The organism is Streptomyces sp. NPDC007917 (assembly GCF_042959105.1).
Lineage (GTDB): Bacteria > Actinomycetota > Actinomycetes > Streptomycetales > Streptomycetaceae > Streptomyces.
In genome coordinates this window covers 1-57671 of sequence record NZ_JBIBKK010000026.1, presented here as the reverse complement: position 1 = coordinate 57671, position 57671 = coordinate 1, and the positions used below count along the sequence as shown (strand labels likewise).

Here is a 57671-nt window from a genome sequence, read left to right as displayed (position 1 = left end):
CCGGCCGCCGCGGCCCGGACCCTCCTCAAGATCGTCGACTCCGACAACCCGCCCCTGCGCGTGCTCTTCGGCCAGGGCTTCTACCCCATGCTCCAGCAGGCGTACGCCGACCGGCTCAAGACCTGGGCCGACTGGCAGGACCTCTCCGCCGAGGCTCACGGCAACCTGGCCGAAGCAGATCGGTGATTCCGGCCGGGCATCTGGAGGTGTCACCAGGTCGCGGTCGTCATGTCACGGCCAGGTGGCTGCGGTGGTGTCGTGGGGTCTCGGCCTCGTCGAGCAGGACGAGGGCGAAGTCCGCGTAGGAGATGCGCGCCGCGAGGTCACCGTGTTCGCGGATCCCGTAATGGCCGGTGCGCTCTCCCTCATGGTCGAAGTCGCCGACTGGGCTGACGTACACCCAGTCCAGCGCGGCGCCTTCGGCCCGAAGCACCTTGAGCCCGTCGGCGTGGGCCAGGCAGAAGGGCCGGAACTCGGCGGGGAAACCGGGTGTGTCGAGCAGGCGGGTCCCATCGGGGCCGGGCAGTAGCGTTGCGATGCCGACCGCGACGAGCCGGTCCACGCCGGCCTACCGAAGGCCCTTGATGACGGCGTGTGCGGCGCTGGTGAAGAATGCCCCCGGGTCGGTTGTCGCCGCCGCGTTGATCGCGGCGTCATGCCCAGCCGCGAGGGCGGCGACATGCGCCGCCTCGGTGACATCCCCGGCGGCGATCCGTACGCCGCCGTCCGCCGAGCCGCTGTAGCGGGACGGGTCGCGGACCACTGCGGTGACCTGGTGTCCACGCCGACGCGCGTCAGCGACAGCCTGCCGGCCGGCCCGGCCACCGGCCCCGAAAATACGCTGCCTGGAAGACGGCCCCCGTCGATTTTCCGAGCTGCGTGTGCCACTGCACCGCGTCACCCCGAAGGTGCTCACACAGTCACTACGTGGCCTGGAGCGGAGCGGGCTCGTCTCACGCACGGTGCACGCCGACCCGAGACTCGGGGTGGAGTACGCGCTGACGCCGCTGGGTCGCAGCATGTTGGAGCCGCTGTATTTCGCATGTGCGTGGGGCCCGAACGCGACGAGGGCCCCGCGGTCGGCTGACCGCGGGGCCCTCGTCGTACATGGGATGAGTGGAGATGGCGGGAATCGAACCCGCGTCCAACGGTGTGGAACCAGGACTTCTCCGAGCGCAGTCCGCTGTGATTTTCTCGGCCCCGGAGATCACGCGGACAAGTCTCCGACGGGCTCAGTCACTGTTTGATTTCCCACCAGGCCCCGTGACCGGACCTAGTGGTTTAGTCCCCTAGCTGATGCCAGGATCCGGGTCGGGAACAGCCCCGGGCTGACACTTCGCAAGTCGCTACTTAGGCAGCGAGGGCGAAGGAATCGCGCTTGGTGTTGGCGATTATTGGTTTCGGCATATGGTTTACGAGATCATTGCCGCTTCCTCGGCTCGCTTCCCCTGCTTCGACAGCCGCTGTCGAAACCGATCATCCCCATGTGGTGTTATCAAGGTGGTGCCGCGCACCCCTGAAGGGGCGTGCTTGCCTCATCGTACGGGAACAACGCTGGACAGTGCCAGCGTATTCCCGCCGGTCAGGCCCGCTGCCGCCGTCGGGCCGCGGAAATCGCCCGGTCGGCCTCGCGGCGGTCCTGCTTCTCGCGCAGGGTCTGCCGCTTGTCGTACTCCTTCTTGCCCTTGGCGAGGGCGACCTCGACCTTGGCGCGGCCGTCCTTGAAGTACAGCGCCAGGGGGACCAGGGTGTGGCCGGTCTCCTGGGTCTTGACGACCAGCTTGTCGATCTCCGCGCGGTGGAGCAGCATCTTCCGCTTGCGGCGCGCCGAGTGGTTGGTCCACGTCCCCTGGCTGTACTCCGGAATGTGCACGTTGTGCAGCCACGCCTCGCCGCCGTCGAGCTGTGCGAAGCCGTCCACCAGCGAGGCCCGACCCTGCCGCAGCGACTTCACCTCGGTGCCGGTCAGCACCAGACCGGCCTCGTAGGTGTCGAGGATGTGGTAGTCGTGCCGCGCCTTCTTGTTCTGCGCGATCAGCTTGCGCCCCGTCTCTTTAGCCATAGCGTGGCCATTCTCGCACTATGACCCGCCCCCGAGGCCACTCAATACCGTCCGCGCGCGCGTTTCGGCGCGCTTCTCGTCGTCGCCGCGGACGGAGAGGTCGGGGGTGATCCCCTTGCCGTCGACGCCGCGGCCGGTGGGGGTGCGGTAGTGGCCGACGGTGAGCTCGGCGACCGAGCCGTCGGGGAGCTCGCTGGGCATCTGGACGGAGCCCTTGCCGAAGGTCCGGGAGCCGACGACCACGGCCCGGCGGCGGTCCTGGAGGGCGCCGGTGAGCAGCTCGGCGGCGCTCATGGTGCCGCCGTCGACGAGGACGACGAGGGGGGAGTCGGTGTCGCCGCCCCGCCGGGCCTCCAGCACCCGCTGCTCCCCCCGTACGTCGTACGTGGCGACCAGCCCGCCGTCGAGGAAGGAGGAGGCGGTGGTGACGGCCTCGGAGACCAGGCCGCCGGAGTTGCCGCGCAGGTCGAGCAGGATGCCCTCGCCCTTGGGGATGGCCCGCACCGCGCGGCGGACCTGGTCGCCCGAGCCACGGGTGAAGGCCTCGACCTTGATCCGGACGGCGGCGGGGTGCTGATCGGTGAGGCGGTCGACGGTCACCGGCTCGGTGGCCAGGCGTGCCCGCCGCAGGGTCTGCCGCCAGCTGTGCCCGCCGCGCTGCAGCCCGACCTCGACGCGGCTGCCCACGGCCTCGCCCGCGCCGCCGCGCAGCCAGGACACCACCTCGGTGACCGGGCGGCCGGTCGCCGTGCGGCCGTCGACGGTGCGCAGCCGGTCACCGGCCCGGATGCCGGCCTTCGCGGCGGGGCTGCCGGGCTGGACGCGGTCGACCGCGATCCGGCCGCCGGGCCCCACGCGGGCGGAGATGCCCACGCCCACGTACTCGCCGTCCAGATTGCGGCGGAAGCCCTCGTACTCGCGGGCGCTGTAGACCGCGCCCCATCGGTCCCCGCTGCGGCTGACCACTTCCCGGGCGGCCTTGGAGCCGGACTTCCCGTCCTCCTCGGCCTGGGCCGCGGCCGCCTTGACCTCGTCGCTCTCGACGGTGCTCGACACCGAACGGGACGGTATCCGGGCGGCGGCCGGGTCCCGGCCGTCCTCGGCCTCGGCGCCCCAGGAGCCGACGGCGGCCCCCGTGGCCAGCACGCTCACGAAGACCACGATCAGGGTGGCCCCACGGCGAATGCGGCGGGGCCGGACGAACAAACACGGGCCCGACATGCCGGTGAGTGTAGGGCAACCCAGGGCGCCGTACCGGCGGTTGTGAGGTACGGCGCCCTGGACGAATGTCACACCTTGAGGTACTTGCGGAGCGCGAAGAACGCCGCGAAGGCGGGCATCAGCAGCCCGATCGCCAGCACCAGCGGCAGCTTGGCCAGCACCGCGTCGCCGCCAATGAAGTTGATCACTCTGATCTGGCCCGCCAGCCAGTTCTTGACCAGGAAGTAGTAGCCGCCCACCAGCAGCACACACGCGAAGGCCGCGCCCAGCAGGCCCGCGATGGCCGCCTCCAGGATGAACGGCATCTGGATGTAGAAGCTGGACGCGCCGACCAGCCGCATGATCCCGGTCTCCCGGCGGCGGGAGAACGCCGACACCCGCACCGTGTTGACGATCAGCATCAACGCGACGACCAGCATGAGCGACATCACCCCCAGCGCCGCGAGATTCATGCCGTTGAGGAGCTTGAAGAGGTCGTCGACGACTTCCTTCTGGTCCCGGACTTCCTGCACCCCGGGACGGCCGGCGAAGGCGGTGGAGATGACCTTGTACTTCTCCGGGTTCTTGAGCTTGATCCGGAAGGACTCCTGCATCTGGTCCGGGGTCAGCGAGTCGGCCAGCGGCGAGTCGCCGAACTCCTCCTGGTAGTGCTTGTACGCCTCCTCCGCGGTCTCGAACTGGACGCTCTCGACGATGCTCATCTGCTTGAGCTCGGAGCGGATCTCCGCCTTCTGTGCGTCGGTGACGGGGCCCTTGGAGCAGTTGGGCGAGGTCTCCTTGTCCTGCTTGTTGCACAGGAAGATGGAGACGTTGACCTTGTCGTACCAATAACCCTTCATCGTGCTCACCTGCTCGCGCATGAGCAGGGACCCGCCGAACAGGGCGAGCGAGAGGGCGACGGAGACGATCACCGCGAAGGTCATGGTGAGATTGCGGCGGAGACCGACGCCGATCTCCGACAGGACGAACTGGGCGCGCATGGCGTCCTTTCAGTGCTGGTAGCCGTAAACGCCGCGGGACTGGTCGCGCACGAGACGGCCCTTTTCAAGTTCGATCACGCGCTTGCGCATCTGGTCGACGATCTGCTGGTCGTGGGTGGCCATCACCACCGTGGTCCCGGTCCGGTTGATCCGGTCCAGCAGCTTCATGATGCCGACGGACGTCTGCGGGTCCAGGTTTCCGGTCGGCTCGTCGGCGATCAGCAGCAGCGGCCGGTTGACGAACGCGCGGGCGATGGCGACCCGCTGCTGCTCACCGCCGGAGAGCTCACCGGGCATACGGTCCTGTTTTCCGCCCAGTCCCACCAAGTCCAGCACTTCGGGGACGGTCTTGCGGATGGCGGTGCGCGGCTTGCCGATCACCTCCAGCGCGAAGGCCACGTTCTCCCCCACCGTCTTGTTGGGGAGCAGCCGGAAGTCCTGGAAAACCGTGCCCAGCTGGCGGCGCATCTGCGGCACCTTCCAGTTGGACAGCCGGGCCAGGTCCTTGCCCAGCACATGGACCGCGCCATGGCTGGCACGCTCCTCGCGCAGCAGCAGACGCAGAAAGGTGGATTTGCCCGACCCCGAGGAGCCCACCAAAAAGACGAACTCCCCCTTCTCGATCTCGAGCGAGACATCCCGAAGTGCGGGACGGTTCTGCTTGGGGTAGGTCTTGGATACGTTGTCGAATCGGATCACTGAAGCACCACGGTCGACCTGGGTAGGGGTACGGGTGGCCGCGAGGGCTCCCGTCGGTGTGCGTGACCATACGCGAACCGCGCGCGAGCTTGCAGGCGCCGTTCGGGGTTGGTGCGCCCATTCACAGCACTATTGGGGGCAAACGGTTGACAACCCTCCCGCTGGGCTGTCCGAAACAGCTACGGAACCGGTACGGATGCGGTACGGAATCGTGCGGGGCGCGCCGAACCGGGCGGAAGCTGGCACAGTGGAGGGGGAACCAACACATTTCCCCGAGCGTTGGCCCAGTGTCTACGGCGGCATCGCCGCGCGGGAGGAGAAGAGCGCATGACGTATGACAGGCTTGTCTGCGCCAACTGCGCGAGCCCCGTCAGCGAGGGCCGCTGCCCGGTCTGCCGGGCCAGCAAGGAGCGTCTGCAGCAGGCCGGCGGCTTCGGCGGGCTGACGCCGGCCGCCCTGATAGCGCTGCTGGTGGCGCTGATCGCGGTGGCCCTGCTCGCCCACCAGGTCGCCGCCGCGTAACGGGCCGTAGCGGCCGGGTCGCGGTGGGTACCGCTTCATTCAGTGACGTGCTTCATTTCTCACACGTACGAGGGGCCCGGAGTGACGCCGCACTCCGGGCCCTTTCGCGTCACCGTGGCGCACCCGGTCCGGCCGGGTGCGTGATCAGGCCGCGGTGTTGCGGTTGACCAGACGCGGCATGAGGCGGAAGCCGATGCCGCCCGCGATCATCGTCGCGGCGCCGACCAGCAGGAAGGTCGTCTCGGAGGCACCGGTCTCGGCCAGCTCCTCCTTCTTGGCCAGCCCCTCCTTGGGCTTGCTCTGCTCCACCGGCTTGGCACCGGCGCTGTCGGTGTCGGTGTTGTCCTGGCAGGCGGTGCCGTCGAGCTCCACCGTGCAGGTGTTGGAGTCGTCGCTGCCGCCGCCACCGCCGGTGCCGGGCGACTTGGTCGGCTCGGCGGTCGGCTTGCCGGTGGGCTTACCGGTCGGCTCGCCCGTCGGCGGCTTCGTCGGGTCGTTCGTGGGCGGGTTCGTCGTCGGCGGGTTCGTCGTCGGCGGGTTGGTGGTGGGCGGGTTGGTCGTCGGCGGGTTCGTCGTCGGCGGGTTGGTCGTCGTCGGCTCGTCCGTCGGCGTCGGGATCGTCGTCGGGTCGTCGTCCGGGTTGTCCACGCCGACGCCGACGTTCACGCCCTTGTCGTCGGCCTTGACCGAAGCCTCCACGCCGCCGATGCCGACGTCGATACCCACGGCCGATGCGGCGCCGGCCGCGGTCAGCGACGCGCCGGCGGCGATCACGGCGCCGGCCGCGATCCGCGCGACGCGCAGCCGCGTCTTCTTCGTCATCTGCCTGCTACCCCCAGTAGCTGTACTCGTCAATGGAGCAGCTATGTATGGGGCAACGGCCTGCGGGGAGTTCTGATCCGCGGGACCGGCCACACAAGGCGGTCCGCGAGCCCCCGTTCACACGCGCCCCAGTCATACGCATGCCGCGCGTCAGCTTTCCCACTTTTCATATGACCGTCAAGGTCATTGCGCACGACATGTCCGCTATGGAGGTGGTTGGCGGATGCATGGGTACAGGACTGTGACCAACTGGCCGTCAAGCCCGCGGACACGTCGCGGACAAGTCGCCGTCAAGCGGCGGCCAAGGCCTTACTTACTTCTGCTGCTCCTGCTGCTTGCGCCAGCGGATGCCCGCCTCCAGGAACCCGTCCAACTCGCCGTCGAGCACCGCCTGGGGGTTGCCGACCTCGAACTCCGTCCGCAGGTCCTTGACCATCTGGTACGGGTGCAGGACGTAGGAACGCATCTGGTTGCCCCAGGAATTGCCGCCGTCGCCCTTGAGCGCGTCCATCTTGGCCTGCTCCTCCTGGCGGCGCCGCTCGAGCAGCTTGGCCTGGAGGACGTTCATCGCGGTCGCCTTGTTCTGGATCTGCGAGCGCTCGTTCTGGCAGGAGACCACGATGCCGGTCGGGATGTGGGTCAGGCGCACCGCGGAGTCCGTGGTGTTGACGCCCTGGCCACCGGGGCCCGAGGAGCGGTAGACGTCGACGCGCAGCTCGGACTCGTCGATCTCGATGTGGTCGGTCTGCTCGACGACGGGCAGCACCTCCACGCCCGCGAAGGACGTCTGACGGCGGCCCTGGTTGTCGAACGGCGAGATGCGCACCAAGCGGTGGGTGCCCTGCTCGACGGAGAGGGTGCCGTAGGCGTACGGGGCCTGGACGGCGAAGGTGGTCGACTTGATGCCGGCCTCTTCCGCGTACGAGGTCTCGTACACCTCGGTCTTGTAGCCATGGCGCTCGGCCCAGCGCAGATACATCCGCTGCAGCTGCTCGGCGAAGTCGGCGGCGTCCACGCCACCGGCCTCGGCGCGGATGTTGACGAGCGCCTCGCGGGCGTCGTACTCGCCGGACAGGAGGGTGCGCACCTCCATCTCCTCGACCGCCTTGCGCACCGAGTCCAGCTCGGCGACCGCCTCGGCGCGGGTGTCGGCGTCGTCCTCGGCGTCGGCGAGCTCGAAGAGCACTTCGAGGTCGTCGATGCGGCCGCGGAGCTCCTCCGCCTTGCGCAGCTGGCCCTGCAGATAGGACAGCCGGCTGGTGATCTTCTGTGCGTTCTCGGGGTCGTCCCACAGGGAGGGGGCCGCCGCCTGCTCCTCGAGCACGGCGATGTCGGCCCTCATCCTGTCGAGGTCCATGACGGCCTCAATCGACCCCATGGTCGAGGAGAGGGACTTCAGCTCTTCGGATACATCGACGACTGCCACGGCACCAGCGTAACCGGCCGGACGGGCGACCGGGCCCACGGGCGGGCGGGGGCCCTTTTCCGGCCCGGTTCTCCCCCGGCCACGGCCGGGAGGCGCCCCCGCCGGGGCACCCGGCTCAGCGGTCGCCCGGGTCCGCGGGGGCCGAGTGCTCGCCGCCCTTCGGCGCCCCGCCGTCGTCGTCGTCGCCGCCCGACGCGAGCCAGCCGCCGATCCCCACCGCGGCCAGCAGCGCCCCCGCGACCACCGCGAGCCTGACCCGGCGGCGGCGCACCGCCTCCGAGACCGGGCGGTTGCGGGCCGAGCCCGCGCGGCGCTGGCCGCTGACCCGGGGGGCGCGCGCGGTGCCGTGCGGGCCCCCGGCGAGCTCGTCCGCGCTGGGCACCCGCATGCTGGTGTGCGTCTCCCGGCTGGAGTCGGGCACCGCCCCGGGCACCAGCGGCACCGCGCCGCGGCGCCGCGGCGGCTCCTCGGCGGCCGGGGCGCGGTGCGGCGCCGGCGCCTCGTCGTACCGGCCCTCCGGCTCGGCCCCGGGCTCGTCGGGCTCGTCGATGTCCAGCGGCGGATAGCCGGCCAGCGACGGCAGCAGCTCGCGCAGCCGGGCCGCCAGCTCGGAGGCGCGCAGCCGGGAGGCCGGCGCCTTGGCCAGGCACTGCAGCAGCAGCTGCCACAGCTCGTCGGGGATGCCGGGCAGCGGTGCGACGGTCTCCGTCACATGGCGGCGCAGGATCGCGCCGAGGTGGCCGCCGCCGAAGGGGGTGAAGCCCGCCAGGAGCTCGTACAGGACCGTGGCGAGGGCGTACACGTCCACGCTGGCCCGCGGCGGCAGCCCCTCGACGATCTCGGGGGCGAGGTAGTCCGGGGTGCCGATGACGCTGCGCGGGTTCTGGACCCGGCCCTGGGCGGTGCCCTGCGGGCGCGCCCGGCGCGGCGCGTCCACGAGGCGGGCCACGCCGAAGTCGGTGAGCAGGGCCGGGTGGGAGCCGCCGGGGCCCAGCGGGCCCTGCATGTCCAGCAGCACGTTCTCCGGCTTGACGTCGCGGTGCACGATCCCGGCCGCGTGGGCCGCGGCCAGGGCGTCGGCGATGTCCGCGGCGATGGCGACCGCCGCCTCGGGGGCCAGCCGCCGCTCGCGGTCGAGCCGGGTGCGCAGATCCGTGCCGCGCACCAGGTCCATGACCAGGGCCAGGTCGTTTCCGTCGACGACGAGGTCGCGCACGCCCACCACCCGGGGGTGGTCCAGGCTCAGCAGCGCGGTGCGCTCCTGTACGAAGCGGCCGACGAGCTCCTGGTCGGAGGAGAGCTCCTCGTGCAGGAGCTTGATGGCGACCGGGCCCTCGGGACCCTCGCCCAGCCACACCGTGCCGGCACTGCCGCGGCCCAGGACCTGGTTGGCGGTGTACCGGCTGCCGATCTTCCGTGACAAGACTGCTCCGACTCCTCCGACAGGGGCACGTTGGCGACAAAGCTACGCGGCTACCGACGCGTTGGGGGCCATGGACAGCGCCAACTGTCGCTTCTGCGCGGAAAACACCCTTCGGATGTCGACAAATCCCCTTAGTGGCGGGGCCCTTGACCACAGGACCTCGAGCCGTGAGGCGGCTGGGGCAGGTGGGTCAGCTGGGCCCGCCGAGCTTGGAGATCCAGTCCTTCACCTCGGTGATCCAGCCGGTGACCGCGTCCCAGTAGCTCTTGCCCTCGGCGACCCAGTCCTTGAGCGGGGTCAGCTCCCAGATCAGCCAGGAACCCACGATCAGGATCACGATCACGAACAGACAGCCCTTGAGGCACCCCATGCCGGGGATCTTCATCGGGCTGGAGCTGCGCTGCCGGGGCTGGCGCGGCTCGGGCTGCTGCGGCTGCGGGGGCGGCGGCGCGTAGCGCTGGGGCTGCGGCTGCTGGGGGTGGTGCGGCGCCGGGGCGTAGTTCTGGGGCTGCTGCTGGGCGTACGGGGGCGGCTGCTGCTGGCGCCGCTGCTGCCGGCGCGGCGGCTGCTGGGGCTGCTGGGGCTGGTACTGCTGGGGCTGCTGATACTGCTGCGGCTGCTGGGGGGCGGGGCGGCGCTGCGGGCGGCGGCGCAGCGGGTCCTGGCTCGGGTCGAGGTACTGGACCTGCGTCTGCTCGTTGCGGTCGCGCGCCGCGCGCAGCTGGTTCTGCCAGGGGTGCGGGTCGTCCTGACCCGGGCCCTGGCCGCCGGGCGGCACGGGCGGCATCGCGCGGGTCGGGTCGGCGCCGGAGGCCGGGCCGGAGCCCGCGGGCAGCACCTGGGTGGGGTCGGCGTTCGGGCCGCCGCCGGGGCCGCCGGTCTGGGGCAGCACGCTGGTGGCCGCGGCGGGGTCGTACGAGGGGGCGCCCCCGGCGCCCGAGGGGAGCACCTGGGTCGGGTCGGCCGCGCCCGCGGGGTCGGTGTCCGGCACCGGGGCGGGCGCCGGGTCCGGGGCGAGCAGCGCGCCGACGCCGAGCGCGGCCTCGGCCTGCGCGGGTGTGGCGTGCACGCCGACGCCCGCGGCGACCACGCGCAGCGCGCGGGCCAGGTTCTCGGCGCTGGGCCGCTCCTCCGGGCTCTTGCGCAGACAGCGCTCTATGACCGTCCACAGGGGCTCGGGCACGGTGGTGGGGCGGCGCGGCTCCTCGCTCAGGTGCCGGTGCAGCACTTCGAGGGCGGTGTTGCCCGCGAACGGAGGACGGCCGGTGACCAGCTCGTACAGCATGATCCCGGCGCCGTAGATGTCCACCGCCGAGGTCTGCGGGCGGCCCTCGGCCGACTCCGGCGCCACATAGGCGGGCGTGCCGACGAACTCATGGGTGCGGGTGAGGCCGGGAGAGTCCGCGAGGCGCGCGATGCCGAAGTCGGTCAGCAGCGGGTGCATCTCCTCGCCCTCGCCCGTGCCGGCCAGCAGCACGTTGGCCGGTTTGAGGTCGCGGTGCACGATGCCGTCGGCGTGGCTGGCGGCGAGCGCGTCGGCGATCTGGGCCATCAGCAGGGAGGCGGCCACGGGCGTGAACGGGCCGTTGCGGCGGACGTAGTTGTGCAGGTCGGGGCCGTCGACCAGGTCCATGACCAGGGCGAGGAGATCGCCCTCGACGACCAGGTCGCGGGTGCGCACGATGTTGGGGTGGGTGAGCCGGAGCAGCACGGAGCGCTCGCGCAGGAAGCGCATCACGATCTCCGCGTCGTTCGCGAGCTCCTCCTTGAGGACCTTGATCGCGACGGTCTCGCCGGGCTGCCCGGCCACGGCGGCCTCGGCGCCCGCCGCCTCCCGCTGGCGGGCTCGCCAGACGGTGCCCGTGGCTCCGCGTCCGAGCGGCTCCTCGAGCAGGTACTTGCTGCCTACCGGCCGCACGTCATGCGCTCCCTGGTCGTGGGTCCATCTTGCTTGCGTTGTCTGCGTTGCCTGCGTCTGCGTTGTCCGCGTTCTGCCGACGGCCTGTTCCCGTCGCCGGCATCGCCTGCGTCGGCCCCACTGTAGTGGGGCCGTACGACATGCCGTACTGATCTCCGTACGAGCCGCCGGTGAGCGGCGGAGGGCGCGGCTTGCGGGGAAGACGCACGATCCGGACAGATGGTTGCCAAGGGGCGGACGGATGCAGGCCCTCCGGCGCCACAAAGGACACCCGCCGGACCCCCGACCCGGTCACAATCGACCAGTTTCGGCCAGTCAGCCGACCAATCAAGATCATGAAGCGACGGTCGGCGGGCGGAATGTCAGTGGCAGGTGCGAGGATGCACGCAGCACGGATGCGGTGGGGAGCCGGGGGGACCCGCGCGCCGTGTCCGTACGCCCGTGCCCGTACGTCCGTACGGAGCTTGGACGCACGGAGCTTGTACGTGCCGACGCGCCTGGGGGCGGTGGGGGGAAACGGCGCCCCTGCCCGGCCCCCCGGACAGAAGGGACCGTTGACGGCTATGCAGATTCGGCTGACCGTCCTCGGGCCGCGCAGCGCCCACCCGAGCCGTCCGGGCCAGCCCGCGCCCGGCCACGCTCACACCGGGCCCTGCGCCGTGGACGTGCTGGTGACCGCCCCGGTCGGCACCGCCCTCGCTTCGGTGACCAGCGGCCTGGCCGCCGCCCTCGCCGCCGCCGGCTGCGACACGGGCGGCAGCGGCGGCGCCGTGCTGTACGCGGGGGCCGAGCGGCTCGACGCGCAGCGCTGCGCGCTCGGCGAGCCGCCCCTGGTCGACGGCGCGGTCCTCGCGCTCAACGCGCCGGCCGACCCCGAGCGCTACCCCGGCTACCCGGGGCTGCCGGAGACCGCCGCGCCCGACGCGGCCGTCCGGCTCGACGTGGTGGCCGGGCCCGACGCGGGCGGCGTCCATCTGCTGCACGGCGGCCAGGTCCGCATCGGCCGCTCCGTCGACGCGGACGTCCCCCTCGACGACCCCGATGTGTCCCGTCTGCACTGCGCGGTGACGGTCGCCGACGACGGCCGGGTCACCATCGCCGACCTCGACTCGACGAACGGCACGGCGGTCGACGGCGCGCCCGTCGGCCCCCGCGCCGTCCCCCTGCCTCCGGGCGCCCTCCTGCGCATCGGCGAATCCGCCCTGCGCCTGTGCGCCCCCTCCCCCTCCTCCGCCCCACCCGAGCGCCTCCCGGCCCGCCCCGACGGCGAGGGCCACCTACGCGTCGCCCCGGAGGTGCGTCCGGTCACCGCCCCCGAGCCCCCGGCCCACGCCCCGGCCGCCACCACGACGGGCCAGGGCGACTGGCTCCCCTCCGGGCGGCGGCCCGCGCCCGCCGACCGGGGCGCCCCCGGGCACGGCGGCATGTCCGGCCGCCCCACGACGGCCAAGGACACATTCGAGCCATACGCGGCCCAGGGCGGCCAGGGCCGCGCCGGGCGCCCCGCGCCGGGCGGCGGCCCGGCCGCGCGCGGCGACGGCGGGTGGCCGGTCGACGAGCGCACCCTGCCGCCGGGGACGGACGAGAGCCCGACGCACTACGGCGCCGCCGGGGTGAGCCAGGGGCGGTGGGCCGCCGGCGGCGCGGCCTGGGCGGAGTCCGCTTCGGCCCACGGCCGGGCCGACGCTCCGGCGCGGCCGGGCGGGGAGCCGACCGGCGGCGGGGCCGCAGGCGGCGCGGGGCGCTCGCATCCGGCACCACAGCACCCACCAGCGGACGGCGGCCCCCAGGGCCCCTGGCAGACCGGGGCGCCCGACAGGCACACCGCGAGCGGAAACCGCACCGGAGCACCGGGCGGCCCGTCGGCCGCGGGCGGCGGCGCCCCGGACGACCGGGGCGCGGGAGCGCGGGGCGGGCGGCCGGGCGGCTATGACGTCGCCGGGGCGCAGGTGCGGCGCCGGGGCGGCATAGGAGCCTGGGCGCGGCGGCTCGCCTCCGGGCTCGGTGCGGCCGAGCCGGACGAGGCGGGCTGCGACGGGCCGGGGGGAGGCGTCGCGGGCCATGCGGCCGCCGAGGCCGCCGCGCTGCACCGGCGGTGGCCCGATCCCGCCGCCGTCCTGATGACGGCGCTCGGTCCGGGCCCGCGCCTGTGGGAGCGCGGCCCGGGGCACCCGGACGCGCTGAGCGTGCGGCTGGGGTCGGCCGACCGGCCCGCCGCGAGTGGCGGGCTGCTGCCCGCCGCGCCCGTGGCCGTCGATCTGCGGGCGGCCGGTTCGCTGGGCCTGGCGGGCCCGCGCGCCCGCCTGGCCGGGCTCGCCCGCTCTGTCGTGGCGCAGCTGGCGGCCCTGCACTCGCCCGCCGCGCTGGAGATCATCCTGGTCAGCACGGACAGCCGGCGCCCCGTCGCCGAGCGGCTCGCGCAGTGGTCGTGGCTCGGCTGGCTGCCCCATGTGCAGCCGCTGCGCGGGCAGGACTGCCGACTGCTGCTGGCCTACGACCCGGAGCAGGCCACGGCCCGTACGAACGAGCTGGTGCGGAGGCTGGAGGACGGGCGGCCGGGACCGGGCTGGGCGACCGCGTCCCCGGCGGCCGTCGCGGCCGCCGCGGCCCGGCACTCCGGCCCGTACACCGTGGTCGTCGTGGACGGCGACCCCGGCCCGGCGGCGCTGCGCGAAACGCTCGCGGCCCTGGCGCTGGGCGGCCCGGCGGCCGGAATCCATCTGCTGTCCCTGGTGGAGGCGCCCACAGCGTCCTCTACGGCTCCCTCTTCTCCGCTGTCGGCGAGCTACGGGGCCGCCCGTGCCGCGTCCCCGGTGTTCGCCGCGTGCGGGGTGGCGGCGCTGCTGAGCGGCGACGTGGCCACGGGGCTGCAGATCGTGCGCCGGGGCAGCCACGACGGGGCGGCCGACGCGGCGGCGACGGTCGACGCGGTGTCGGCGGCCTGGGCCGAGCGGTTCGCACGGGCCCTGGCGCCCCTGCGCCCGGCCGACTCCGCCCTGGAGGGCGGCGCCCCCGGCTCCGGCCGCCCGGCGGCCGCTCCGCTGCCGCGCGCGTCGCGGCTGCTGGACGAGCTGGGCCTGGCGCGTGCCACCCCCGCCTCGCTGCTGGCCCGCTGGGCGGCCGCCGCCGACGAGGTCCCGGCCGGCGGCCGGGCCCTGACCGTGCTGGGCGCGGGCCCGCGCGGCCCGCTCGCCGTCGACCTGGTGGCCGACGGCCCGCATCTGCTGATCGGCGGCGGGCCCGGCACCGGCAAAACGGAGCTCCTGCGCTCGCTCGCCGCCTCGCTCGCGGCCGCCGAGCGCCCGGACCGCCTCGGGCTCGTCCTCGTCGACGGCGGCGGCGCGGAGCGCGGCGAGGGGCTGCGGGTGTGCACGGACCTCCCGCAGGTCTCGACGTATCTGGCGGCCTCCGACCCGGTCCGGATGCGGCAGTTCGCCCAAGCGCTCAGCTCGGAGCTCAAGCACCGCGCCGAGCTTCTGGGCGACCAGGACTTCGTCACCTGGCACGCGAGCGGCGGCGCGGCGGGCGGCCCCGGCGCCGCTCCGGCCCCCGACGCGGGGAGCGCGGGTGTGAGCGCCGCCTCCGCGCGGAGCGCGAGCGGCGCTGGCAGGCATACGGGCGCCGGCGGGCATACGGGCGCCGGCGGGCATACGGCTGGGGGCGCGCGTTCGGGTGGCGCCGCGGACGCCGACGGCGGTACGGCCCGGCGCTCCGACGCCCAGGCCCGGAGCACGGGCGAAGCGGCCGGCGGCGCGAGCGGCCGTGCGTACGCGGCCACGGACGGCGCCAGGGCCCGCCGCCCCCACGCCCAGGCCCGCAGCACGGGCCACGCCCTCGCCTCCGGCCCAGGCGACCCCAGTACCGGCGACGCCTCAGCCCGCGACGCCGGCGGCCGCGCCGGCGCCGCGTACGTGACCCCTGACGGCAGCACGGCCCGTCACCCCGATGCCCAGGCCCGGAGCGTGGGCGGCGGGGCGGGCGGCCGTCTGGGGGGCGCCGACAGCGCCGCTGCCCGCCGTTCCGACGACCCGGCCCGTGGCGCGGGCGGGTATCCGGGCGGCGGTGCCGGCGGCGACAGCCCGGCGCGGAACGTGGGGGGCGCCCCGGCGCAGGGCGCGGGCGGCGACGGTCGTGGCGGGGCGCGGGTGGTCGCGCCCCGGCGGGCCGGTGATCTCGACTCCGCCTCCAGCGGCACCCTGCGGCTGCGCACCCTGCCCGGCTCGGAGGACGTGGAGGCGGCGGCAGCCGCCTCGCTGCCCCGGCTCGTCGTTCTCGTCGACGACTTCGACGCGCTGGTCGCCCCCTCCCTGGGCAGCCCGGGCCGGCCGGCGGCCGGGTCGGTCGTCCGGGCGCTGGAGGCGGTCGCCCGCGACGGCGCACGCCTTGGGGTGCATCTGGTCGCGGCGTCCGGCCGCCCTGACCGTACGGCGGACACGGCGGCGGCCGAGCGCGCCGGGCTGTGGGTCACGCTGGAGGACCGTCCGCTTTCGGCCACGGCCTCCGGTGCGTCCACCGGCCCCGCCGACCCGGGCGGTGGCTCCGGGGCGGCGGAAGCGGCCGTCGGCCGCGGGCAGCTGTACCGGCGGCGCGACGGCATGGCCAGCCCCTCCACGCCGTTCCAGGCGGGCCGGGTGACCGGGCGCATACCGCGTACGGCGACGCAGCGCCCCACCGTCGTGGCGGTCGACTGGGAGCGGGCGGGCGACCCGCCCGCCCGGCGCCCGGTGCGGGAGCTGGGGAACGGGCCCACGGACCTGGCCCTGCTCGCCAGCGCGCTGCAGCGCGCGGCGCAGTCGGCGGGCGCGCCGACCGCGCCCGCGCTGATCTGACCCGCTACCGTCCGAGTCTCACCTCAACCGCAACCGCTCAGGCGTGGCGCGGTGCCGCGCCGCGCCCGGAAACCCCCCGCCCGGAATGCCCGATCCCCTATCCGCCCCATCCGACCCGTCCGACTTTCGGAATTGATCGTCCGATCCTCCTGTCTGACCGCCGTGCCCCGTTCCTTCCTGACTGTTCATCACGGCCCGGTCACAATCGGAGAGTTACCGCAGAAAACGGTATTGCGACGGACCGTGACCGGGCGTAGGACTGTCGGCACGGGACACGGCCGCAGCGGGGGGACGGCCGATTTGGGAGGAAAACGGGGATGCTCACACCGCTTCGCAGGAAGCGCGGGAAGCGCACGAAGCGTTCGGCGCGAGCCGCGCTGGCCTTTTGCTCGGCGGGGGCGCTGATGCTCACCGCCGCGGGCTGCGGCACCGACGACGGGGAGGCCGACAGCGGCAGCCCGCCACCCGTGACCGTCAAGCTGCCCCATCTCAAGGGCAAGCAGCTGGAGGTCACGGCTGTGTGGACGGGCACCGAGCAGAAGAACTTCACCAAGGTGCTCGACGAGTTCGAGAAGCGCACCGGCGCCAAGGTGTCGTTCGTGCCCAGCGGCGACGACATGGCGGGCTTCGTCGGCTCGAAGATGGCGGGCGGCCAGCCGCCCGATGTCGCGCTGGTCGGCCAGGTCGGCGTGTTGCGCGAGTTCGCGCAGAAAGGCTGGGCCAAGCCGGTCAACGACGCCACCAAGGCCGAGCTGAAGAAGAACTTCTCGAAGGGCTGGCAGGAGCTCGGCTCGTACAAGGGCAAGCAGTACGGCGTCTACTTCAAGGTCAGCAACAAGTCGCTGATCTGGTACAACACCTCCGCGTTCGAGTACGCGGGCGCCAAGGAGGCGAAGACCTGGAAGGACTTCCTCGCCCAGGCGCAGCTGATCTCCGACTCCGGCACCGACCCGGTCTCGGTCGGCGGCTCGGACGGCTGGACGCTCACCGACTGGTTCGAGAACGTCTATCTCTCCCAGGCGGGGCCGGAGAAGTACGATCTGCTGGCCCAGCACAAGATCAAGTGGACCGATCCCTCGGTGACGCGGGCGCTCAAGACGCTGGCCGAGCTGTGGGGCGCCAAGGGGCTGCTCGCGGGGGGCAGGTCCGGCGCGCTGCGGACGGCGTTCCCGGACTCGGTCGTCAAGGCCTTCGCCAACGCCGCCGAGCCGGACGCCGCGATGGTCTTCGAAGGGGACTTCGCCGCGGCCAATGTCTCCGACGCGGGGGCGAAGCTGGGCTCGGAGGCGAAGGTCTTCCCGTTCCCGGCCGTGGGTGACACCGCTCCGGTGGTCACCGGCGGCGACGTGGCCGTGGCGCTGAAGAACAGCGAGGCCTCCCAGGCCCTGCTGACCTTCCTGGCCTCGCCCGACGCCGCCCACATCTGGGCCCAGGCGGGCGGCTTCATCTCGGCGAACAAGAAGCTCGACCTGAGCGTCTACCCCAATGAGCCGCTGCGCAAGATCGCCAAAGCGGTGATAGGCGCGGGCGACAACTTCCGCTTCGACATGTCCGACCAGGCCCCGGCCTCGTTCGGCGGCAAGCCGGCCCAGGGCGAGTGGAAAGCGCTCCAGGACTTCCTGAAGAACCCCAAGGATGTCGAGGGCATTCAGCGCCAGCTGGAGCGCGATGCCGCCAAGGCGTACGGGAACTGACGACGCGACCGGGAGATCCACATCATGTCGACCGCGACAGCGGGCGGCGCGGCAGCACCTGGCCGCGTAGCGCCTGCGCAGGAAAAGAACAAGAAGAGGAAAAGCATCACGGGCACCCGCCTGTGGGTGGCGGGGATCTTCCTGCTGCCCGCGCTGGTGCTGCTCGGCGCGCTCGTCGTCTACCCGATCGGCTACTCCGTCTACCGCAGTCTCTTCGACGCGTCGGGTGACGGTTTCGTCGGTCTGGACAACTACCGCGAGATGTTCAGCGACGACGCGACGCTGACGGCGATCAAGAACAACATCGTCTGGGTCATCGTCGCCCCGTCCGTGGCCACCGCCCTCGGCCTGATCTTCGCCGTGCTGACCGAGCGCGTGCGCTGGGGCACGGCCTTCAAACTGGTCGTCTTCATGCCGATGGCGATCTCGATGCTGGCGGCGGGCATCATCTTCCGGCTGGTGTACGAGGCCGACCCGGACCGGGGCGTGGCCAACGCCATCTGGGTGAGCGTGCACGACACGTTCACCGAGTCGCCGCCCTTCCCCGGCGCCCATCCACGGCCGGACGCCGGGATGACCGAGGCGTCGAACGGGGCGTTCACCACCGACGCGACGGCGAAGGCGGGCACCCCCCTCTCGCTGCCGCTGGTCGGCGCCAAGCGCGACGACGTGAGCGGCGCGCAGGAGGCCAAGGCGGCGAAGCCGGAGGCCGGGAAGGTCACCGGCACGGTCTGGTTCGACTTCACCAAGGGCGACCGCGGCAAGCACAACGCGATCGACAAGGGCGAGAAGGCGCTCGCCGACGTCAAGATCGAGGCGGTGAAGGACGGCAAGGTCGTCGCCACGGCCAAGTCCCGCGCCGACGGTACGTACACCCTCCCCGCGAAGGCGGACGGCGCCGAGCTGCGGCTGCCCGCCTGGAACTTCGGCCAGCCGTACAACGGGGTGGACTGGCTCGGCCCGTCGCTGGTCACCCCGGCCATCATCGGCTCGTACGTCTGGATCTGGGCCGGTTTCGCGATGGTGCTGATCGCGGCGGGGCTCGCGGGTGTGCCGCGCGAGTTGCTGGAGGCGGCGCGGATGGACGGCGCCAATGAGTGGCAGGTCTTCCGGCGGGTGACCGTGCCACTGCTGGCGCCGGTGCTTTCGGTGGTGGTCGTCACCCTCATGATCAACGTCCTGAAGATCTTCGACCTGGTGTACATCATCGCGCCGGGCGCCAGCCAGGACGAGGCCAATGTGCTCGCCCTCCAGCTGTATCAGTCCTCCTTCGGGACCGACGTCAACCAGGGCCTCGGCAGCGCGATCGCCGTGTTCCTGCTGGTGTTCGTAGCGCCCGTCATGTTCTTCAACATCCGCCGGATCCGAAGGGAGCGCCGTCGATGACCAGCGCGGACACGGTCGTAGAAGCCAAGCAGTCGCTCGCCGCGCGGATCGCGGCCCGGGCCGGCGGCGGGGTGATGCGGGTCGTCCTCATCCTGATCGGGCTGTTCTGGCTGATGCCCACGGTCGGGCTGCTGCTCTCCTCGCTGCGCGATCCCTCCGAGGTGGCCGTCTCGGGCTGGTGGAAGGTCTTCACCGACCCGGGGCAGCTCACCTTCAGCGCGTACGACGATCTGCTGTCCAACCAGCAGATCACCGACTCGCTGTGGACCACCCTCGCGATCACCATCCCGGCCACCGTGCTGGTGGTGGTGCTCGGCGCCCTGGCGGGCTACGCCTTCGCCTGGATGGACTTCCCCGGCCGCGACTGGTGGTTCCTGGTCGTGGTCGGCCTGCTCGTCGTCCCCGTACAGGTCGCGCTGATCCCGGTCGCCAAGCTCTTCGGCGAGATCGGCATCTTCCAGACGACGACGGGCGTGGTGCTCTTCCACACCGCCTTCGGTCTGCCCTTCGCGATATTCCTGCTGCGGAACTTCTTCGCGGAGATCCCGCGCGAACTGCTGGAGGCGGCGCGGCTGGACGGGGCGGGCGAGCTGCGGCTGTTCGTACGGGTCGTCATGCCGCTGGGCGGGCCGGCCATCGCCTCGCTCGGCATCTTCCAGTTCCTGTGGGTGTGGAACGACATGCTGATCGCGCTGATCTTCGCGGACAGCGGCAACCCGCCGATCACGGTGGCGCTGCAGCAGCAGGTGCGGCAGTTCGGCAACAACATCGACATCCTGGGCCCTGGCGCCTTCATCTCGATGGTGATCCCGCTGGCCGTCTTCTTCGCCTTCCAGCGGCAGTTCGTCGCCGGGGTGATGGCGGGCGCGGTGAAGTGACCAGAACCTGCTGAACCACACGCACTGAGCCGGTCGGCCCGCCGAGGGCCGGCCGGCTCAGTGCTGCGCGGTGGGGTGGGTGATGGCCCGCTCCAGCAGCTGGTGCAGGGTCTGCTGCTCCTCTTGACTGAGGCCCGCGAGCGGGGAGTCCGCGCCCAGGAGTCCGAGGAGCCGGTCCCGGAGCGCGGTGCCCTGCGGGGTGAGCACCAGTTGCTTGGCGCGGCGGTCGGTCGGGTGCGGGCGGCGTTCGATCAGGCCCTGCTTTTCGAGCTTGTCGACGACGAAGGTGGCGTTGGAGGGCTCGCAGCTCATGCGGTCGGCGAGCTCTCGCATGGTCAACGGCCCGCTCAGCTCGCGCAGCGCGGTCGCTTGGGGGGCGGTGAGCCCCAGCGTGGCCGCGCGCTGCCGCAGATGGTCCGCGATCCGGTCGGCCATCCCGTTCACCAGACCGCACAGCTGCCGTTCCGCGATGGCTTGCGCTTCCGGGTTCGTCATGCGGCCATCCTAGCAAGTACGTAAAGCCTGGACATTGCGAGCTTGGATATTGCGAGCTTGAATAGTTCTAACTTGATGCTTATGGTTGCGGCAACGACCCCCTCCGCCATCGGGGAAGGAACCAACAACCATGAGCGAGAACGAGCGGCTGCGCCGGCCGGCGGTCCTACGGTCACTGCGGCTCGGCGAGACCAAGGTGACGTACGTACCGGACGGGGCGGTGCAGCTCACCCCGCGCGGCTGGCTCCCGGAGACCACCGACGCGGTGTGGGCCGCCCACCCGGAGTACCTGGACGACTCCGGCCATCTCGCGGCGGGCCTCGGCGGCCTGCTGGTGGAGAACGGCGACCGGGCCCTGCTGATCGACACCGGCTTCGGACCGCAGTCGTTCCCGGCCGAGCCCGGCAGCGCGATCGGCGCCATCCACGGCGGCGCACTCCTGGACAACCTGGCCCAACTCGGCCGCGCCCCCCAGGACATCGAAGCGGTGGCCTTCACCCATCTGCACCCCGACCACCTCGGCTGGGCCTGGCACCCCGCCCCGGACGGCGATCGCCCCGCCTTCGCCCACGCCGACTATCTGGTGGCCGAGCCCGAATGGTCCCAGCGCCACCTCCTCGAGGCACACCACACCAGCAAGGAGACGCTCGTCGCGCTGGAGCCGTACGTCCGAACCATCTCGGACGGCGAGGAGATCTTTCCCGGTGTGCGCGTGCGGTTCATCCCCGGCCATACGCCCGGTCATGCCGCCTATGTCATCACCGCGGGCGGAAAACGGCTGATCGCCTTCGGCGACGCCCTGCACTCGCCGATCCAGGTCGAACACCCGGAATGGTCCTCGGTCGTCGACCACGACTCCACTCAGTCCACCGCCTTCCGCCGCCAACTCGTCGCCGAGCTCCAAGAGCCCGACACCATCGGCTTCGGCATCCACCTGGCCGACGTGGTGTTCGGCCAGGTCCGCCCCGGCGCGAACGGCCCCGCCTGGCACCCCGTCGACGCCTGATGCGCAGCGGCGGCGCCCGGCGCCGCTGCGCCGAACGGGTTGGTTTCCGCGCCTCCCCGGCACGCGTCGCCCCGCATTGTGCGTACGTTCCGATGATGCTGATAAACCACATCCGCACCGCCTCGACCGATGGGATGCGCTTTGCCCCGGTTCAGCGTCATCGTGCCCGCGTATCAGGTCCAGCCCTACCTCCATGACTGTCTGCGCTCGGTGCTCACGCAGGACTTCACCGACTTCGAGCTGATCGCGGTCGACGACCGCTCCCCCGACGCCTGCGGCTCGATCATCGACGACGCCGCGGCCCGCGATCCGCGGGTGCGGCCCGTGCACCTCAGCGCCAACATGGGGCTCGGACCGGCCCGTAACGCCGGAATGGGGCGGGCCACCGGGGACTATGTGCTGTTCCTCGACGGGGACGACACGCTCGCGCCCGGGGCGCTGCGGGCGATCGCCGGGCGGCTGGCGGCCACCGGGGACCCGGAGGTGCTGCTGTTCGACTACGCACGGGTGTACTGGACCGGCCGGGCGGTGCGGAACGTACGGGCGGAGCTGCTGCGCCAGAGCGGGCCGCCGTCGTTCCGGCTGGACGACCGGCCCGAGCTGCTGCGGCTGCTGATGGTGGCGTGGAACAAGGCGTACCGGAGGGACTTCCTGGAGCGGGAGGGGTTCACCTTCCCGCCGGGGTACTACGAGGACACCCCCTGGACCTACCCCGTGCTGCTGACCGCCCGTTCGCTCGCCGTGCTCGACCGGGTCTGCGTGCACTACCGGCAGCGGCGGCGCGGTGGCATCCTGCGTACGCCCAGCCGCCGCCACCTGGACGTCTTCGAACAGTACGACCGGGTCTTCCGGTTCCTGGACGGCCGCCCGGACCTGGCGCACTGGCGGCCCGCGCTGTTCCAGCGGATGCTGGACCACCTCGCGGCCGTCTTCACCGCGCCCGGGCGGCTGCCGCGCGGCGCGCGCGCCGAGTTCTTCCGCCGGGCCGGGGCACATCACCGGCGCTACCGGCCCGGCGGCGCGAGCAGCCCGCCGGGGCGCGCCTGGTGGCGGGGGCTGCTGCTGCGCATCGGGGCCCGCCGGGTGTTCCAGTTCCTGCGCGGCGCCGACCGGATGCGGCGGCGGGCCGGGGAGCTGGGGGCGGCCGGGTACTCCTGGCTGCGCGCGGTGGCGCTGCGGGCGCACTACCGGCTGCAGCGGCTGCGCCCGCTCGACCGCCGGCTCGCGGTGTTCGCGGCGTACTGGCACAAGGGCTACGCCTGTAATCCGGCGGCGATCGAGGCGAAGGTCCGCGAACTCGCCCCGCATATCCGCACCGCGTGGATCACCACCCGCGAGTACGCGCACACCCTGCCGCCCGGCGTGCGCCGGCTGCACCCCGGCTCGCCCGCGTACTGGACCGCGCTCGCCCGCGCCGCCTACCTGGTCAACAACGTCAACTTCACGCCCCGGCTGCGCAAGCGGCCCGGCCAGATCCATCTGCAGACCCACCACGGCACCCCGCTCAAGCACATGGGCCTGGATCTGCTCGACCGCCCGGCCGCCGCCCGCTCCATCGATTTCCATGAGCTGCTGGAGCGGGTGGACCGCTGGGACTTCAGCCTCTCCGCCAACCGCCACTCCACGCTGGTGTGGGAGCGGGTCTATCCGTCCGGCTACGCCACGCTCGAGTACGGCTTTCCGCGCAACGACGTCTTCCAGCGCGCCACTGCCGAGGACGTGGCGCGGGTGCGGCAGCGGCTCGGCGTCCCGGAGGGCACCACGGCGGTGCTGTACGCGCCCACGCACCGCGACTACCAGCGCGGCTATCTGCCGCGGCTTGACCTGGAGCGGGTGGCCCGGGCGCTCGGCCCCGGCTTCACCTTCCTGGTGCGGCCGCACTACTTCTACGGGGCACACGGCGGCCAGGGCGAGGCGGGGAGCGGTCAGGTCATCGACGTCTCGGGGCACGCGAGCGTCGAGGAGCTGTGCCTGGCCGCCGACGCGCTGCTCACCGACTACTCGTCGATCATGTTCGACTACGCCAACCTCGACCGCCCGATCGTCGTCCACGCCGACGACTGGGACGCCTACCGCGCCGCCCGCGGCACCTACTTCGACATCACCGCCGCCCCGCCAGGACCGGTCTCCCGCTCCGAGGAGGAGCTGATCGCCCTCTTCGCCGGCTCCGCCTGGTGCGACCCCCGCTACGACGCCCCGCGCGCCGCCTTCCGGGCGCGCTTTTGCCCGTACGACGACGGGCGGGCCGCCGAGCGCGTGGTGCGGCGGGTCTTCCTCGGCGCGGCCGCAGGCGACCTGCCGCCCGTCGTCCCGCTCGCCGACCGCCGCCCCGCTCCCGCCGCGTGCCGCCCGGCTCCGGCACCGGCTCCAACACCGGCTCCGGCACCGGCCGCCCCCTCGGCCCAGGTGCCCTCGTAGCCCGCGCGGCCGCCGCCACCGCCGCAGAACCAGGACCCCGACGCAAGAACCAGGACCCAGGATGCCCCGTACCGCACCTCCCGCCCCCCACCTGCCCTGGCACTCCGACGTCCCGCCCCTGGTGCGCCGCTACCGGCGCCGGGTCCCGCTCCGCGTCCGCCGCGCCGTCGTCGCGGTGACCGGCGCCGGGCTGCGCCGGGCGGCCACGCGCGGCCTGAGCCGCCTCTCGGCGGCGTCCGGCGCGCTGCGGCTGCGGTGGGGGCGGCGACGGCTGCGCCGGGCGGGGCTGCTGTGGGGGCCGGACCGGATCGTGGTCGCCGACCGGCGCGGGCCGCGGGTCGCCCAGGTCACCGCCGGGCCCACCCCGCTGTACGCGCGCGCCGAGAACCTGCGGCTGGTGTGCGAGGCGCTGGAGCAGGCGGGGATCGACCACTTCGTGGTCCGCGCGTACGGCAATGTCTCCTCGGCCGTCGGCGTGCCCGCCGAGGAGCGGCCCCGGGTGGTCGCGGCGCTCACCGAGCTGTGCGCGCGGGAGGCGGGCTATGTGTCGCTGCCCGCGCGCGGCAGGCTCCCCGGGACCGTGCCGCGGCCCGGGCAGAGCGCGCGGGCCTGGCGGCGGCTGTCCACCGCCCCCGTCGTCCGCTTCACACGCTTCTACGCGAGCCCCGGTGCGAGCACCGGCGTGGGCCTGGTGCTCGGCGTGGCGCACGGCTGCGACATCGAGTTGTGGCGGCGGGGCCGAGCCGATGACGTGGCCGGGGCCGAGGGCGCGGAGGAGGCCGGCGGCGGGGACCTGCTGATCGCGCCCCGCCCCAACCGCACCACCGCCTCCGTGCCCGCCGCCTGCACGGCCGTGCACGCCCCGGGCCATCTGTTCACCCGGCTGGCCCCGGCCGAGGGCTGGCAGCCCGGGCCGCTGGTGCGCACCCGCCCCGAGTTCACCACCCGCCTGCCCGACGAGGTCCGCTTCCCCATCGACGTCGTCTACACCTGGGTCGACGGCGCCGACCCCGCCTGGCGCAGACGCCGCGCCGAGTGGACGGGCGGCGGGGAGGACGAGCCGTACCACGAGCAGGCGGCCAACGAGGCCCGCTACGCCAACCGGGACGAGCTGCGCTACTCCCTGCGCTCCCTGCACATGTACGCCCCCTGGGTGCGCCACATCTACCTGGTGACCGACGACCAGGTGCCGCCGTGGCTGGTGGGCTCGCACCCCGGGATCACCGTCGTCGACCACCGCGACATCTTCGACGACCCGCGGGTCCTGCCCACCTTCAACTCCCAGGCCATCGAGACCCGGCTGCACCACATCGACGGTCTCGCCGAGCACTTCCTGTACTTCAACGACGACGTATTCCTCGGCTCGCCGGTGACCCCGCAGGACTTCTTCCTGGCCAACGGCATGACGAAGTTCTTCCTCTCCCGCGCGCTGATCCCGCTCGGCCCCGCCCACCCCGGTGACGTCCCGGTCTCGGCGGCCGGGAAGAACAACCGGGCGCTGCTTGAGGGGCGGTTCGGGACGACGGTGACCCAGAAGCTGAAGCACACCCCGCACGCGCTGCGCAGAAGCGTCCTCGCCGAGATCGAGCGCGAGTTCCCCGGCCCGTACCGCGCCACCATGGCCAGCCGGGTGCGCAGCGCCTCGGACATCTCCCTGACCTCCGCCCTCCACCACTACTACGCCTTTCTGACCGGCCGGGCGGTCCCCGCGCCGCTGCGCTACGACTACTTCGACCTGGCCCAGCCCGGTATCCCGGCCCGGCTGGCCCGGCTGCTGCGGTTGCGGCACCGCCAGGCGTTCTGCCTCAACGACACGGTCTCGTGCGAGCGGGATCTCGCGGACCAGCTGGCGCTGCTCCGCCCCTTCCTCGACGCCTACTTCCCGGTCCCCAGCCCGCTGGAGCGGGCCATCGCCCGTCAGGAGGCCCGTCAGCCATGCCCCTCGCCATCACCCTCCCGCTGAATCCGGACGTCATCGCCGCCGAGGGCCCCTACCCGCGGGCGCTGAACGTGCTCAGCCGCAAACAGACGGCGGTGCAGCGGCAGTTGCGCCGGGCGGGGCTCGCCGGGTACGAGCCGACCACACAGGCCACACTGCTGGCCCTGGCCCAGCGGGCGCCGACGGGCAGCGCGGTCTACGACATCGGCGCCCACATCGGGCTGTACTCGGCGCTGATCAGCGCGGTCTACGGGCGCGGCAGGCTGCGGACGTACGCGTTCGAGCCGACCCCGGACACCGCCGGTCTCTGCCGTCGCATCCGCGAGTGCAACCGGCTGTCCTACGAGGTGGTGGAGTCCGCGGTCTCCTCGGCGCCCGGGACCGCCGAGCTGTATCTGTCCGAGAAGACGGAGTCCTCGAACTCGCTGAACAGCGCCCACCGCAGACACAGCGGCTCGGTGCGGGTCCCGGTCACCACCGTCGACGCCTTCACGGCGGAGCGGGACGCCGCCCCCTACCTCGTCAAGATCGATGTGGAGACCTTCGAGGCGGCCGTGCTGGAGGGCGCGCTGCGCACCGTCGACCGCCACCGCCCCTGGATCGTGTGCGAACTGCTGCCCAGCGCCGACCACGACGCGCTGCGCCGGGCCCTGGCCCCGCTGGTCGCGCGCGGATACGGACTGCACCCCATCACCCCCGAGGCGCCCTGGCTCCGCTACGACGAGAGCGGCTACCGGCGCGCCGTCAGCGGCCAGTGCCGCGACTGGCTGCTCGCCCCGGCCCCGCTGACCCCGGACTTCCACCGGGCGGTGCGGCGGTGGCTGATCGCGATCCTGGCGTGCGACGAGACGACGAACCTCCTCACGCCCGGCGGCTCGCCCTTCCCCGGCGGCTGGAACGCCCCGTACCCGCCGCCCGGCCGCCGCCCCGCCCGCCCCCCGGGCCCCCGCCGGCCGTACGCCTCCCACAGGCTCCGGGCGGGCCTGGCCGCCCTGGCGGCCCTGGCCCGCCGCGCGCCGGGGCCGTAGGTGTTCATCGGTCGGCACTGCCGGGCGGAACGACCCATTCGGTGGGTTGGCCGGTGAGTGAGGCGATCATGTCGAAGTCTCCGTCGTAGTGGAGGACCGTCCGCCGGTTCAGCTCCGCCGTGGCGGCGATCAGCAGGTCGGGGAGGGACAGAGCGCGGTGGAAGCCTGCGTTGAGGGCATGGCGCTGGATCTCAAGAGCGCGCGTGAAGATGTCGTCGTCGGTGTCGAGGTAGTCGAAGGCGTGGAGCCAGGTGCTGATCCGTGTTGCTTCCGAGCTGTCCCGTGCGGAGTGGATCATCTCAAACTCGGTGGGCCGGCACACGGCGAGAAGGTAGCGCTCGTGCAGAGGCCTGAGCACCTCCTTGACGCTCGGCTTCGTCCAGCGGGCGAGGGCGGACTTGTCGATCAGGTAGCGGTCCTGCATCAGGCGGCTCGGCCCCCGCCGCGGTCGCCGTCGTGCTTGAGGGAACCGTCCGCATTGCGGGGCCCGGTGTTCTCGACGATCTCACTGAAGTCGAGCTCGCCGGCCTCCATGGCGTCGAAGCCCTCCTGCCGCAGGTGCCTCTTGACCGCGTCTTCCATGGCGAGGCGGACGGCTTTGGCCTTCGTTTTCGTCCCGAAGATGCGCATGGCCTCGGTGACCATGTCGTCATCGAGGTCGATGACGGTTCTGCTCATGTGGATGATCCCTTCGCAGATGCCCTTGTCAGCAAAACGATACCACTTGCCAACTATGCTAGATATCGTTTCGACCAAAGATCTGTTCCTGTGGTGACGCCGGATGTGCTGATGAACGTCCATTCGGCGTGCCAGGGTCGCTCAGCCATGGGCGAGAATCCGATCCGGCGAAGTGCTCTGGACCCTATGCGGAGGCCGTGCCTCGTTGTCGCTGGGCATGAAGCCGTGCGATGACCCGCAGCTGCCGCCGCTCGTACTCCGTAGCGGGGCGCACCGAGGCACAGTGCGACCGCCATTCGAGGCCGGTGGGACGGGTGCTCAGGGCGATGTTCCCCCAGCTACCGCCGGGAGGTGCCCCCCTGACGCCGCCCAGTACGCCGCTGACTTTGCGGTGAGTATGAGACAGCGACACGCCGTGGCGTCGGCGTGTCGCTGTCTCATACTCACTGCAAACGCACCGCCGATCCGAGTACTGCGATGGGAGCCACCCAAAAGGCAGCAAACGGATCATTCGCCTAATGTTTGCGTAAGTAAGCATGATCCACAGCGAAGGGCACATGCATCATGGAGCGCCTTGGCATACGAACCACCCGCGGCCTCACGGCCTTCGTCCTGATGGCCGGCTGCCTGGCCGCCAGCCCCTTCACCGCCCTGTACGGCGCGGGCTGGCCCTTCGCCACGGCCGCGCTGCTCGGCGTGGGGTGCGACCTGTTCCTGCACCGCACCGAGCCGGGGCTGATGGACCGGCTCAGCCGACTGCACGTCGGCGAGACGCACCGCTTCGAGGTGCGCAGCGTCGTCCTGCTGTTGCTGCTCGCCCGGCTGGACCTGGCGGGCCATACGGGTCTGACCGCCGCCATCACGCTGGTCGTGTGTCTGCTGGGCGGCCAGGCGCTGCACTCCGCGATGCGCACGATGATCCGCCGGCGGCTCCGCTTCCCGCTCGCGGCCCGCGATGTCGCGCCGCGCCTTCCGGGCATCGCCGACCGGCCGCTGCGGTCGCTCACCGAATGGCCGGGGCAGCGGATGCTCGTGTACGAGCTGACCGCGCTGCTCGGCCTCACCGGGACGCTGGCCACCGGCGACGCCCGGTGGGTGGTGGCGGGGCTGACGGCCGCCACCGGGGCCTGTCTGCTCACCCTGCTGGCGCTCGCCCCGTACCTCGTCCGGGCGATCCACCTGTCCCGTCTGTCCCGGGCCGCACAGCACCCCGCCGCGTCGCGCGGCTCCGCGCGGCGCGGGGACGACGGAGCCGCCGCAGTCGCCGCCGCGCGCCCGTGGCGATCTTGACCGGCGCCACCTCGAGGGCGAGCGCCATGGCCGGGCCCCAGGACAGCGGTCTGGCGTAGTAGGGGCGGCCGAAGCGGAACCAACGAGCCCCGGCCAGGCCGCCGAACCGGGGGACGACCGCGGCGCGGCACGGCTCGGGGCCGTCCTCGCCCGTCACCAGGGTCAGCGTCCACAGGCCCCGTGCGAGCCTTCTGACGGGCAGCCGGGCCGTGAAGTCGCCTGACGGCCCGTCGTGGCGCACCGGCACCTCGCGCACCTCGCCCCTTCCGCTCTCCGCGCGCAGGCGCAGCCCCCCGCCCGTCTCCCCCGCGCCGGCGCCGGTCAGCCGCCCGCTGACGGCCAGCACGCCGCTCCTGCCCGCGTGCCAGGACGCCTCGGTGACCTGGCACGGGGCGTCGAGGTGGTGGGCGACCTGGCCGACGTCGAGGGAGAAGTTGCCGTACGGGGTGAAGTACGGCGTGACGACGGTGGTCCGCCCGCCGGGCCCCGCCGTGACGCTCCGCGGCTTCGGATGGGTGGCCTCGCCGCCCTCGCGGGTGCCGCCGAACCGTACGGTCCGGCTGACGCCCTGCGCGCGCACGTCCAGGTAGACGTTCCACAGGCCGCGCTCCAGCGGTGCCCCGCCGTCGGCGGTGGCCGGGTCGATGTCGGCGGTGAAGCCCGCCATCTCGTACGCGCCGTCGCCGGGCAGACCGGCGGCGGCGCGCGGGGTGGTGGGCACCCGGACCTCGGGGCGGTCGGACTGGTACTTGCGCAGGACCACGTCGGTGCCCGGCTGGAGGGCGGCGACATGCTCGACGTAGGCGTGGCCGGTCAGCCGGAGCACGCCGCCGTCGCCGGCGCCGTCGCCGTCATGCCAGTGCGCCGCGTCGAGGCGGTGGTGGACCGGCAGCCGGTCGGTGACGTCGAAGCAGTCGTCGGGCACGTCCGCGGCCGGGTCGCGGAAGAAGGGGTGCGCCCAGTAGACGCGGCCCTTGTCGATGACATGGCCGCGTCGCGCGTCCTCCTTGGCGTTCCGCGCGACCGTCAGGACGTCCGCGAAGCGGTCGGCGCGCAGCAGATGGATCAGGAGCCGGTCGGGCGCGTCGATCTGCCGGCAGATCTCGTCGCTCGCCCAGGTACGCGCCCAGTGCCGGAACCGCGGGTAGAAGCGCTCGCGCGCGTCCTGCTCGCTCTCGCGGGGCAGCAGTCCGCGCAGCGGGCCGCACAGTTCCCACTCGACGTGGCGGCGCATGACGCGGTCGCGGCGCGGCCCGGGTTCCAGATAGCGGGCCACGGTCTCGAAGCACAGCCCGATGCCGTCCATCCGGTGAACGAGGTCACCGGCGACGAGGGTGAGGTTGCTGCGGTCCTCGCGGTAGCGGACGTAGTAGCAGTCGTAGTCGGCGACCACGGAGATACCGGAGGCGTTGAGGTAGGCGGCCACGGTGAAGGGCTTGTCCTCGCAGTTGCGGAAGAGCGGAAAGCGCAGCCGCAGCCTTTCGATGAGGGAGCGGCGGAACAGCTTCCACGGGCCCAGGGTCAGATAGGCGGCGGAGGAGAAGACGTCGGTGCGGGGCTGGTTGTGGCTGAAGACGGCCCTGGGCACGGCCCGCCCGCCGACCGAGGCGATCCTGCCCAGGACGACGTCGGTGCCGTTCTCGTCGGCCATGGCGACCATGCGGCGCAGCGCGTCCGGGCCCAGGTAGTCGTCGGAGTCGAGGAAGAAGACGAAGTCGCCGCGGGCGAGGTCCAGGCCGGTGTTGCGCGGGCCGCCCGCGCAGCCGGAGTTCTCCTGGTGGACGACGCGGAGCGCGGGGCGCCCCTGGGCGAGGCGCTCCAGCTCCGCGCCGGTGCCGTCGGTCGAGCCGTCGTTCACCGCGATGATCTCGATGCGGTCCGGGCCGAGCGTCTGGTCGAGCGCGGAGGTGATGGCGCGGGTCAGCTCCGGCATGGCGTTGTAGGCGGGGACGATCACGCTGACGCGGGGAGGGGGCGCAGAGGGCATGGGTGCTCCGGCTTCCGGGGTCACGGCATGGGCGCGGCGGGGTCGGCCGCCGGGTCAGTTGTGGTCGGGAGACAGCGGTGTGGGCCGGGCCGCGTGCGGCGGCACGCCGGTGATCAGGCCCCGTTTGACGGGGAGGTCATGGCGCTGGAACACCGACGGCTGGGCTGCGCTGTCAGCGGCGTCAGCGGCGTCAGCGATCTCGGGGACGTCGGGGGCGTCCTCGCCCAGCATGAGGGTCCGTACCACCCGCTCGGCCGCGTGGCCGTCGTCGAACTGGCAGAAGCGGGCCCGGAAGGCGGCGCGCAGCGCGGTCGCGTCCTCGTCGCGCCAGCGGCCCTCGCGGAAGACGGCGATCAGCTCGTCCTCCGTACGGGCGACGGGCCCCGGCGTGTCGCCCGGCCGCCCCGAGAGCAGGTCGAAGTAGACGCCGCGGGTGGCCTGGTAGATGTCCCAGTCGTCCGCGTAGACGACGATGGGGCGGTCGAGGTTGGCGTAGTCGAACATGATCGACGAGTAGTCCGTGATCAGCACGTCGGCGGCCAGGCACAGCTCCTCCACCGACGGATGGCGTGAGACGTCGACCACCAGCCCCGCCTTCTGGAGCTTTCTGAGCCCGGCCTGCGGCTGGTAGGAGTAGTGGGCCCGCACCAGCAGCACCGCCTCCTGGCCCAGGGCGCGGCTTACGCGTTCGAGGTCCAGGCGGGGCGAGAAGCCCTTCTGGTAGTCGCGGATCGTGGGGGCGTAGAGGACCGTGAGGGCTCCGTCCGGGATCTCCAGCTCCTTGCGGATGCGCCGGACGTCCTCGGCTGAGGCCGAGAAGAAGACGTCGTTGCGCGGATATCCGTACTCGAGCAGCCGGTACGAGGCGGGGTAGACGCGCTCCCAGACCTCGCTCGAATGCCGGTTGGAGGAGAGCGCGAAGTCCCAGCGGTCGACGCGTTTGAGGAGATTGCCGAAGCTCATCCCCGACGCGGCGGCGGGGTAGCGCTGCTGGTCGAGGCCCATGCACTTGAGCGGTGTGCCGTGGAAGGTCTGCAGATGCACCGTTCCCGGCCGCTTGACCACGTCGTTGGGGAAATTGACGTTGTTGATGAGGTACTTGGCGCGGGCCATCGCCCAGTAGAAGTCCCGCGTCCCGGAGATGACGTAGTCGACGCCTTCCGGGAGCGAGTCGACCGCCGCCTTGCGCACCACCCACAGGCCGTGCACCTGCGGGGCCAGCTCCTTGGCCTTGTAGTAGATCGCCGCCGGGTTGCACAGCACCCCACGGCCCCAGTACGCGGAGTACACGGCCAGGTGGGGGTCGACCGGCCGCCGCCGGTGGACCCGGTACAGGCTCCGCTTGGCCCGGGCGGCCAGGGGCCGCCGCGTCATCCGCTTGAGCTTGCGGGCCCCGGCCGCCGCCCGCTCCGTCAGTTCGTGCTCCCGGTAGCGGACGAAGGAGCCGCGCGCCAGCGCCTCGAAGCGCCACTCGGCGTCGGCCGGCGGGGTGAATCCGTCGGGTACGTGGCTCCGGTACCAGGCGGCGGCCCGGTCGAAGAAGCGGGGCCGGTCTTCTGCCGCCACCCGGGAGCGGCGGCCCAGGCAGAACAGGAAGTGCGAGACGGCCCGTTCGAAGAGCATCGGGCGCAGCGGCTCCAGATGCGGCTTCCCGTCGAGGAATTCGAAGAGCCGGGTGTACTGCTTGAAGATCGCGAAGTGCTTCTCGCCGGGGCTGGCGGTGCTGGCGCCGACGCGCCGCTGGCGGTATTCCAGGCCCACCAGGTCCACGCAGGCTATTCGTTCGGCCGTCAGCATCGTCTTGTACGAGAGCAGGGCGTCCTCGTAGATGCCCTCGCTGAACGCGAAGCCGTGGCGGGTGTAGAAGGCGCGGTTGTAGACGCGATTGGACGACATCGCGAAGATCCGCAGGTACTCCGGGCGCTCGAGGACGGAGAAGACATCGGTGCCGGCCGAGGCCAGCAGCCCGCCGAAGAGGCTGGGTTCCGCGCGGTCCCACCAGTAGGTGCGGACGTGGTTGAAGTAGAGGATGTCCGGGTCCTCGCACAGGGCCAGCCGGTCGGCGAGGCCCTGCAGGGTGCCGGGGGCGAGGGTGTCGTCGCCGTCCAGGAAGAGCAGGTAGTCGCCGGTGGCCCGGTCGACTCCGGCGTTGCGGGCGTGGCCGGGCCCGGAGTTGACCGGCTGGTGGACGGGGACGACCCGGCTGTCCCGTGCCGCGTACTCGTCGATGATCGTGCCGCAGTGGTCCGGAGAGCAGTCGTCGACCGCTACCACCTCGATGTCGTCGAACGACTGGGCCAGCACCGAGTCCAGGCAGCTGCTCAGAAAACCCTGCACTCGATAGGCGGCGATGACGATGCTGAATCGGGGCATGGGACACCTCCGGACAGGAGAGAACAGCGCTCACCGTCTGCCCACTATAGGGTGATGCGTCCGGATGGGCCCGATATGTCGATGAATAGGGTGAAAAGATCGCGAAGCGCTGACGGGAGGCCCGGCCGAACGCGCCGCGCCGCCCGGGGCGGGCCCCGGGCGGCGCGGCAAATGGGTCAACGCTCGGCGGTGCCGCTCAGCGCCTCACGGCGCCCGGCGGCGGCTCCGCTCAGCGCTGGGTGCGCAGCAGCGTGCGCATGGTGCGCATGGCCACGGACAGGTTGGCCAGGTCGAAGGTCTCCGACCCCTGGATCTCGTCCAGCGTGGTGCGCGCCCGCTGCAGGATCGACGCGTTCTTCTCCTCCCAGGCCTTGAACCGCTGCTCGGGCGAGGCACCGCCGTCGCCCACCGACAGCACATCGGAGGTGAGGGCGGCGTGCGCGGCGTACAGCTCCTCGCGGATGGAGGCGCGGGCCATGGACTGCCACCGGTCGGCGCGCGGCAGCTCGATGATCCGGTCCATCAGCTGGCTGATCCGCAGCCGGTCGGCGAGGTCGTAGTACACCTCGGCGACGGCCAGCGGGTCCCTGCCCACCCGGTCGGCGATGGCGACGATGTCCAGCGTCGGGAAGGCGGAGGAGAAGCCCGCCACCCGCGTGGCCAGGTCGTCGGGCACCCCCGCGGACGTCAGCTCGTCGTGGATCTTCTGATACCACTCCACATCCGCGCCGCGCAGCAGCTTGGGCAGCTGGGAGCGGACCGCCGCGACCCGCTCGGCGAAGAACTCGATGGTCTCGGCGAGCTCCAGCGGCTGCGGGCGGTTGCCGAGCAGCCAGCGGGTGCCGCGCTCGACCAGGCGCCGGGAGTGCAGCCGCATCCGGGTCTGGACCTCGGCCGGGACCTTGTTGTCCAGGGACTCGACCTCGTCCCACACCTCACCGAGCTCGAAGATCGCGCGGGCCGCGGTCTGGGCGCGCACCACCTCTTCGGTGGAGGCGCCGGTCTCCTCGCGCATACGGTGCAAGAAGGTCGTACCGGCGGTGTTGACCGTGTCGTTGACCAGCACCGTGGTGACGATCTCACGCCGCAGCGCATGGCCGTCGACGTGCTCGGGGAACTGCTGGCGCAGCGCCTGCGGGAAGTACGCGTGCAGCAGCCGCTGCAGATACGGGTCGTCCGGCAGGTCGGTGGCGATCAGCTCCTCGGCCACCGTGATCTTGATGTAGGCGAGCAGCACGGCCAGTTCGGGCTGGCTCAGCCCGCGCCCGGCGGCCAGCCGCTCCCGGATCTGGCGGTCGGTGGGCAGGAACTCCAGCGAGCGGTCCAGACGCCCCTCGCGCCCCAGCCGGCGCATCACCCGCTGGTGGGCGTGGAGCAGGCTGGGGGCCTGGGCGACGGAGTTGGCGAGCGCGACGTTCTGGGCGTAGTTGTTGCGCAGCACCAGCGCGCCGACCTCGTCGGTCATCTCGGCCAGCAGCTTGTTGCGCTGCTTGACCGTCATATCGCCCTCGCGGACCAGCTCGTTGAGCAGGATCTTGATGTTCACCTCGTGGTCGGAGGTGTCCACACCGGCGCTGTTGTCGATCGCGTCGGTGTTGATCCGCCCGCCGTTGAGCGCGAACTCGATCCGGCCCAGCTGGGTCAGGCCCAGGTTGCCGCCCTCGCCGACGACCTTGACCCGCAGGTCCTGGCCGTCCACCCGGATGGCGTCGTTCGCCTTGTCACCCACATCGGCGTGCGACTCGGTGGACGCCTTGACGTAGGTGCCGATGCCGCCGTTCCACAGCAGGTCGACCGGGGCCTTGAGGATGGTCTTCATCAGATCGGCCGGGGTCATCTTGGCGACCCGCGACTCGATGCCGAGGGCCTTCCGCACCTGCGGGGTGATCGGGATGGCCTTGGCGGTACGCGGGTGGATGCCGCCGCCCTGCGAGAGCAGGGAGGTGTCGTAGTCCGCCCACGAGGAGCGGGGCAGCTCGAACAGGCGGCGGCGCTCGGCGTAGGAGACCGCGCTGTCCGGGTTGGGGTCGAGGAAGATGTGCCGGTGGTCGAAGGCGGCGACCAGCCGGATGTGCTCGCTGAGCAGCATGCCGTTGCCGAACACATCGCCGGACATGTCGCCGACGCCGACCACGGTGAAGTCCTCGGTCTGGGTGTCATGGCCGAGCTCGCGGAAGTGCCGCTTGACGGACTCCCAGGCGCCGCGGGCCGTGATGCCCATGCCCTTGTGGTCGTAGCCGGCCGAACCGCCGGAGGCGAAGGCGTCGCCGAGCCAGAACCCGTACGCCTGGGCGACCTCGTTGGCGATGTCGGAGAAGGTCGCGGTGCCCTTGTCGGCGGCGACCACCAGGTAGGTGTCGTCGCCGTCGTGGCGCACGACGTCCTTGGGCGGCTGGACCTGGCCGCCGACCATGTTGTCGGTGATGTCGAGCAGACCGGAGATGAAGGTCTTGTACGAGGCGATGCCCTCGGCCAGCCAGGCGTCCCGGTCGACCGCCGGATCGGGCAGCCGCTTGCCGACGAAGCCGCCCTTGGCGCCCACCGGCACGATCACGGTGTTCTTCACCATCTGCGCCTTGACCAGGCCCAGGATCTCGGTGCGGAAGTCCTCACGCCGGTCGGACCAGCGCAGACCGCCGCGCGCGACCTTGCCGAAGCGCAGATGCACACCCTCCACCCGCGGCGAGTAGACCCAGATCTCGTACGCCGGGCGCGGCGCGGGCAGATCCGGGATGGCCTGCGGGTCCAGCTTCATGGACAGGTACGCGTGCGGCTGCCCGTCCTCGTCCTTCTGGAAGTGGTTGGTGCGCAGGGTGGCCTTGATGAGGGTGAGGAAGGAGCGCAGGATGCGGTCCTCGTCCAGCGAGGCCACCTGGTCGAGCGCCGCGTCCAGCTCCTCCAGCAGCGCGTCGGTCAGCTCGGTGCCGGCCCGCTGCCGCTCGGGCGACATCCGCGCCTCGAACAGGCTCACCAGCAGCCGGGTGGTGTGCACATTCGTCCGGAGGGTGTCCTCCATGTACGACTGGCTGAAGGTGGACCCGGCCTGGCGCAGGTACTTCGCGTACGCGCGCAGCACCATCGCCTGCCGCCAGGTCAGCCCGGCGCCGAGCACCAGCTCGTTGAAGTTGTCGTTCTCCGCCTGCCCGGTCCACACCGCGGCGAACGCGTTCTGGAAGCGCTCGCGGGCGTCGTCGGCGAGGCCGTCGCCGTCATGGCGCGGCAGCCGCAGCCCGAAGTCGTAGATCCAGGCGTTGGTCCGGTCAGAGCAGCGCAGCTCGTACGGCCGCTCGTCGACGACCTCGACCCCCAGCCGGGTGAGCACCGGGAGCACCGCGGACAGCGAGACCTGCTCGCCGACGCGGTAGATCTTGAAGCGGCGCTCGGCGGGCGCCGCCCCCACCGGCTCGTACAGGCTGACCGCGAAGTTCCGCTCGCTGTCCCTCAGCCGCTCCAGGTGCTGCAGGTCGGCGACCGCGCCGCGCGGCGAGTGGTCGGCCTTGTAGCCCTCGGGGAACGCGTGCTGGTAGCGGCGGAGCAGTTCGGCGGCGCGCTCCTCGCCGACCTCGGAGGTCAGCGCCTCGGCGAAGCCGTCGGCCCAGGAGCGGGTGGCCTCCACCAGCCGGGCCTCGATGCGCTCGACGTCGGCGTCGGTGAGGTCCGGGAGCTCGGCGCCGGGCTGGACGCGGACCACGAAGTGCAGCCGGGAGAGCACCGATTCGGTGTGCAGGGCGGTGAAGTCGACCGGCACCCGGCCGTTCAGCTCCTCCAGCAGGATGTCGGTCAGGCGCAGCCGCACCTCGGTGGTGAAGCGGTCGCGCGGCAGGTAGACCAGCGCGGAGTAGTAGCGCCCGTACTCGTCCTGACGCAGGAACAGCCGCAGCCGGCGGCGCTCCTGGAGATAGAGCACGCTGGTCACGATGGACCGCAGCTGGTCGACCGGGGTCTGGAACAGCTCGTCGCGCGGGTAGGTCTCCAGGATCTGCAGCAGGTCCCGGCCGTCGTGGCTGTTGGGCAGGAACCCGGCGCCCTCCAGGACCTCCTCGACCTTGCGGCGGATCACCGGGACCCGGCGCACGGACTCGGTGTACGCGGCGGAGGAGAACAGGCCGAGGAAGCGCCGCTCGCCGACCACATTGCCCTTGGCGTCGAACTTCTTGACGCCGATGTAGTCCAGGTACGAGGGGCGGTGGACGGTGGCGCGGCTGTTGGCCTTGGTGAGGACCAGCAGCTTGTGCTCGCGCGCCTTGGCGCGGGCGTCGGCCGGCAGCCGGTTGAACGACGGCGAGACGGGGCGCCGCTCGGCGCCGTCCGCCGGCTCCGGCAGACTGGCGTGCGCGCTCTCGGCGGTGTCCCGGTGGTGCGGGTCGGAGCGCAGAATGCCCAGGCCGGTGCCGGGCACGGCGCTCAGCACGTCCTCCTCGCCACCGGACTCGGTGGGCGCCTGCGTCAGCTCGTACTCGCGGTAGCCGATGAAGGTGAAGTGATCGTCGGCCAGCCAGCGCAGCAGCTCACGGGCCTCCTCGATCTCCTGCGGGCGCACCTCGCCGGCCGTGGGCTCCTCGGGCAGGCCCTCGGCGATGCGCAGCGCCGCCTCGCGCATCTTCTCCCAGTCCTCGACGGCCTCGCGGACGTCGGAGAGCACGCGCAGCAGATCGGCGGTGATCTGCTTGAGGTCGCCGCGGTCGGTCTCGCGGTCGATCTCGACATGGATCCAGGACTCGATGACCGCGTCGTGCGGCAGCTTCTCGGGCCGGCCGTCCGGGGAGACGTCCAGGACCTCGATCAGCTTCCCGGTGATGTCGCGGCGGACCAGGATCTGCGGGTGGATGACGACATGGATGCCGCGGCCCTGGCGCGTCAGCTCATTGGTGACGGAGTCGACCAGGAACGGCATGTCGTCGGTGACCACCTCGACCACGGAGTGGCTGCAGGTCCAGCCGTGCTCCTCGACGGTCGGGGTGTGCACCCGGACGTTCGCGGTGCCCTGGGGGCGCGACTCGGCCAGGCGGTAGTGGGAGAGCGCGGCGCCGAAGACATCGACCGGGTCGCGGCCCGCGAGGTCTTCCGGCGGCGTGTGCTGGTAGTAGTGCTGAAGGTAGGCGGTCAGGGTCTCGGGGCCTGGTCCCTGTACCGGTTGCTGTCCCCCGGCAGGACTGTTCTCAGCTACCCGGGCGGCCCGTGTGAGCAGCTCGGCCTTGGCTTCGTCCAGCTTGGTCTGCATGTCCTCTGGCTCCTGTCGCGCGCCGTTGCGTGACATCGATAGCGGTGGCATGACGTCGCGACGCGGGATATCCGGTCTGGGACGACGATATGCCCGTGCGGGGGATGGCCGGGGCGGACTCGGCCGAAAGTGACCAAGGCCCCAGGCGGCACCGGTCAGCGGCGGCCCGAGCCCGGTGGGAATCCGGGATCGGTGCGGGGGCCTCATCGCCCCCACGGCCTATCGCGCTGATCACGCAGTAAGGCTATCGCCCCACCCCAGGGAGGCGTCATGAGCCGTTCGTGTACAAAACCGGGCCCTGAAGTTTGAGGTAATGGACAGCGACGCAGGTCCCGCGCGGCCCCTTGGCAAAGCCCGGCCACGGGGGCACTGTGGCCGTATGCGGTGATTGGTGAGGCTTGTTCGGCCGTCGGCGTGTCGCGCGCAGCGCGCGATGTGCCGCGTACGGCACGCAGTGTGCCGCATCACATCGTGTGCCGCACGCACCGTGTGCCCCGTCCGGCGCGCGGTATGCCTGGGTCCGGCGCGCGGCGTGTCGCGTACGGCGCGCGGTGTGACGCCCGGCGGTCGACGCGACCTGTGGAGGTGGACGGCTTGCCTGCGAAGATCCTGCTCGTGACCGGCGACGCGGCCGAGTCCCTGGAAGTGCTCTACCCCCTCCAGCGGCTGCGCGAGGAGGGCTATGAGGTCCATGTGGCGGCCCCGACCCGCAAGACGCTGCGGTTCGTGGTGCACGACTTCGAGGAGGGCTTCGACACGTACACCGAGAAACCCGGCTACACCTGGCCCGCCGACCTCGCCTTCTCCGAGGTCGACCCCGGGCAGTACGCCGCCTTGGTGATCCCCGGCGGGCGGGCCCCCGAGTATCTGCGCAACGACGCCGAGCTGCGCAAGATCCTCAAGGCGTTCTTCGACGCGGACAAGCCAGTGGCCCAGATCTGCCACGGGCCACTGCTGACGGCGGCGGTCGGGGGGCTCGGCGGGCGGCGGGTCACCGCATATCCGGCGCTGGAGCCGGACATGCAGTCGGCGGGGGCGGAGTTCCAGGACGCGGAGGTGGTGGTCGACGGGACGCTGGTGTCCTCGCGGGCATGGCCGGACCATCCGGCGTGGATGCGGGAGTTTCTGGCGGTGCTGCGGGCGAAGGGGCAGGTGAGCTGAGGCCGCTCAGTCGACCAGCTGCCCGGCCTTGGCGACGGCCTCCTCCAGCGTGTCCACGACCGGCACGCCCGCGGCCAGCAGGCTGGCCCGGCTGTGCGAACCCCCCGTGTACAGCACGGCACGGGCGCCCGCGTGCTGCGCCGCGACGGCGTCGTCGAGCGCGTCCCCGATCACCACGATGCGGTCCGGCGCCACGCCCTCCAGCGCGGCCACATGGCGCACCATCTGCTCCGCCTTGCCCGTGTCGCTCTGGCCGGTGCGCCCGTCCACCCGCGTGAAGTGCGGCTCGATGCCGTGCGTACGCACCAGGGGGATCAGCCGCTCGTGCTCCGCGAGCGAGCACAGCGACTGGGTGAGCCCGGCCGCCTGCCAGTCGGTGAGCAGCTGCTTGGCCCCCAGCGCCAGACCGGCCTCCTCGGCCAGGACCCAGTAGTGCCGGTGGAACGCCTCGTCCATGGCCTGCCACTCGATGTCGGTGGGCAGCCGCCCCAGCAGCCGCTCGTAGAAGCGCGGCACCGGGACGCAGTACAGCTCGCGGTAGCGCTCCAGGGTGATCGGGGGCAGACCGATCTCGGCGAACGAGGCGTTCGTCGCCGAGATCACGGCGTCGTTGTCGTGAAAGAGGGTGCCGTTCCAGTCCCAGACGATATGCGTCACTTTCTTCCCCATCCCACGACCGTACCCAAAGGGTCCGACAGCGACGCGGGGTCACCCGATTGCCTCGCCCTGCCGCCTCACCCGACGAGATCGGGGATCTCCTTGGCGTCGTACCAGAGCAGTTCGTGGTCCTCGGCGCCGTCCACCGTGAACTGCGCGTCGTCGTCCCCGATGTCCGCCGCGCCCAGCGCCTCGGCCGCGGCGGCGACGTCCCGCTCGGCGTCGTCGGAGTCGACGTGCACCGCGGCGGCCTTGGCCAGCGGCACGGGGAGCGCGATCCGCACCTCCCCCAGCGAGGACTGGTCGAGCCCGCGGTCCGGGTCCGCGACCGCGTCCGCGTCGGGCACGTCCACCGCCACCACGACCCGCCGCCGGGGCGCCTGCCGGTCGACGGCCAGATGGCGCAGCGACGCCTGCGCGGCGCGGCTCAGCGCGGCGTACTCCAGCTCCTCGATGTCGTCGGAGACGTACCACTCGCGCAGCGCGGGAGTGACCCCGTACGCGATCAGCGGGGCCGGGCCCAGTTCCCCCGCCTTGTGCGCCTCGGCGAGACCGGGGAGGGTCAGGGGGACGTAGACGCGCATGGCTGCTGCTTCCTGGAGTTCCTTGGGGTTCCTGAAGTTTCCTGTAGCTGCCAGCCAGCATACGTTCGCCACCCCGCCCCCGGCCCCACCTCGCAGCGCCGGTCCCTGGTGAGCCAGGGGACCGCGCCGGCCCCCGCAGAGTCCCCCATTGGGGGTAATCCCGACCACGGCCCGCCACCCGCGCGGCCCTCGACGCTCCTATGACGGGTGCCGGACGCCGCGCCGCCGCCCTCTCGGCCCGGGAGCGGGTCCGCCCTGGTCAGGCGGGCCCCGGGCGGCCCGTCAGGGCCCGTACGGACGGAACGCGGCGAGAGCCCACCCCGGCGCCGGACGCCGGACCACCCGGATAGGTGAATCCCCCGGACCGGTCCTCGGGGGGCCCGACGCTCCTTGCCGCTGCCGGAAGCGCACCGGTAGAAGACTGCCGACCCAAGCTACTGCCCGGTATCTTCACCGGGCCCGGGAGAGCGGCGAGGCGCATGAACAGGACCACCCGAACAACGGCCCCGAGCGGATCGGAGCCCGTCCGCCCGACGGGAACCGGGCCGGCGCGCGACGGATCCGAGCCGACCAGGCTGCCCCGGAGCGGACCGTCGCGCGGCGGGCCGACGTCCAGCGGCCCCGCGCACAGCCGGTCGGCACCCAGCGGCCCGCCGGTCAGCGGACCGACGCGCGGCGGGCCACCTCAGAGCGGGCCGACCCGCAGCGGACCGCCGCGGCGCCGTGACTCGCGGCGGCCGGCGGGCGCCGGGCCCGCCTCGCACGCGCCCGGGGCCGTTTCGCGCACGGCGGCCGTGGCCGCGCGGCGCAGGGAGCGGGAGCGGCTGCCGCGCTACTGGTTCGCCAACCAGCTGCTGCTCACCCTCAGCGGCCGGCGCCCCGTCCACACACTGCTCGGCCACACCCTCCCGGCCGCGTACGACCGGCTGATCGAGCTCGCCCCCCAGGCGCCGCTGCGGCCGCCCGGAGCCCGCGAAAGCGCCCCCGTCGTGCAGCGCTGCGGCGAGTACCAGCCGCGGCAGGGGGTCATCGAGGCGTTCGCCCGAATCGCCTACGGCGACCGTCTGCGGGCGCTGGCCTTCCGTCTGGAACTCGGCCCCGACGCCCGCTGGCGCTGCGCCGCCGTCGACATCGGCCCTCTTCCCTAGGCCCGGTGCCCACCAGGGCCACGGGGGGACCGCAGCGGGCCCGATACGGGCCCACGCGCCGCTGGGACCGCGGAGCGGCCCCCTGCCACCTCCGTTCCGGGCCCGGCACGGGCCCCCACACGCCGCTGGGGCCGCAGAGCGGCCTCGTGCCGCCTCTGGGCCCCGATCGGGCAGCGGGGCGGCCAAGGAGGCCCCGCCGGCCCGCCGACCGCCGCACAGCCCCACCACGCGGCTGTCCGCGCGTACGCCGACGGGCCGGGCCCCGCGCCATCCGCGCGGGGCCCGGCCCGTCCACAGCCGTACCAGCCCGAGCCGTACCGAACCGAGCCGTATCAGCCCGAGCCGTACCGGGCCGACCCGGTCACTTCTTGCGGCGGCGGCCGCCCTTGTTCGCCTTGCGCCGCTCGGCGCGCGTCATGCCGTCCGACTCGGAGCGGGGTGCGGGGGGCGTGTCGCCGTTGGTGAAGTCGCCTTCGACGATGCCGCCCTCGCCGTCCACCGTCGGGGCGGAGAAGTGCAGCCGGTCCGGGCGCTGCGGGGCCTCCAGGCCCTTGGCGTGGATCTCGGGGCGGCCATTGGGCGATCCGGCCGTCACGGCCGCGGGGACCGCGTCCTGCGCGCCGTCGCCGACGGCCACGGCCTCCTTCTCGCCCTCCTCGACCGGGACCTCCTCGACCTGCTGCTCGACCTGGACCTCCAGGTTGAACAGGTAGCCGACGGACTCCTCCTTGATGCCGTCCATCATCGCCTGGAACATGTCGAAGCCCTCGCGCTGGTACTCGACCAGCGGGTCCTTCTGGGCCATGGCGCGCAGGCCGATGCCCTCCTGGAGGTAGTCCATCTCGTAGAGGTGCTCGCGCCACTTGCGGTCCAGGACGGACAGCACCACGCGCCGCTCCAGCTCGCGCATGATCTCGGAGCCCAGCTGCTCCTCGCGCGCGTCGTACTGCTCGTGGATGTCGTCCTTGATGGCCTCGACGATGAAATCGCCGGTCAGCCCGGCGCGGTCGCCGGCGGCATCCTCCAGCTCCTCAATGGTGACCTTCACCGGGTAGAGCTGCTTGAAGGCGCCCCACAGCCGGTCGAGGTCCCACTCCTCGGCGAAGCCCTCGGCGGCCTCCTCCCGGACGTAGGCCTCGATGGTGTCGTCCATGAAGTGGCGCACCTGCTCGTGCAGGTCCTCACCCTCCAGGACGCGGCGGCGCTCGCCGTAGATGACCTCGCGCTGCCGGTTGAGCACCTCGTCGTACTTCAGAACGTTCTTACGGGTCTCGAAGTTCTGCTGCTCGACCTGCGACTGCGCGGAGGCGATCGCGCGGGTGACCATCTTGTTCTCGATCGGCACGTCGTCGGGGACGTTGGCCATGGCCATGACGCGCTCGACCATCTGCGCCTTGAACAGCCGCATCAGGTCGTCGCCGAGCGAGAGGTAGAAGCGGGACTCGCCGGGGTCGCCCTGGCGGCCGGAGCGTCCGCGCAGCTGGTTGTCGATGCGGCGGGACTCGTGGCGCTCGGTGCCCAGCACATACAGCCCGCCGAGCTCCTTGACCTCCTCGAACTCGGCCTTGACCGCGGCCTCGGCCTTCTCCAGCGCCGCGGGCAGCGCGGCGGCCCACTCCTCGGCGTGCTCCACCGGGTCGAGCCCGCGCTGGCGCAGCTCCGCCTCGGCGAGGTCGTCGGGGTTGCCGCCGAGCTTGATGTCGGTGCCGCGGCCGGCCATGTTCGTCGCGACGGTGACCGCGCCCTTGCGCCCGGCCTGGGCGACGATCGTCGCCTCACGGTCGTGCTGCTTCGCGTTGAGCACCTCGTGCGGCACACCGCGCTTGGCGAGCTGCTGGGAGAGGTATTCGGACTTCTCCACGGAGGTGGTGCCGACCAGGACCGGCTGGCCCTTCTCGTGCTTGTCGACGATGTCCTCGACGACCGCGGCGAACTTGGCCACCTCGGTGCGGTAGATCAGGTCGGACTGGTCGATACGGGCCACCGGGCGGTGGGTCGGGATCGGGACCACGCCGAGCTTGTAGATCTGGTGGAACTCGGCGGCCTCGGTCATCGCCGTACCGGTCATGCCGGAGAGCTTGTCGTAGAGGCGGAAGAAGTTCTGCAGGGTGATCGTGGCGAGGGTCTGGTTCTCGTCCTTGATCTCCACCCCTTCCTTCGCCTCGATCGCCTGGTGCATGCCCTCGTTGTAGCGGCGGCCGGCGAGGATACGGCCGGTGTGCTCGTCGACGATCATGACTTCGCCGTCCATGACGACGTAGTCCTTGTCCTTCTTGAAGAGCTCCTTGGCCTTGATCGCGTTGTTCAGGTAGCCGACCAGCGGGGTGTTGACCGACTCGTACAGATTGTCGATGCCCAGCCAGTCCTCGACCTTGGTGACGCCCGACTCGTGGATGGCGACGGTGCGCTTCTTCTCGTCGACCTCGTAGTCCCCGGTCTCCTCCTGGCCCTTCTGCGGGTTGGCCGCCTCGCCCTTGGTCAGGCGGGTGACCAGCTTCGCGAAGTCGCCGTACCACTTGGTGGCCTGGTCGGCCGGGCCGGAGATGATCAGCGGCGTACGGGCCTCGTCGACCAGGATCGAGTCGACCTCGTCGACGATGGCGAAGTTGTGGCCGCGCTGCACCAGCTCGTCCTTCGACCACGCCATGTTGTCGCGCAGATAGTCGAAGCCGAACTCGTTGTTGGTGCCGTAGGTGATGTCGCACGCGTACTGCTCACGGCGCTGCGCGGGCGTCATGTTGGCCAGGATGCAGCCGACCTCCAGGCCCAGGAACTTGTGCACCCGGCCCATCCACTCCGAGTCGCGCTCGGCCAGGTAGTCGTTCACCGTGATCAGGTGGACGCCCTTGCCGGACAGCGCGTTCAGATAGGCGGGGAGCGTGCCGACGAGGGTCTTGCCCTCACCGGTGCGCATCTCGGCCACATATCCCAGGTGGAGCGCGGCGCCGCCCATCAGCTGGACGTCGTAGTGGCGCTGCCCGAGCACCCGCTTGGCCGCCTCGCGCACGGTGGCGAACGCCTCGGGCATCAGGTCGTCAAGGGTCTCGCCGTCGGCGTACCGCTCCTTGTACTCGTCGGTCAGGGCGCGGAGCTCGGCGTCGGAGAGGTTGACGAAGTCCTCTTCGATGGAATTGACCTGGTCCGCGATGCGGTGCAGCTTGCGCAGGATCTTTCCTTCGCCTGCACGCATGAGCTTGTTGAGGACGGACACGTAGGCTGACTCCTTGCCGGTCGGGCCTGGCACGGTCGGGTGCGCTGGCGCGGCATTATCAAGGGGCCCAGGCCCCGCCGCAACGGCCATCGTAAGACAGGACCCCACCACGCCGGGAGGTCCGTCACTACGAGGAACCGGTGTCACCTCTCTGTGTGAACGCACGGGGCGCCCCCCAGGTGCCCCTGAACCGGGAAAACCGCTGCGCCCTCCTCGGCGGCGGCTCAGACTCGGGCCATGGAACCTGTCACCCTCACCACCGAGCGCCTGCTGCTGCGCCCCTTCGAGCCCTCCGACACCGACGCGGTCCACGCCGCCTGCCAGGATCCCGACATCCAGCGCTGGACCCCCGTGCCCGTCCCGTACACGCGAGCGGACGCCGAGGACTTCGTCCGGCGGATCTGTCCCCAGGAATGGCGGGACGACATCGGCTACCGCTTCGCCGTGGTGACCCGGGACGGCGGCGCGCTGGTCGGCGCCATGGCCCTGGTACGCCTGACCTGGCTGCGCACCGAGGAGCGCCAGGCGGAGCTGGGCTACTGGACGGTGCCGGAGCACCGGCGGCGCGGGTACACCGGCGAGGCGGCGCGTGCGCTGGTCGAGTGGGCCTTCACGGGGCTGGGGGTGGAGCGGCTGGAGTGGTGCGCCCAGGTCGGCAACGAGGGCTCGCGGGCGGTGGCCCTGGCGGCGGGGTTCCGGATGGAGGGGGTCGACCGGGCGCGGATCGTCCACAACGGGACCCGGCGGGACGCCTGGCGGGCCGCGGTCCTGCCCTCGGACTGGGGGCTGCCACAGGCCACGCCGTACCTGCCCGCGCCCGAGCAGAACGCGGAACCCGCCCGCACCTGACCCGCGCCCGCCCAGGCATGGGCGGACGGCCGCCGCCGCACCCGCTGTCAGTGGCGCCCTCTACGGTGTTCGGCATGACGATTGCTGCGTCCAAGTCCGCGTCAGGCCCCAAGCCCGAGGTCTCCCTGTCCGCCGACGAGGCGCGCCGGATCGCGCTGCGCGCCCAGGGGCTGCTCGGCGCGCCGGACCGGCGGGGCGGCGTGCGGGGGGTGCTGCGCCATCTGGGCGCGGTGCAGCTGGACACCATCTCGGTGCTGGCCCGCTCCCACGAGCTCATTCCGTACGCCAGGCTCGGCGCGGTCGGCCGGGCGGCGGTCGAGTCGGCGTACTGGACCGGAACCCACGCCTTCGAGTACTGGTCGCACGCCGCCTGTGTGCTGCCGATCGAGGAGTGGCCGTACTTCGCCTTCCGGCGCCGCGCCTACCGCTCCCGCCCGCACTGGTACCACGAGCTGCCGGACGGGGCGTATGAGACGGTCGTGAAGCGGCTGCAGGAGGACGGCCCGCTGACCGCGACGGAGCTGGGCGGGGCCAAGAACGGCGGCCCGTGGTGGGACTGGTCGGCGGCCAAGGTCGCCGTGGAGCGGGCGCTGATGTACGGCGAGGTGGTGTGCGTCGAGCGGCGCGGCTGGAAGCGGGTGTACGACCTGGCGGAGCGCGCCGTGCCGGACGCGCTGCGCCATGACGACCTGGACGACGCGGAGTGCCTGCGGCGGCTGGTGGGGCTCGCCGGGCGGTCCCTGGGCGTCGGCACCCGCGCGGACATCGCCGACTACCACCGGCTCAAGGCCGAGCAGGTGGACGCGGTGATCGCGGACTCCGGTCTGGTGCCGGTGACGGTGGCCGGCTGGGACAAGGCGGCTTGGGCGGACCCGGAGGCGCTGGCCACCCCGGTGCGCGGCCGTCATCGCACGACCCTGCTGTCGCCCTTCGACTCCCTCATATGGGACCGCGCCCGCACCGAGCGGATCTTCGGCTTCACCCACCGGCTCGAGGCGTATGTGCCCAAGCCCAAGCGGATCCATGGCTATTTCGCGATGCCGCTGCTGTCGGGCGGGCGGCTGCTCGGCCGCGTCGACCCGGCCCGCGAGGGGAAGACCCTGGTGGCCCGGCAGGTGTCGCTGGAGGGGCCCAAGGCCGTGGCGCCCATGGCCCAGGCGCTGCGGGAGGCGGCCGCGTGGGTGGGGTGCGATGCGGTGCGGATCGAGCGCGTCGACCACCCGGAGCTCGCCGCCGCGCTCACGGCGGCGGTCTCCTGACGTCTTCCGACGCCTCCTGACGTCTTCCGACGCCTGCTGACCGTCGCCTGGCCCCTCACCTGATCTCGAGGATCTTCTCCCGCATCGCGTAGACCACGGCCTCCATCCGGGAGTGCAGCTGCAGCTTCTCCAGGATGTTGCGGACGTGGTTCTTCACGGTGTTCTCGCTGATGAACAGCTCCTTGGCGATATCGCGGTTGTTCATGCCCGTGGCCACGAGCTTGAGCACTTCCAGCTCCCGGTCGGTGAGCCGGGGCGCGGGCACCAGCCGCCGCTCGTCGGTGCGCTGGATCATCGACTTGAACTCGGTGAGGAGCTTGGACGCCATTGACGGGCTTATCTGCGACTGCCCGTCGGCGACCGCCCGGATCGCGGTGGACACCTCGTCGGTGGAGATCTCCTTGAGCAGATAGCCGGTGGCGCCCGCCTTGATCGCGTCGTAGAGGTCCGCCTCCTCGTCGCTGATCGTCAGCATGATGATCTTCGCGCTGGGCGCCACCTCCTTGATGGAGGTGCACGCCTCGATCCCGCCGCGCTTGGGCATCCGCACATCCATCAGCACGATGTCCGGCAGCAGATCGGCCGCCTTGTCCACCGCCTCGGCGCCGTCTCCCGCCTCGCCGACGACCTGGATGTCCTCCTCCTGGGCCAGGACGATCTCCAGGCCGCGCCGGAAGAGCGCATGGTCATCCACCACGAGGACCCTGATCGGCTCCTTGCGCGGTGGCTCACCGCGCGGCTCTCCCCTGTCCCGACCGACGCCGTGGTCATCGCCGTCGGTCGCGGGCCCGAAGCTGTCCGCCATCGTTCCTCCCCCTGAAGGCCATGGCCCCTGCTGTCCGCACTTGGCTGTGCATGGTGCTATACGGCGGCATCAACCGGTCTTCTCGATACGAGGGTTGGCCGCTGAGCCATGATTTCATGCCTGGCGGACGCTGTGGTGCCGCCGTGGTCGCACGGAGGTGCCCCGGGGGCGCATGGGTGCTCAGGGGCGTCACAGCAGGTGCGACCACGGACCACAGCGGGGCCGCGCGGCACGCCCGCCGCACGGCCCCGCCCGTTCTGATCAGCCTCCCAGGGCGCCGCCGGCGCCGCCGGGCTCCTCCCCGACGAACGCCTCGGGCTTGAGGTGGATGACCCCGTAGTCATAGCCATGGCGCCGGTAGACGACGCTGGGCTGGCCGGTGTCGGAGTCGACGAACAGATAGAAGTCGTGCCCGACCAGCTCCATCTCATAGAGCGCCTGGTCGAGCGTCATGGGGGCGGCGGCGTGGGTCTTCTCCCGGACCACCAGGGGACCTTCGCCCTGGACCTCCAGCGACCCCATCCTGGTGGTGGGGACGGCTTCCGACGTGCGCTGGGCGGCGATTTCCCCATGGCCGTTGATACGGGCCGCGTTCGGCACCGTCACGGCCACGTCGCTGGCGGGAATGCGGCCGTTGCCACGGCGCGTGTGGCGCTTGTCGTTCTGCTTGCGCATGCGCGCTTCCAGCTTGCCGGCCGCCAGGTCAAGCGCCGCGTACGGATCGGCAGCCGCGGCCTCCGCCCGGATCACCGGACCGCGGGAGCGGAGGGTGATCTCCACTCGGTCGCAGCGGTCGGCCTGCCGGGGGTTGTGCTCCTTGGACACCTCGACGTCGAGGCTGATCACCTTGCCGTCGAGCTTCTGGATCTTGTCCAGCTTCAGCTTCTCGGCCACGTGCTTCCGGAACCGCTCGGGCACCTCTGTTTTACGGCCCTTGACGACGATGTCCACGCAGAACTCCGTTCCCGGGTCGCTCCGTCAAAGTCGGAGCTCATCCGTTGTGCACTGGGGCTCCGGAAATCTCTCCGGAGCTTGCTGCTTGGCGGGCTTTCACCCCCTCCTCCCCGATGGCCAAGATCGCCACCCCTTCTTGTCAACAAAAGCGAAAAGGCACACGAAGCACGCCAAGCGGATAATGCGAGCTATAGCGCTCGCCCTTCCTCACAACCGAACATAGCTCGCCCGGCGGGAAGTCGGCACCCCCTACCGGCACGTACCTCCGATCAGGTGTTTACGTCCTCTTATCATCAGCAACGATGCGCGTTCGTATTCAGTTCCGCTTGGCGAAGGCACCTCGCCCATGGTGAGCGGGCGCGGGGCGGCCACGGCGAATGCGCGGGGCGCGGCCGCCACGACGGCGGCCCCGACGACCGGGCCGCCCGCGGCCCGCACCGCCCGCGCGGCCTCCGCGAGCGACGCCCCCGTGGTCACCAGATCGTCCACCAGCACCACGGGGCCCTCGGCCAACAGCCGCCCGCAGCCGGGCACCGCGCCCAGCGCCCCGGCAAGGTTCTCCAGCCGGCGCCGCGCGTCCAGCCCCGTCTGATCCGTCACCGCCCGCAGCTGCCGCAGGACCGGCAGCACCCGCGCGGGCCGCCCGCCTCGCCTCAGCACCCCCGCCGCCGCCAGCGCGATGCGCCGGGCCGGGTCGTGGCCGCGCGCCGCGACCGCCCGCCGCGCCGAGGGCACCGGCACCAGCAGCAGCGGCCGCCCGGGGCGGCGACGGGGGCACGCCGCGCTCACCGCCCCCGCCAGCGCCTCGCCCAGCGCCGCCGCCAGCCGTAGCTCCCCGCGCTCCTTGTGCGCGAGCAGCACCGCCCTGGCCTCGTCCTCGTACGCCACCGCCGCATGGACCGGCGGCAGCCCCGGCGGGGCCGGCCCGGGCCGCACCGGCCGCGCCCCGGCCCCGCACAGCGCCGCGCGGCACGGCCCGCACAGCGCGCCGCCCGCCCGGCCGCATCCCGCGCAGCCGGCCGGCAGCACCAGCCCGGCGATCTCCCGACACCACATCCACATGGGCCCACTGTCCCGTCACCCTCACGGACCCGCCACCCCTGTGGACAACCTTGTGGATAACCGCGGGCCAGCCACGGTGTGCCGACGCCCATCCGGGTGAAGGCGTATCCATCCGGTTGACAGTCGGCCAGGCGTCGGCCCTCGTCCGGCTGGCAACCGACCGGCTGACGACCGGCTGACGACCGGCTGACGACCGCTACCCCGGATACACCGGAAGCGACCCCTCCTTGGCCACGGTCTTCCAGTCCGTGTTCGGCGGCAGCCGCACGATCCCGTCGTTCGTCGTCTCGGCGATCAACGGCCGGTTCTGGCCCTCGAAGGCCGCGAGCGCCTCCACCCCGTTCGGCCCGGGCACCGCCGGGACATCCGCCGGCGAGCCGTCCGTCTCGACGTACTGCAGCCGCTGCACCCCGCCCGACTCACGGCCCGCGACCACCAGCCGGCTGCCCCCGGCCCACGAGACGGCGTCCACGTCCTCAAGCCGCGGGGAGACCGAGTGCAGCCCCCGCACCGACAGCTGGGGGGCCGCCTCGCCGCCCCACCGCTCGACGCGGCCGAGCTGCAGCGTCGTGTGCCCGGCGCGCTTGACCAGCATCGCGATCCGGGTGCCGTCAGCCGACATCCGCAGCGCCGTGATCACTCCGCCCTTCAGATCCGGCAGCTGGACCTCGTCCGCCTTCTCCTCGCCCTCGCGCAGCCGCAGCAGCTTGGGCCGCTGCGGATCGCGGTCGGCCACCCACAGGCCGCCGAGGCCGTCCCAGCTCGGCGCCGACAGCCCGTGCTCCGCGCTGCCGCCCTGGCTGCGCAGCCTCACCTTGCCGAGCTGGACGCCGGACCTGAGTTCGGTCACATACAGCGAGCGGCCGTCCTTGGTGACGCCCGCGGCAAGCCGCTCGTCCCGGGACACCGCCACCGACCCGAGGCCGATGCCGTCCTGGCCGAACGGCCCCGGCACGGGCTGCGGCTCCCGCGCGTCGTCGGACAGCCGGACCACCCGGTGGTCGGCGTCCACGAAGTACTGATGGTCCCCCCGGCCGATGACGGCTGACGGCGCGAAGGAGCGCGCGGCGTCGCGCGACAGCGTGCACAGCTCCGCGCCGTCCTGCCGCTCCAGCCGTACGCTGCGGATCTCCGACGACGACTGCCCCAGGCCCTGGACCGTGAACAGCAGCTGGGCCGCCATCCGGGCGCAGCGCGCCTGGCCCACGTGCGCCGCGCGGTCGCTCAGCCGCACCTTCAGCGCGTTCGAATCGTCCGGCGCCACCTTCTCGTCCTGGCCGCCCAGCTTCGTACCGGACGGGAAGGAGGTGCTGACCACCGGGTCCAGCCAGCTCGTCGGCCCGTCCAGGAGGGCCTTCACGGCCGCGGTGACCGGGTCGACGCCCTGCCGCAGATAGACCGGGTCGGCGACCAGGACGCCCTGCCCCGCCCGCGAGTTCACGGCGTCCGGGCCCAGCTCGGCGAAGTAGTACTTGTTGACGGACTCATAGATGCGCTGGAAGTCGGGCTCGCCCAGCACCAGGCCGCGCGGCAGGCGGTCGATCCGCCACTCCGACCCCACCTTCGACAGATGGACGCGCTCCTCGTAATCGCCCCCGGAGGACCGGTACGCGTGTGTGGCGTCCACCGTGGCGATCCGCTTGCCGGAGAGCACCACCGTCCGCCCGTCGCCGTCCCGGTCCCCCGGATCGGCCTCCACCCGCACCTCCGGCGCCTGGGCGAGCACCGTGGTGACGGCGAAGGGGTCCCACTGCCGGGCGGCGTCCTTGGCCAGGTACTCCTTGGCCGTGGCCAGGTTCTCCTCGCCGCTGGTCGTCGCCTCCAGGAAGCCGTTGACGAGTTCGGTGGGCTGCTCGCCCTTGCCCGGACTCACCCCGTACACCTGCACCTGCGTATCGACATCCGTACGCGGCGCCGAGTCCACCCGGCGCACATCCCCGCTGTCGGGCATCGAGGCGCAGCCGGAGAGCAGCAGCGCGCCGCAGGCGAGCAGCGCCGGCGCGCCCAGCACCCGGCGGGTGCGGCGGAGGCGGTAGCGGTCAGCGCCCACGGGGGCGGCCCTCCCGTTCGGTCGGTGTCGTGTGTGCCGTATCGGCCGCCGCGTCGACCGCACCGCGCCGCGGGCCCGGCGAAGGCCGCGGACCGCCCTGCGCGGCGCCCCGGGGCACCACGCGGGCGCCGTTGCCCGGCAGCGCCGTGGGGTCGGCCGTCGGCGTGGGCAGGCCCGCGCCGCCGGGGCGCGGCGGCAGGTCGGCGCCGGACAGCGCGGACTTCGGCTGCGCCGGTACGGACGCCAGCCGCTCCCCCGCGCCTTCCTCGCCCGCGCGCGGCCCCGTTGCCCCGGTGACCTGGGCATCCGCGCCCCGCTCCGACGCCAGGTTGCGCCGGGAGTCCTCGGGCTCCAGCGGGATGGGCGAGCCGCGCAGCGTATCGCCCGCCGTACGCGGCAGGGTCAGCCGGAACTGCGAACCGCCGCCGGGCTCGCCCCACGCCTGCAGCCAGCCGCCGTGCAGCCGCGCGTCCTCCACCGCGATCGACAGGCCCAGGCCCGTGCCGCCCGTCGTACGGGCACGGGCCGGATCGGCCCGCCAGAAGCGGTTGAAGACGCGCGTCGCCTCGCCCGGCTTGAGCCCGACGCCGTAGTCGCGCACCGCGACCGCGACCGCGCCGCCCGCCGCGGCCAGCCGCACGATCACATCCCGGCCCTCGCCGTGCTCCACGGCGTTGACCACGAGATTGCGCAGCACCCGCTCCACCCGCCGGGCGTCCGCCTCCGCCATCACCGGCTGCTCGGCGCCCCGCACCACGATCCGGGTGCCCTTGGCGTCGGCGAGCGGCTCGGCCCCGTCGACCACCCGGGTCACCACATCGCGCAGATCGATCGGCTCGGCCTCCAGAGCGGCCGCGCCCGCGTCGAACCGGCTGATCTCCAGCAGATCCGACAGCAGCGACTCGAACCGGTCGACCTGGCCCCACAGCAGCTCGGCGGAGCGCGCCGTGACCGGGTCGAAGTCCTCGCGCGCGTCATGGATGACATCCGCGGCCATCCGTACGGTCGTCAGCGGCGTCCTCAGCTCATGGGAGACGTCCGAGACGAAGCGGCGCTGCATCCGGGACAGCTCCTCCAGCTGCTGGATCTTGACCTGGAGGTTCTGCGCCATCTTGTTGAACGCCTCGCCGAGGCGCGCGATGTCGTCCTCGCCGGTGACCTTCATCCGCTCCTGCAGCAGACCGGCCGCCAGCCGCTCGGAGATCCCCGCGGCCATCCGCACCGGCGTGACCACCTGCCGGACCACCACCCAGGCGATGGCGCCCAGCAGCACCACCACGAAGACCCCGGCCGTCGCCAGCGTCCCCTTCACCAGGCTCAGCGACTTCTCCTCCTGCGTGAACGGGAAGAGGTAGTAGAGCTGGTACGGATCGCCGTGGTTGTCGTCGAGCCGCTTGCCGATGATCAGCGCGGCCTCGGACTTCTTCGACCGGTGGTGCAGGATCCGGCCGTACTGCTCGTACGGCGTGGTCCGCCCCTCGTCCACCTTCTCGCGCAGCTCGGCCGGGACGCTGTCCTGCTTGACGTCGCCCGACACCCGCGCCCCACGGCTGACCACGCGGGGCGTCTCGCCCGCCGCGGAGCTGAGCGCCACCACCGAGTACGCGCCCTTGCCGCCGCTGGCCAGCTGCTCCACCAGCTGGTTCAGCCAGCTGCCGGCGTCCTGGCCACCCCGGCCACGGGCATCGGTCCCGTCCCCACTGCGGCTGTCGCTGTTGCGGTCGGCCATCTGCTCGGCCACCTGGAACCCGCCGGCGGCCTGGCCCTGCGCCGCGTGCCGCTTGGCGTCCAGCAACCCGTTACGCACCTGCCCGATGACGACCAGGCCCAGCAGCAGCACCACACCGAGCGACATCAGCAGGGTGGTCGCGACCACCCGCAGCTGGATATTGCGCCGCCACAGCCGGGCAGCGGGCAGCAGCGGACGGCGCACCCACCGCCCGAACAGCCGGATCAACGGATGCGCGGGCCCGCCCGACGCCCCGTCGGGGAGCAGATGCCCACCGCTCCACAACCGCCGCAGCAGCGGAATCTCACCCGCCGGTTCGACGGGCCGCCCCGGACGCGCACCCTCCGGCGCTCCGCCCGCCGGCCTGTCGGCAGGCGGAACCGAGCCGACCTCCGGCATCTCAGCTGGGCCCGGCCTTGTAGCCGACGCCGCGCACGGTCACCACGATCTCCGGCCGCTCCGGGTCCTTCTCGACCTTCGAGCGCAGCCGCTGCACATGCACATTCACCAGCCGGGTGTCGGCGGCGTGCCGATAGCCCCACACCTGCTCGAGCAGCACCTCACGGGTGAAGACCTGCCACGGCTTGCGCGCGAGCGCGACCAGCAGATCGAACTCCAGCGGCGTCAGCGCTATCGACTGACCGTCCCGCTTCACCGAATGCCCGGCCACATCGATCACCAGATCGCCGATCGCCAGCTGCTCCGGCGCCGGCTCCTCCGACCGCCGCAGCCGCGCGCGAATCCGCGCCACCAGCTCCTTCGGCTTGAACGGCTTGACGATGTAGTCATCGGCCCCGGACTCGAGCCCGACCACCACATCGACCGTGTCGCTCTTGGCGGTCAGCATGACGATCGGCACCCCGGACTCGGCCCGGATCAGCCGGCACACCTCGATGCCGTCCCGCCCGGGGAGCATCAGATCGAGCAGTACCAGATCCGGCTTGGTCTCGCGGAAAGCGGCGAGAGCCTTGTCGCCGTCCGACACGAACGACGGTTCAAAGCCTTCGCCGCGCAGCACGATGCCGAGCATCTCTGCCAGTGCGGTGTCGTCGTCGACGACAAGGACGCGTCCCTTCATATCGACATCATCCCATTACCCGATCGTGACCTGGCGCACAGCTCCGCGATGCCGTCCGCGGTGACGGGCGAGACGGCCCCGGCCTCGGTGACGATGGCCGTCACCAACTCCGGTGGCGTGACGTCGAAAGCCGGGTTGTAGGCCTGCGTGCCCAGCGGCGCGACCGGTATCCCGGTGCCCGCTTGCGCTCCGGCAGCCGGAGCATAGGGGACTGTGATGTCCGTCACTTCATGACCTGGACGCTGCTCGACCTCGATCGACGCGCCGTCCGCGGTGGACAGGTCCAGCGTGGTCGTCGGAGCCACCACGACGAAGGGCACATGGTGGTATCGGGCCAGCACCGCGAGCGGATAGCTGCCGACCTTGTTGGCCACCGAGCCGTCCGCGGCTATCCGGTCCGCGCCGATCAGGACCGCGTCAACCTCTCCCGCCGCGAACAGCGAGCCCGCCGCGTTGTCGGTGAGCAGCGTGTACGCCATGCCCGCGCGGGCCGCCTCGTACGCGGTCAGCCGCGCGCCCTGCAGCAGCGGGCGGGTCTCGTCCACCCACAGCCGCCGCAGCTGCCCGGCCCGGTGCACGGCCGCGGCCACGGCCAGAGCGGTGCCCGCACCGCCGGAGACCAGCGCGCCGGTGTTGCAGTGGGTCAGGATGCGATAGCCGCCCGCGGGCAGCAGTTCGTCGAGGAGGGCCAGGCCGTGCTCGGCCATCCGCTCGCTGGCCTCGGCGTCCTCCCGGTGCAGCGCGCGGGCCTCGGCCAGGGCAGCGGCCGCGGCACCCTCGGCGTCCGCCCCGCCCTTGGCCGCCCCGTGGTACGCGGCGGCGGCACGGCGCACCCCGTAGCCGAGGTTCACGGCCGTGGGCCGGGCGTGCGCGAGCGACTCGGCGGCCTCGTCCACATCGAAGCCGCGCACTGCAGCGAGGGCGACGCCGTAGGCCCCGGCGATACCGAGCAGCGGGGCGCCCCGGACGGCGAGCGAACGGATCGCCTCCACCAGCGCCGGCACATCGGTGCACACCAACTCGACCTCTTCGGCGGGAAGTCGCGTCTGGTCCAGGATCACCAGCACGGGACCTTCCGGCGGTTCCTCCCAGCGCAGGGCGAGGGCGGCGGACGATACGTCGGCGTCCCGGTCCACTGAGTGCTGATCAGCCATTGGTCCAGTCTGCCCTCTGCGACCCCAAGTATTGAAGGCCCCGCGTACCGAAGGCTTCACGCGCTGAAGGCTTCACCCACTGAACGGCCCGCCACGCCCGACGCCCCCCGTCCGGCCGCGTACACCGTGGCACGATGACTGCCAACCGGCCGCCGCCACGCAAACAGCCCGACGGCCGCCCATACGGGACCGACTTCAGGGAGCGACGATGAACGACTCTCCGGGCTGGGCACCGCCCGGACCGTCCCCGACCGACGAACCGCACCAGCCCCCTCAGCCGTCAGGCGCGCCGACCGGGCAGGGCGGTCAGGGCGGTCAGGGCGACCAGGGCGCGGCGAGCCCGGCAGGCCCCGGCCCGGACCCGGTCCTGCCCGACCAGCCCGGGCCTGCGGCGAGCGAAGGTACGACGGGCCGGCCCATGTGGGGCGCGAAGTGGGCGGAGCGGCAACCGCCCGAGGGGCACTGGGCGCCGTACTCCGGCGGCGCCCCCACGCCACCACCCGCCCCGCCGACGGCCCCATCGGGGCCGGGCGGTCCAGCTGGCCCTCCCTCGTACGGAAGTTGGGGGCCCGGCTGGACCCAACCGCCGCCCGCACCCCGGCCCGGTGTGATCCCGCTACGGCCCCTGGGCGTCGGCGAAATCCTCGACGGGGCGCTGTCCACCCTGCGCGCCCACTGGCGGCCGGTACTCGGCGTCTCCCTCGTCGTCGCCCTGGTCACCCAGGCCGCCACCACGGCCGCCACGGGATTGTGGTTCCGGGGCACGAGCGGGCTCGACTCGCTCGAGAACGACCCGAATCCGAGCCTGCGGGAGGCACTGGACGCCCTCGGCCACGCCCTGCAGGGCAGCGCCGTCCCCTTGGCGGCCGGAATCCTCGGCACCCTCGTCACCACGGCGCTGCTGACGATCGTGGCCGGCCGGGCCGTACTGGGACGGCCGATGTCGTCCGGCGAGATGTGGCGCGACGCCCGCCCGCGCCTCCTCCAGCTGTGCGGCCTGCTGCTCCTGCTGCCCGCACTCGTGGCCGCCGCCTTCGCCGCCGGCCTGGCGCCGGGGCTTCTGCTCATCGCCGCCGGCGCGGAGGGCGAAGGCGCGGCACTGGCCCTGCTGGGCGGGCTGGGTGCGACGGCCGCCGCCCTATGGCTCTGGATCCGCTACAGCCTCGCCGTGCCCGCCCTGATGCTGGAGAAGCAGGGACTCAGCGCGGCCATGCGCCGCTCCGCGAAGCTCGTACGCGGAGCGTGGTGGCGAGCGCTGGGAATCCAGCTCCTCGCGCTTCTCATCGCCTTTGTCGTCTCCGCCATCTTCGAGATTCCGTCCAGCATCGTCGGCATGGCCATTGGCGGCGACAACGCGATGGACTGGCTGTCCGGCGAGTCCATCTCCGTGAGCTGGACGTTTCTTGTGGTCATCGGAATCGGCGGGGTCCTCGCCTCAACCATCACCCTGCCGATCAGCGCGGGTGTCACGGTGCTCCTCTACGTGGACCAGCGCATTCGCCGCGAAGCCCTCGACCTGGAGCTCGCCCGCGCCGCCGGAAACCCGGACGCGGAGAAATAAAAAAGCCTCGGTCCTGGGTATCTTTCGATACCCAGGACCGAGGCTAAAAATTGTTCGGCGGCGTCCTACTCTCCCACAGGGTCCCCCCTGCAGTACCATCGGCGCTGAAAGGCT

The 57671-nt window shown here is 72.3% G+C and carries 39 protein-coding genes, 1 other RNA gene and 2 pseudogenes (1 of these 42 running past the window's edge); 16 read left to right on the top strand and 26 right to left on the bottom strand.

Annotated features, from left to right (window positions below):
• Positions 1-186, top strand: partial view of an SDR family NAD(P)-dependent oxidoreductase gene (locus ACFZDL_RS36370; protein WP_353594916.1) — the final stretch only. 666 nt of this gene lie to the left of the window's left edge; 186 of the gene's 852 nt are visible here — the last part of the coding sequence; the start codon falls outside the window, past its left edge; the stop codon is at positions 184-186.
• A gap of 40 nt (positions 187-226) precedes the next feature.
• On the opposite strand, the pseudogene ACFZDL_RS36365 reads toward ACFZDL_RS36370, so the two are convergent.
• A pseudogene (locus ACFZDL_RS36365) lies at positions 227-838 on the bottom strand (NAD(P)-dependent oxidoreductase).
• On the opposite strand from ACFZDL_RS36365, the pseudogene ACFZDL_RS36360 reads away from it, so the two are divergent.
• Positions 837-1052 (top strand): annotated as a pseudogene (locus ACFZDL_RS36360) (winged helix-turn-helix transcriptional regulator); the annotation flags it as partial. The pseudogenes ACFZDL_RS36365 and ACFZDL_RS36360 overlap by 2 nt on opposite strands.
• Positions 1053-1114: 62 nt before the next feature.
• Here ACFZDL_RS36360 and ssrA read toward each other — a convergent pair.
• The 5 genes from ssrA to ftsE form a co-directional block, all read right to left on the bottom strand.
• Positions 1115-1484: a transfer-messenger RNA gene (gene ssrA / locus ACFZDL_RS36355) on the bottom strand.
• A 98-nt stretch (positions 1485-1582) separates the two neighbouring features.
• A complete protein-coding gene (gene smpB / locus ACFZDL_RS36350) occupies positions 1583-2062 on the bottom strand; it encodes an SsrA-binding protein SmpB (protein ID WP_353594917.1) in 480 nt (159 codons plus the stop codon).
• A gap of 18 nt (positions 2063-2080) precedes the next feature.
• Positions 2081-3283: a S41 family peptidase gene (locus ACFZDL_RS36345; RefSeq protein WP_353594918.1), complete on the bottom strand. Its 1203-nt coding sequence runs from the start codon at positions 3281-3283 to the stop codon at positions 2081-2083.
• Between the two features lie 68 nt (positions 3284-3351).
• Positions 3352-4263, bottom strand: a complete 912-nt coding sequence (gene ftsX / locus ACFZDL_RS36340; protein ID WP_353594919.1) for a permease-like cell division protein FtsX — start codon at positions 4261-4263, stop codon at positions 3352-3354.
• Between the two features lie 9 nt (positions 4264-4272).
• Positions 4273-4962: a cell division ATP-binding protein FtsE gene (ftsE, locus tag ACFZDL_RS36335; protein ID WP_353594920.1), complete on the bottom strand. Its 690-nt coding sequence runs from the start codon at positions 4960-4962 to the stop codon at positions 4273-4275.
• A 327-nt stretch (positions 4963-5289) separates the two neighbouring features.
• On the opposite strand from ftsE, the gene ACFZDL_RS36330 reads away from it, so the two are divergent.
• Positions 5290-5484, top strand: a complete 195-nt coding sequence (locus tag ACFZDL_RS36330; protein ID WP_353594921.1) for a hypothetical protein — start codon at positions 5290-5292, stop codon at positions 5482-5484.
• 144 nt (positions 5485-5628) lie between these two features.
• Here ACFZDL_RS36330 and ACFZDL_RS36325 read toward each other — a convergent pair whose 3' ends face one another.
• The 4 genes from ACFZDL_RS36325 to ACFZDL_RS36310 form a co-directional block, all read right to left on the bottom strand.
• Positions 5629-6306 (bottom strand): hypothetical protein, encoded by a 678-nt coding sequence (locus tag ACFZDL_RS36325; RefSeq protein ID WP_353594922.1) that lies wholly within the window; start codon positions 6304-6306, stop codon positions 5629-5631.
• A gap of 313 nt (positions 6307-6619) precedes the next feature.
• On the bottom strand, positions 6620-7732 hold the full coding sequence (prfB, locus tag ACFZDL_RS36320) for a peptide chain release factor 2 (RefSeq protein ID WP_353594923.1): 1113 nt from the start codon (positions 7730-7732) through the stop codon (positions 6620-6622).
• Between the two features lie 115 nt (positions 7733-7847).
• Complete coding sequence (locus ACFZDL_RS36315) at positions 7848-9155, bottom strand: serine/threonine-protein kinase (protein ID WP_353594924.1); 1308 nt, start codon at positions 9153-9155, stop codon at positions 7848-7850.
• A gap of 190 nt (positions 9156-9345) precedes the next feature.
• Positions 9346-11073: a serine/threonine-protein kinase gene (locus tag ACFZDL_RS36310; protein ID WP_353594925.1), complete on the bottom strand. Its 1728-nt coding sequence runs from the start codon at positions 11071-11073 to the stop codon at positions 9346-9348.
• A gap of 563 nt (positions 11074-11636) precedes the next feature.
• Here ACFZDL_RS36310 and ACFZDL_RS36305 point away from each other — a divergent pair.
• The 4 genes from ACFZDL_RS36305 (at position 11637) to ACFZDL_RS36290 (ending at position 19860) form a co-directional block, all read left to right on the top strand.
• Complete coding sequence (locus tag ACFZDL_RS36305; RefSeq protein ID WP_353594926.1) at positions 11637-15902, top strand: FHA domain-containing protein; 4266 nt, start codon at positions 11637-11639, stop codon at positions 15900-15902.
• Between the two features lie 317 nt (positions 15903-16219).
• Positions 16220-17596 (top strand): extracellular solute-binding protein, encoded by a 1377-nt coding sequence (locus ACFZDL_RS36300; protein WP_353594927.1) that lies wholly within the window; start codon positions 16220-16222, stop codon positions 17594-17596.
• Positions 17597-17620: 24 nt separating this feature from the next.
• Positions 17621-18982, top strand: a complete 1362-nt coding sequence (locus ACFZDL_RS36295; protein WP_353594929.1) for a sugar ABC transporter permease — start codon at positions 17621-17623, stop codon at positions 18980-18982.
• Positions 18979-19860, top strand: a complete 882-nt coding sequence (locus tag ACFZDL_RS36290; protein ID WP_353594930.1) for a carbohydrate ABC transporter permease — start codon at positions 18979-18981, stop codon at positions 19858-19860. The genes ACFZDL_RS36295 and ACFZDL_RS36290 overlap by 4 nt, the downstream gene beginning before the upstream one ends.
• A gap of 57 nt (positions 19861-19917) precedes the next feature.
• Here ACFZDL_RS36290 and ACFZDL_RS36285 read toward each other — a convergent pair whose 3' ends face one another.
• Positions 19918-20355 (bottom strand): MarR family transcriptional regulator, encoded by a 438-nt coding sequence (locus ACFZDL_RS36285; RefSeq protein ID WP_353594931.1) that lies wholly within the window; start codon positions 20353-20355, stop codon positions 19918-19920.
• Between the two features lie 130 nt (positions 20356-20485).
• On the opposite strand from ACFZDL_RS36285, the gene ACFZDL_RS36280 reads away from it, so the two are divergent.
• The 4 genes from ACFZDL_RS36280 (at position 20486) to ACFZDL_RS36265 (ending at position 26746) form a co-directional block, all read left to right on the top strand.
• On the top strand, positions 20486-21361 hold the full coding sequence (locus ACFZDL_RS36280) for an MBL fold metallo-hydrolase (RefSeq protein WP_353594932.1): 876 nt from the start codon (positions 20486-20488) through the stop codon (positions 21359-21361).
• Between the two features lie 141 nt (positions 21362-21502).
• On the top strand, positions 21503-23779 hold the full coding sequence (locus ACFZDL_RS36275; RefSeq protein ID WP_353594933.1) for a bifunctional glycosyltransferase family 2 protein/CDP-glycerol:glycerophosphate glycerophosphotransferase: 2277 nt from the start codon (positions 21503-21505) through the stop codon (positions 23777-23779).
• 61 nt (positions 23780-23840) lie between these two features.
• Complete coding sequence (locus ACFZDL_RS36270; protein WP_353594934.1) at positions 23841-25742, top strand: stealth family protein; 1902 nt, start codon at positions 23841-23843, stop codon at positions 25740-25742.
• Positions 25715-26746, top strand: coding sequence for an FkbM family methyltransferase (locus tag ACFZDL_RS36265; protein ID WP_353594935.1), 1032 nt, complete (start codon positions 25715-25717; stop codon positions 26744-26746). The genes ACFZDL_RS36270 and ACFZDL_RS36265 overlap by 28 nt, the downstream gene beginning before the upstream one ends.
• Positions 26747-26750: 4 nt before the next feature.
• On the opposite strand, the gene ACFZDL_RS36260 is transcribed toward ACFZDL_RS36265, so the two are convergent.
• The 5 genes from ACFZDL_RS36260 to ACFZDL_RS36240 form a co-directional block, all read right to left on the bottom strand.
• Positions 26751-27170, bottom strand: a complete 420-nt coding sequence (locus ACFZDL_RS36260; protein WP_353594936.1) for a PIN domain nuclease — start codon at positions 27168-27170, stop codon at positions 26751-26753.
• A complete protein-coding gene (locus ACFZDL_RS36255; RefSeq protein ID WP_353594937.1) occupies positions 27170-27424 on the bottom strand; it encodes a type II toxin-antitoxin system VapB family antitoxin in 255 nt (84 codons plus the stop codon). Before ACFZDL_RS36255 ends, ACFZDL_RS36260 begins: the two co-directional genes overlap by 1 nt.
• A gap of 1135 nt (positions 27425-28559) precedes the next feature.
• Positions 28560-30701, bottom strand: coding sequence for a glycosyltransferase family 2 protein (locus tag ACFZDL_RS36250; protein WP_353594938.1), 2142 nt, complete (start codon positions 30699-30701; stop codon positions 28560-28562).
• Between the two features lie 54 nt (positions 30702-30755).
• Entirely contained in the window at positions 30756-33074 is a 2319-nt protein-coding gene (locus tag ACFZDL_RS36245) for a CDP-glycerol glycerophosphotransferase family protein (RefSeq protein WP_353594939.1), read from the bottom strand.
• A 229-nt stretch (positions 33075-33303) separates the two neighbouring features.
• Positions 33304-38295, bottom strand: a complete 4992-nt coding sequence (locus tag ACFZDL_RS36240) for an NAD-glutamate dehydrogenase (RefSeq protein WP_353594940.1) — start codon at positions 38293-38295, stop codon at positions 33304-33306.
• A gap of 594 nt (positions 38296-38889) precedes the next feature.
• On the opposite strand from ACFZDL_RS36240, the gene ACFZDL_RS36235 reads away from it, so the two are divergent.
• Positions 38890-39456, top strand: coding sequence for a DJ-1/PfpI family protein (locus ACFZDL_RS36235; RefSeq protein ID WP_353594941.1), 567 nt, complete (start codon positions 38890-38892; stop codon positions 39454-39456).
• Between the two features lie 6 nt (positions 39457-39462).
• Here the strand turns inward: ACFZDL_RS36235 and ACFZDL_RS36230 are convergent, their stop codons facing one another.
• On the bottom strand, positions 39463-40125 hold the full coding sequence (locus ACFZDL_RS36230; RefSeq protein ID WP_353594942.1) for an HAD family hydrolase: 663 nt from the start codon (positions 40123-40125) through the stop codon (positions 39463-39465).
• Positions 40126-40190: 65 nt separating this feature from the next.
• Positions 40191-40697 carry a DUF6912 family protein gene (locus ACFZDL_RS36225; protein ID WP_353594943.1) on the bottom strand — a complete coding sequence of 169 codons (507 nt, stop codon included), beginning with the start codon at positions 40695-40697 and terminating at the stop codon, positions 40191-40193.
• 794 nt (positions 40698-41491) lie between these two features.
• Between ACFZDL_RS36225 and ACFZDL_RS36220 the strand changes: the two genes are divergently transcribed.
• Complete coding sequence (locus tag ACFZDL_RS36220; RefSeq protein WP_353594944.1) at positions 41492-41845, top strand: Rv3235 family protein; 354 nt, start codon at positions 41492-41494, stop codon at positions 41843-41845.
• A gap of 361 nt (positions 41846-42206) precedes the next feature.
• Here the strand turns inward: ACFZDL_RS36220 and secA are convergent, their stop codons facing one another.
• The gene (gene secA / locus ACFZDL_RS36215) at positions 42207-45056 is read right to left on the bottom strand and encodes a preprotein translocase subunit SecA (RefSeq protein ID WP_353594945.1); all 2850 of its coding nucleotides are present in this window, start codon (positions 45054-45056) and stop codon (positions 42207-42209) included.
• Positions 45057-45293: 237 nt separating this feature from the next.
• Between secA and ACFZDL_RS36210 the strand changes: the two genes are divergently transcribed.
• The gene (locus ACFZDL_RS36210) at positions 45294-45905 is read left to right on the top strand and encodes a GNAT family N-acetyltransferase (RefSeq protein WP_353594946.1); all 612 of its coding nucleotides are present in this window, start codon (positions 45294-45296) and stop codon (positions 45903-45905) included.
• A gap of 74 nt (positions 45906-45979) precedes the next feature.
• Positions 45980-47164: a DNA glycosylase AlkZ-like family protein gene (locus tag ACFZDL_RS36205; protein WP_353594947.1), complete on the top strand. Its 1185-nt coding sequence runs from the start codon at positions 45980-45982 to the stop codon at positions 47162-47164.
• Between the two features lie 55 nt (positions 47165-47219).
• On the opposite strand, the gene ACFZDL_RS36200 is transcribed toward ACFZDL_RS36205, so the two are convergent.
• The 7 genes from ACFZDL_RS36200 to mtnA all read right to left on the bottom strand — a co-directional run bounded on the left by ACFZDL_RS36200 (position 47220) and on the right by mtnA (position 55996).
• Positions 47220-47969, bottom strand: coding sequence for a response regulator transcription factor (locus tag ACFZDL_RS36200; RefSeq protein ID WP_353594948.1), 750 nt, complete (start codon positions 47967-47969; stop codon positions 47220-47222).
• A gap of 261 nt (positions 47970-48230) precedes the next feature.
• A complete protein-coding gene (hpf, locus tag ACFZDL_RS36195; RefSeq protein WP_353594949.1) occupies positions 48231-48920 on the bottom strand; it encodes a ribosome hibernation-promoting factor, HPF/YfiA family in 690 nt (229 codons plus the stop codon).
• 252 nt (positions 48921-49172) lie between these two features.
• Entirely contained in the window at positions 49173-49985 is an 813-nt protein-coding gene (locus ACFZDL_RS36190; RefSeq protein ID WP_353594950.1) for a ComF family protein, read from the bottom strand.
• A gap of 196 nt (positions 49986-50181) precedes the next feature.
• Positions 50182-52035: an LpqB family beta-propeller domain-containing protein gene (locus ACFZDL_RS36185; protein WP_353594951.1), complete on the bottom strand. Its 1854-nt coding sequence runs from the start codon at positions 52033-52035 to the stop codon at positions 50182-50184.
• A complete protein-coding gene (gene mtrB / locus ACFZDL_RS36180) occupies positions 52025-54163 on the bottom strand; it encodes an MtrAB system histidine kinase MtrB (RefSeq protein WP_353594952.1) in 2139 nt (712 codons plus the stop codon). Before mtrB ends, ACFZDL_RS36185 begins: the two co-directional genes overlap by 11 nt.
• Before the next feature lies 1 nt (position 54164).
• A complete protein-coding gene (gene mtrA / locus ACFZDL_RS36175; protein WP_014061181.1) occupies positions 54165-54842 on the bottom strand; it encodes a two-component system response regulator MtrA in 678 nt (225 codons plus the stop codon).
• Entirely contained in the window at positions 54839-55996 is a 1158-nt protein-coding gene (mtnA, locus tag ACFZDL_RS36170; protein WP_353594953.1) for an S-methyl-5-thioribose-1-phosphate isomerase, read from the bottom strand. The genes mtrA and mtnA overlap by 4 nt, the downstream gene beginning before the upstream one ends.
• 208 nt (positions 55997-56204) lie before the next feature.
• On the opposite strand from mtnA, the gene ACFZDL_RS36165 reads away from it, so the two are divergent.
• Positions 56205-57557, top strand: coding sequence for a glycerophosphoryl diester phosphodiesterase membrane domain-containing protein (locus tag ACFZDL_RS36165; RefSeq protein WP_353594954.1), 1353 nt, complete (start codon positions 56205-56207; stop codon positions 57555-57557).
• The last annotated feature ends 114 nt before the right edge of the window (positions 57558-57671 follow it).

Excerpts from the sequence above, each read along its gene's own strand:
- smpB (WP_353594917.1), bottom strand. The coding sequence starts at position 2,062 with ATGGCTAAAGAGACGGGGCGCAAGCTGATCGCGCAGAACAAGAAGGCG.
- ACFZDL_RS36345 (WP_353594918.1), bottom strand. The coding sequence starts at position 3,283 with ATGTCGGGCCCGTGTTTGTTCGTCCGGCCCCGCCGCATTCGCCGTGGG.
- ftsX (WP_353594919.1), bottom strand. The coding sequence starts at position 4,263 with ATGCGCGCCCAGTTCGTCCTGTCGGAGATCGGCGTCGGTCTCCGCCGC.
- ACFZDL_RS36330 (WP_353594921.1), top strand. The coding sequence starts at position 5,290 with ATGACGTATGACAGGCTTGTCTGCGCCAACTGCGCGAGCCCCGTCAGC.
- ACFZDL_RS36325 (WP_353594922.1), bottom strand. The coding sequence starts at position 6,306 with ATGACGAAGAAGACGCGGCTGCGCGTCGCGCGGATCGCGGCCGGCGCC.
- ACFZDL_RS36305 (WP_353594926.1), top strand. The coding sequence starts at position 11,637 with ATGCAGATTCGGCTGACCGTCCTCGGGCCGCGCAGCGCCCACCCGAGC.
- ACFZDL_RS36300 (WP_353594927.1), top strand. The coding sequence starts at position 16,220 with ATGCTCACACCGCTTCGCAGGAAGCGCGGGAAGCGCACGAAGCGTTCG.
- ACFZDL_RS36295 (WP_353594929.1), top strand. The coding sequence starts at position 17,621 with ATGTCGACCGCGACAGCGGGCGGCGCGGCAGCACCTGGCCGCGTAGCG.
- ACFZDL_RS36290 (WP_353594930.1), top strand. The coding sequence starts at position 18,979 with ATGACCAGCGCGGACACGGTCGTAGAAGCCAAGCAGTCGCTCGCCGCG.
- ACFZDL_RS36285 (WP_353594931.1), bottom strand. The coding sequence starts at position 20,355 with ATGACGAACCCGGAAGCGCAAGCCATCGCGGAACGGCAGCTGTGCGGT.
- ACFZDL_RS36280 (WP_353594932.1), top strand. The coding sequence starts at position 20,486 with ATGAGCGAGAACGAGCGGCTGCGCCGGCCGGCGGTCCTACGGTCACTG.
- ACFZDL_RS36270 (WP_353594934.1), top strand. The coding sequence starts at position 23,841 with ATGCCCCGTACCGCACCTCCCGCCCCCCACCTGCCCTGGCACTCCGAC.
- ACFZDL_RS36265 (WP_353594935.1), top strand. The coding sequence starts at position 25,715 with ATGCCCCTCGCCATCACCCTCCCGCTGAATCCGGACGTCATCGCCGCC.
- ACFZDL_RS36260 (WP_353594936.1), bottom strand. The coding sequence starts at position 27,170 with ATGCAGGACCGCTACCTGATCGACAAGTCCGCCCTCGCCCGCTGGACG.
- ACFZDL_RS36255 (WP_353594937.1), bottom strand. The coding sequence starts at position 27,424 with ATGAGCAGAACCGTCATCGACCTCGATGACGACATGGTCACCGAGGCC.
- ACFZDL_RS36250 (WP_353594938.1), bottom strand. The coding sequence starts at position 30,701 with ATGCCCTCTGCGCCCCCTCCCCGCGTCAGCGTGATCGTCCCCGCCTAC.
- ACFZDL_RS36245 (WP_353594939.1), bottom strand. The coding sequence starts at position 33,074 with ATGCCCCGATTCAGCATCGTCATCGCCGCCTATCGAGTGCAGGGTTTT.
- ACFZDL_RS36240 (WP_353594940.1), bottom strand. The coding sequence starts at position 38,295 with ATGCAGACCAAGCTGGACGAAGCCAAGGCCGAGCTGCTCACACGGGCC.
- ACFZDL_RS36230 (WP_353594942.1), bottom strand. The coding sequence starts at position 40,125 with ATGGGGAAGAAAGTGACGCATATCGTCTGGGACTGGAACGGCACCCTC.
- ACFZDL_RS36225 (WP_353594943.1), bottom strand. The coding sequence starts at position 40,697 with ATGCGCGTCTACGTCCCCCTGACCCTCCCCGGTCTCGCCGAGGCGCAC.
- ACFZDL_RS36210 (WP_353594946.1), top strand. The coding sequence starts at position 45,294 with ATGGAACCTGTCACCCTCACCACCGAGCGCCTGCTGCTGCGCCCCTTC.
- ACFZDL_RS36205 (WP_353594947.1), top strand. The coding sequence starts at position 45,980 with ATGACGATTGCTGCGTCCAAGTCCGCGTCAGGCCCCAAGCCCGAGGTC.
- ACFZDL_RS36200 (WP_353594948.1), bottom strand. The coding sequence starts at position 47,969 with ATGGCGGACAGCTTCGGGCCCGCGACCGACGGCGATGACCACGGCGTC.
- ACFZDL_RS36190 (WP_353594950.1), bottom strand. The coding sequence starts at position 49,985 with ATGTGGATGTGGTGTCGGGAGATCGCCGGGCTGGTGCTGCCGGCCGGC.
- mtrB (WP_353594952.1), bottom strand. The coding sequence starts at position 54,163 with ATGCCGGAGGTCGGCTCGGTTCCGCCTGCCGACAGGCCGGCGGGCGGA.
- mtrA (WP_014061181.1), bottom strand. The coding sequence starts at position 54,842 with ATGAAGGGACGCGTCCTTGTCGTCGACGACGACACCGCACTGGCAGAG.
- mtnA (WP_353594953.1), bottom strand. The coding sequence starts at position 55,996 with ATGGCTGATCAGCACTCAGTGGACCGGGACGCCGACGTATCGTCCGCC.
- ACFZDL_RS36165 (WP_353594954.1), top strand. The coding sequence starts at position 56,205 with ATGAACGACTCTCCGGGCTGGGCACCGCCCGGACCGTCCCCGACCGAC.